Raw genomic sequence first — 57,671 nt, forward strand, 5'->3', positions numbered from 1 at the left:
TACTCTTTCAATGCGACTCTATCACCTTCCACTCCATTTGACGACACGACCTAGGAGTCCGTCAAACCGAGCCGTTGCGAGTTTAGTATGCGCTGATCGATTTCCGGTCAGTTTCAGGAACGGGATTATGGAAGTTTCATTATCCGGAGCGCCTCCCCGCGAGAGGGAGGCGCGAAGCGGAAGTTGAGGAATGGAATGTTCAGAAAAAGCAATGAACGGCAGAGCGAGCCTGGGGCAGGCGAGAGAGCGGTGCTGTTCCGGGTGATACCGCCGAAGTCAGGCGAGTTCAGCGCGCAGGGCTTCATCAATGCGCTTGAGGCGCTGAACCTGGTCGACGAGGTGCTGAGCCTGGAGCTCTGCGCCACCGACGGCCGGGTGAGGATGTACGTGCGCTCGACGCGGCCGGACCACGTGCTGTCCGCGCTGCGGTCGCACTATGCGCACGCGCGATTTGCGACCGTGCCCCCGGAGGACGACCCGCTCCTGATGTCAGAGCGGAACGGGATCGTCTGTCGTCAGGTTCTCTGGCCCGCCGGAGAGCAGTGGCTGCCCTTCCAGGTGCAGGACGACACGGAGGACGGCGACCCGTTTGTTGACATGCTGGCCGGCCTGTCAGCGAAGATGGCCCCGGGAGGAAGGGCCGTCACTCGCGTGCTGCTGAGCGAGAGGGACCGGGACTGGAGCGAGCGCTGGCGCAACCAGGCGATAGCCGGAAGCGGTAGCGCCAACCAGCTCGCGGTGGACGCGATGCGCCGTGAGGAGAGCGGGCCCGGGGCGAACGGGCAGAATGGAGACAGCTCTAACACCGGCGGTCAGATGCTTCAGCTCCTGCTGATCGTCATAGGCATGGCGGCGCTGGTCGCCTTCGTCTACCTCCGCCACACATTCATCTCCATCTGGGACGAGCATCGGGTCGAGCTGTTCGCCTACGCCGCCCTAGGACTGCTGGCGCTTGCGGGCCTGGGTTACCTGCTGCACCGCACCGGTATCGTGAGCGCTCTCCTCAGGAGTCGTTTCTTCAGGGCGTCGCCCAAACCGAAGTTCTACGACCCGGACCAGGTCAGGCTGCGGGTCTCGGGCGCCGCGTTCCGTCTGGAGGTGCAGCTGTACGCGCTGCTGGGTGATGGCCGTGCCGGCGCGGAGGTGTTGGAGCGGGTGCTGCGCCCGGTGGTCGCCTCCTACCGTCGCTTCGACAGTCCTATGGGAGCGCGCTTTGCGGCAGGCCCCCTGGAGAGGCTGTCAGGGTTCGACCCTGGCGCGGACGACCTCGGCCTCCTGGGCGGACGAAAGAGGTTCCTCCGCAGCACGAAGGTCGGTCAGGGAGTCGTGGGCACGCGGGAGGCGGCAGCGTTCTGGCACGTGCCGGGAGACGCCGTGGACGTGCCGGGCCTGGCGCGCACGGGAAGCAGGCGGCTGCCTGTCCCGCAGGAGATGTTCGCGCCGGAGGACGGGCGACTCGACGGGGCCGCACTGATAGGCGTGGAGGCGTACGGCGACGGCGGGCTGCGCAAGCTGCACATTCCCGCCGAGGCGATGCACAGGAGCGGCCTGATAGTGGCGCGCACAGGGATGGGCAAGACGACGCTCACGCAGCACATAGCGCGCAGCCTGCTGCGCGACAGGGCCACGGGCACCGGCGACGCCGCGCTCGTCGTGGTCGATCCGCACTCTGATCTCGTAATGGACATCCTGAACGGCTTGCCGGTGGGCGCAGCCGCGGACGTGCGGCTCGTGGACCTGGGAGACGAGACGCGCGCCTGCGGCCTCAACCTGCTCGACACCCGCACCTTCCCGGAGCGGGACCTGACAGTGGAGACGGTGCTCACGGTCGCAAGGTCCTCGTCGCGCAACTGGGGCGACAGGATGGAGGAAATACTGCGCTGGACCCTGTACGCGCTCTACGAGGCGAACCGCAACAGGAAGGCAGAGGAGCAGTACACGATCTACGACGGCATCATGTTCCTCACCAACGAGAGCAGGCGCCGGGAGGTCATCAGGGAAGGGCGCGACCGGGAGGAGGGGGACGTGTCCGTTGCGCAGTGGTGGAACGAGATATACCCGCTGCTCGTGCCGGTCAACGACCGCCTGGCGCTCGCCCCCGTGCTGCGCAAGCTGGGGCAGTACGCGGGAAGCAGAAGCGCGCGCAGGGTGCTGGGACAGCGCCGCACGACGCTCGACATCGCGGACACCATCCGCTCCGGCAGGGTGCTGCTGGTGAACTCGGCAAGAGCGCAGACAGGACCCGAGGTGTCGTCCATAGTGGGAGGGGCGATACTCAACCTGCTGAACCACATCGCCAAGCAGCAGGGCAGGCTTGAGCCCCACAAGCGCAGGCGCGTCGTGATCATCGTGGACGAGATGCAGGTGTTCCCCGGCGTGCCCTTCGACGAGATGCTCTCAGAGCTTCGGAAGTTCGGCGGCAGCCTGCTGATGGCCACGCAGAGCCTGGGCAGGCTCAACGAGATGACCGAGAGCGGGAATATGGGGGAGACGATCCTTGCGAACCCGGGAAGCCTCTTTTCGTTCCAGGTGAACGCCTCGGACGCCGAGCTGCTGCACCGGGAGCTGGAGAGCGATGTGATCGAGGAGAACGACATCGTGGAGCTGCCGCCGCATCACTGCTACGGCAGGCTCACGCTGGAGAGCGGGAACATCCACTTCTCGATGGAGGTGCTGCCGCCCATGCCGGGAAACAGGGGCATCGCGGACCTGGTCCGCAGGGCGTCGGACGCCTACACCAGACCCACGGCTGACATCGACGCGGAGAACGCCGAATTCATGCGGGGCAAGTACCGTGAGTATTTTGGCGACCTAGGCGACGATGATGACGCAAGAAACAATGGCCGGTAGGAGGGACTGACTGATGGGCCGAGACAATGCACTCTCTCAAAACTCTCTCCACCTGCTGGGCGCGCTGGCGCATACCCCGTTCGCAGAGTGTGACGAGCTCGCGGCATTTGCGGGTATGCCGCCCAGCAGCACGCTTGAGTCGCTTCTGGGACTGGAGGCCCGGGGGCTTGTGGCCTTCGTGCGGCACACCCGCACGAACACCTCTAGGGTCAGGCGCTGGTACCTGCCGCCGCGCGGGATAATGCTGCTTGCTGAAATCCGAGACACCTCGACCGGAAAGCTCCTTCGGGAGCTGCCGCTATCCGGAGAGTGGAGACGTCACCTGCTCAGGCGACTGGACGCGGTGGTTCCGCTCTACCGCGTGGGCCGGGACGTCGCGGGATGCACGGGCGGCCCTGTTAGCTGGAGCTGGATGCGCGCGGGCGCGCTCGACGCGCTGCTGGAACTGCCGGACGGAGGGACGCTCGCGCTGATGTGCTTTGGGCCTACACTCTCCTGGCAGGCGATGAGAAGCCGCATCGGCACGCTCTACTGGTCGCAGCGGACGCGCAGGTGCCCCCCGGCGCTGCTCCTGCTGCCCGGGAATCTTGACGCGCAACGCCTCGCGGCGGACCTGCGCGGCAGGGTAATCGACGCCTACGCGGCATCGGAGGAAGACGTAATGCAAACCGCGCCCGGCTCAGCCGTATGGCGCAGCCTGCGTGACTCCCGGGGTCTGACGCTCGATCAGGTCGTCGGGAAGTCCCGTGATATGCACGGAGCGGACGTCCCCGTGGCGGGAGGTTCAGCACGCGCATCGATGCCCGCACTCCCAATCTCCGATGGCGCGGACGGTCTCGACCTCGTTGCGACAGAGCTGACGATGCCCGGCAGGCGCCTGCTGGACGCCATCTACGACTGGCCTCTGGCGACTGCAGCACACCTGAAAATGCTCCTCGATATGACGGAGGCAATGATGAAGAAGACGCGGGCGCAGCTGGTAAGGCGCGGCCTCGTGTGCCAGGTGCGGATCGGTGGTACTCCGGAGCAGAGGCGGCGCAACAGCAGCAGGCTGTGCCTGAGTTCCGGCGGGCTGCGCTACATCGCGCGCCGGGACCGCAGGCGCGTCTCAGAACTGCTCGGGCGCTGGGGCACAACTCAGGACGATGCCGGCGACGGACGCCTCGAGGTGCAGCATTACCGTCTGGAGGGATCGAAGCTCCGGGTTCTGGCTCGGGAGCTGCGGCACACGGACGGCGTGAGCGGTTTCGTGGGGACGCTTGCGGCCGCCTGCCGGCGCGACGGGGACTGGCGGTTGCGCCAGGCGCTTCCGCCGCACCGCTGGGAGCGCTGGTTCAGGTACGACACCGGCTGGCGCAGCGTCAGGCCCGACGCCACCATCGAGCTCGCTCATCGCGGCAGGAGGCTCTCGTACCTGCTGGAGTACGAGATGCGGGCGATCAAGCCTGGGACAATGATGGCGAAGCTCCTGCGCTACCTGCGCTACTTCGGCGCGGTTGATACGAGAGCGGATTTCGACGGCAGGAGGCCGATCGCTCTGTTCGTCTTCGCTGACCAAGCTACTGCGAGCCGTTTCTGCGCTCTCGCGGCGCGAACGCTTCGGAACCCCCTGCCACTGCTCGTATCCGACATGCGGACCATCACCGAGACGGGTCCGCTGGGTCGTGTGTGGAGGTCGCCGTGGCAGCTTCAGCGCGGGCGCGTGTCGCTTGCCGCAGCGTTCTGAGCAGGGAAGTCTCAGGGGCATGTGTCGCCACATGTGCCACCACGGCGACACATATAACCTGTACGGGAAATTTGTACATGACACATGATGAAACACATTCTCCTGCACCGCGTAGCGGCGGGGTAAACGCATGTGTCGCCCCGGGGTGACACATGCAGAATCCTGGTTACCACCGGGAACAGGCCGACACATGCGATGTGCCGGCTGCGTGAACGGGCTTTGAGGACTTGGTGACTCCATAAGAGAAATACGGAGGACGTGATGGACAGCAATGCACGGGACCTGGAGCTTGAGTGGCTGAGTGCCAGGGCTGGACTGTCGAACCGCGCGATAGCCCGCATCCTGGGCGTGCATTACGAGGTGGTCAGGAGGGCAAGGCTGACCGGACACCTCGGTGACGCGCTCAGGGGCAACATCCGCGCATACATAGAAGAGCATCCCGGCGGAGGCAAGGAGGAGTCACCACCAGAGGATGAGCCCCGGTTGGGTGACGACGACTCCAATGGCGATGGAGATGAGCGGACAACAGAGGCGGGTCAGCCGAAGCGGGAACGACGGCCTCTCAGTCGCGGACGCAGGGGCGGGCGGCGTGCCACGTCAGATGAGGGGCGAGCCGATGATGACGGGTCGCCTGAAGATGAGAAGGCGGCGGATGAGGAGCGAAAGAGGGCCCTTCTTCTGATGTATGAGGTACTCGCTTGCAGCGACGCCAGCAAGCTCGCAGGGATAACGGCTCGGATACGGGATCGACACGGCGCGGATGGAGGCAGCCTGTCTGCCGCGCCTGAGCCGTGCCATACCCGCCCCACTGAGGCGACGCTGGATGAGCTCAAAGCCCACGCCCTCTCCCTCATATCGGGAGTGCCGGTGGTCGGGGAGCTGAGCCTCGGCGCCGCGGTGAGCGCCGCGAGAACCGTGCTGAACGATGAGGTGTCGCTGCTGGAGCCGCCCCTTCTGCTGCACGGCGATGCGGTCCTGCTGCTCGTTATGAGGGCACAGGCCAGCTACGCGGACATGGGCGCGCGCGAGGTGGCGTTTGCGCCCGCCGGAAGGCGCTACGCGTGCGGGCTGTTCGCCGAGGAGCTGCGCGACGGAGTCACCATCGAGGAGCGCATGCGCCGCTACTACCGCGACGACCACAGGGACAGGCCCCGTCTAATCGGCATGAGGTTCAGCGACGTGATACCGGAGAGGCCTTACCCCGACGAGGACTGGTTCTTCGGCTCTACCGGCCGGACAGACGGGGACGGAGCCTGGAGACCGGGAAGGGCGGAGCTGACCGCGCGCTGGCGGCACGTCGGTAGCCTGTGCGAGGACTGGGGAGCAGGAAGGCCCAATACTCCGTGGCAATACGCGCTCGCATCGGAGAGGACGGCGCTGGAGCTGACGCTGCTGAGCCCGGAGTACGCGATGACCTTTGACAGGGACATCCTTGGCGACGCCCGCTGGCCCACTTCCACGCGGCTGGGACACCAGACACAGTCCCGCCTGCTGCTGCTCAGGGGGTACGACCAGGCCATCGGGAGGCTGAGAAGGCGCAGGATGCTGTCTGCGCTTCTGCTGTGGCTGCCGCGCCTTGCACTCCGGACGATAGACCGGCTGCTGCGCCGCCCCAGTTCGGCGCTCGACGGCAGCGTCTGCGGCAAACGCGTCTGGAAGGCTGCCGACCCGCCGATGACGCCCGACTACACGACACCTAATCCCTCATCAGGTTACGTGCCTTCGGATGCGTTTCGGCTTCGCTTCCGGGACCACGAGCTATCAGCCAACGGCAATAGAAACACTGCAAGTGAAAGGTGAATAAGAGATGACGACACGTATTGACACAGGAACCGACAGACAAACGCTTACGCAGTTCATTTCCGCGTTCGGGATCGAGTACAGGTGGCTCTACGCCGACGAGGGAGGCAGGCCTCCCGTCGACCCGGACACAGACTGGGCGGAATTTACCGCGAGTGACCGCTTCATGGCTTGGGAGATGTATCGATGCGTTGCGCACCATATCGTAGCGATCAGGGGTAGCGTCTGGCTGAATGATGACGAGGATATCATCATGCCACTGGGCATCGTCGAGATAACCGCGGCGAGCGCGGCTTTAGGTGACTTCTGGAGGGACTTCGAGCACAGGACTAACGATCTCAGACTGCATGAGAACAGGTATGCCCCCGCGGGCCGCATCGTAAGGGCGATCTACCGGGAGACCATCCAGGCGTTTCTCTGGCATTGGGAGGGGACCGACGCCGAACTCAGGGAGCCGTCCTGGCCCACGCAGTGGACTCACGAGTTCCCGCTGGCGCTTGCAGAGCTGCTTGGGACGCTGGACAAGGAGGCGGCACTGCTGGCGAGCATCGCCGGCACATCTCGCATCGACTGTTCCGACCGCCACGAGTTCGCAGAGCTCCCGATCCACGAGCACATCGCCAGACACGGCCTCAGGCTGCACTCGACCGTCCACCAGCGCCGCTTCATGAAGCAACTGCGGCCCCAGGACATCTACATCGCATCCCATCTCGCCTGGTCTCTCGACAAGGTGGAGGCGCGGGATGAGCAGGGCTCGTCGCGCACCAGGACCGCCGATCGGCTGGCACACATCCTGGGGGCGTCGGAGGCGATCCATACGACACTCAAAGCCGCCATCGCCACCTGGCCTATGCGCTCACGTATGGCCGTCATAATGGCGGCATTTATCCGTGACGTCGTTGTCCCCACGCTCAGGATATACGGGGCCTGCGTGGCGGTGCATATCGTGCTCGATGCCGCGAGGGTGCGTCCACGGACGGACGATGTTCGGGCGGCGTTCATCAGCGAGGTCCTGGCACCCACGCTCAGGTATCCGACTGAAGACATACCACACTACGAGCGCTTCGTCTCCCAGCTGCGCGGGCTGCACGCGCTGGCGCGAGAGTTCGCGGGCGACATCCGCCTGTTCAGCGGTGAAGTCGCGGAAGGGCCAGCGGAATCGTCCGTTTCGTAAGTCCGTAAGTCGAAGAGGGCCCGTCCATCACGATTCCTTACTCAATCTATCGGGAAGTCGCCGATTGCGTGAGCAATCTGCCGATTCTCAGGGCAATTTCCGTCGTTTTCAGGCCATTTTGCTTGACTCGGCCATATCCCGTGAGAAAATAAGGGTGTATATATCTATCCCAAATCCCTCAGTTACGTCCGCAGCTTTTGAGCGGCCGTAGCCGCCACATTCGGAATCATCTCCGATTACGGGTATTCGATCTTCCAGTTGCAGCGCTTTGCGCTCCTGAATCGGAAACTCCCGCAGTGTCGGCAAAAGGCGCCGGGTAAAGTCGCAGCGCGTTGCGCTCCTGCCGGTGCAATTCATCAGCCTCTGTTCACCGCATTTCGCAAAGAGCCGAAAAGCAGCGGTGGTGTTAACTGCGTCCGCGACAACTCCCGCGCTCAGCGCCCGTATGCCTCGCGTATACGCCACCGACTCCCCGCAAACCGCTTCTTCCCACCCGGACTTCACGCCTCTACCTACCCCTCCCTGCCTGACGGCATCCCCACCCTATCTCTTACACCCCTGGGCGAACTGCGCCCTTTTCCACCGCTTGCGTTTCAGACGGCTCAACCCCCGTCTTATCCCTTAACGTCTGACGCCGGCTGCGCCTGAGAGCCTGCCGAACGGCGCGACTCGTCACCTCAATCCGCGTTTCCTCGCGGACTTCAATGGTTCTCGGCGACACCCCCCGCCTAACTCCCTCCCCCTTTTTCCCTCACGCCCTGGGCGAGCTGCGCCTTGGGCGATTTGCGCCCTCTCCCGTCATCCCCATTTCTGACGGTCTCTCACCCGTCACCTATTGGCGCGTCTCCCGCTGGCGAGTGATACGGCAACCGCCGTCAGCACAGGCAACAACCGTCAGCACAGGCAACAACCACATCGCACTCCCCTTTGGCACATTGCCTCGGGGAATTCTCATTGTTGGCGCGCATGCGCCGGAAAGGACGGTACACATGACCAGAGGAAGTTTCGGCAAGCACAGGCGCAGAGGACCGCCAAGGACAGGAAAGGAGGAAACGGAACGGATAGGGGGAGTGAACACCAATCCAGCACCCCCGATCCTCAGAGACGCCGTACAGGACGTCTCGTAACAGTCCAATTATATCAAAGAGCACAACTGACCTGAAGCCCCTGGCGATTTCGCCAGGGGCTTTTTCATTGCCGGCGCTAAGCCGGAAGGAAGGAAAACACGATGGTTGCAGAGTATTACATCGAAGACTTGGCGACAGTCGGCGCGCCCCTCTGCCAGGGCTGCGGACACGAGTTGAGCCGGGACGAGATCGGCACGGTATGCGACCTGTGCATCGCCGAGGAGATCGCGGGAAGGTACGCCAGCCGCAAGGACAAGTCGGTCGTCGACATGGAAGGGCTGGATGTTATGAACACCAGCGACCCGGCTGTGTACTGGTACTGGCTGAACGTGGAGGACACTATGTTGGCGAGACCTGGAGAGCCCACGAACCTGGAGAGGCACGTCTCGACCGGCGTTGCGATCAGGTGGGCGGAGATCTATGAGGAAGACCGCAGAAAGCTGAACGAACTCTATGAGTGGTCCGGCATCGGGAAGGACACGCCGTTTGCCCAGGTGATGGGCGGGACAAGTTGCATGGCGCCGACTAGTCTCTGATCGGCATCCACTGAAGTCGTAGCCCCTGGCGTACTCGCCGGGGGCTGCTGCGTCACACGAAGCTCGAAACTACGGCGAGACTCAATCGAGACGCAGGAAACTCCAGCTTCCTGATGCCTCTGACTCCACCTTGAGACCGCTGGATTCATAGACGAAATCGGCTCGTGCCGCCGTCGGAGGACAGGTGCCGAGCTGTTCTTTGAGGTCTTCAGCCAGGGCTACGAAAGGGGCTCGATAATCCCGACAAACGACGCGCGGGTCGAGATGATCGGATCGGGGAGGCTAACAGGCGCTCTGCTGGACCTGCTTACTCACCACGCCCACGTCATAGAAATGAACGGCGACGGCTACCGCCTCAAGAGGAACAGTCGAGCCGACTCAGGATAGCTTTCCGGCGTTTAGCCGGACACTGCTGAAGAGGACAACTCCTCTTGACAGTTTGCGCGGACCCGATCACTGAGCACTAACACGTTGGCACTGTCAGCTAGCCATGGATTTTAGCCAATACAGTGCAACTTGTACTGTCGGATTCTGGAGATAGTAGTCAAGCCCTCCTCTATTAGGTGGTTAGGCTTGGTTAACCCAAGGGACGTCCTCAACAGGATAGGAGCCGCTCCTGATCAACAGGCGATTTCGGTACTTACCTGTATAGCCAAAAAGACTCAGTAGTATCAGTTCGATGTACCACTGTCCTAATGCTGAGGCTTCGAAGCAGCCATCCAGAGAAAACCCACCAGAAGAATTATCTGCGTGAACTGTACTATTTCTCATTTCCGTTATTGCGTGCGCACCGCCTTTCCAACCTTTCTTGGCGCTCAGTGACCTTAAGACCGGCAAGCTCTCGGGGATCGCGGAATCATCTATTCCACTCTCCTTCAGTGCCTTGCTTATTCTGTATCCAGCTGCTTTCTTCGAATCTCCTCCTGACAGGATGCGATGCGACAGGCATTCCAGAGCCACTTGATTAAAGACGATGCTACTATCAACGAATCGCGATTCATTCCCTTGCAAGTACCAGTCGATCACTCGTCTTATGGTTTCATTCCAGCCTTCCTGAGTGAATAATTGCCAAAACCCCGGAAACAACTCTTGCAGGACATCACCTCCGGCCATTCTCGGACACCACGACTGTCTGCTTATCCATGGGGCTGTGTATCGAGGACCCCATTGAATCAACGATGGTTCACCGTTAAAATCCAGACCCTCGACATGTGAAATACCAACATGCGATCCATGAGCGAATGAGAGGAAGACACGCAATCCATCGGTGATCGTCTGAACGTCCTCCTTGGAAAATGCTTTAGAATCCTTCCCCCCAATGACTCCAGTATGCGTGATTGCGTGGCCTCTGGATTTTCTCAGTAACTTTTCTATTTCAGCATAACCTTCGTCTGCCGCGATTTGGATTGACCAGCGAGAAGTCTCCATTTGCGTATGCGGCACCAATACCTTACTATCCCCCGCTTGGACCCATTTGTCTTGTCCACCATAGAAAAAGGACAGGTTGATGACACTGAACCGTACTGACTGGATCGGCCTCCCTTCATCTAATGCCATGACTGGTTGACGAGACGGAATCAAAGAGCCACTTCCACTTGAATTCATCGAATTTAAGAGCACATCGATCTCAGTTCCATTTTCAAGCTCCACTTTGTTTCCTTGTTCCACGTTCCTTAACAGTAAGGTGGGAAGGTGGTCTGACTCAAAGACTACCTCGGGACTCGGCAACATGCGCAACATCACGTTCACAGGCACCTTTACGCTATGCCCGTCTATATTAGTGATGTTGGTCTTGGACAAGGTCAATGGTTGGTTTGGTTCAGGCATTATCGGCCCTCTGCACCTTAACTGGCGACGATTCTATGCAAGATCGCCATTAAATGTAATTCGGGAAACTTCGAAGTTTCCGTGACCGACTTTGGTTCATTATATCAGTGGGGTGGAAGAGGGTCTCTCTGATTCTGGATCTGCCCGGAGTTCATCTTTATGAGCACAGTTACTCTAATCGCATTGCTACACTAGCAGAACCAGACGTTGATCGGTCGACGAAGTCCCGATCAAGCTCGACGGACTGCACACAATTTAGAGATTCAGTACATTCGATGTGCCCGGCAACAAGTGGGCGAGCCGGTGAGTATCTTCCCAAACTGATAGGCAAGACTGCGGCTGGTTGGCGCGGTACTAATTCGAGCAGCACGATGAAGCAAAAAGCCGCTAAAGTTAGATGACGCGGGCCACTAGATGTGGTCCTTCACCAACGACGACTGGAGCCAAATCTGCGAACCTAGTTGGCTACTATCCCGGAATTTTGAGGAATTCAAAGGAGAATGTCGCACAATGTCCGTAATAGGCTACCTTCTGGGAACTCTTCTTGGTACGGTTGTCATTGCCTGGTTAGCATCATTGCTACTCGGCAGCGCTATTGGAACTTTCAGGGTCGAACCGATCGATAGAGCGGAGTACAAGTGGTTGGCGTTCAGAGTGACTATGCAGGTATCCGCCGCCTTAGCCGCTAGCTTTTACGGTTTCACGAATGCGGCAGATATTATTGAGGCCGTCGCTAGAATCATTCGACCGTAGTTGATCTGGAAGTCATACAGTCCCCCGAGCTAGACTTAGAAAGGATGACTAGACGAAGCAGCTGGTCGACATATTCTGCTAGAAATATCCACGTCCAACTTTTCGCTAGAGCGACAGATTCAGAGGGTGGCTGGCCGGATTGTTGGCACAGGCTTACTAGCGAATCCAAGGAGTATAGAGATCAAGCGCCAAGAAATGAGCATCCTAGCGAAGTCAATCGTAACGCGATGTGCGACGAGGGATACACTGTGCTGACTGGAATTAGCGAACAGATTTACGTTGCGGAATTGACGATCCCGTCATGTTTCTATCCGAGTGGAGAAACGAGACGACCGATTTCCGATCCAAAAGGTTTTGGGATCAGCAAGGGCTACTATATCGTCCGTACCGAGGATAATTCGTCCGCCGTGGGTGGGTACACCGACATTGTCCTTGTGGTCGAATTTGTGTGTCCTGGGCTGCGGGAGGCTGAAGATCATGCCTTGAAGGTAGGCCAAGTGTTCAGTTCCCTGGTTTCTGCTTACGGAGCTTATCCCCTTCAGTCTCCACGATTGCAAAGGCTCGCCACTACGGACATCGCCGAGAATCTTATCTCTGAGCATCATTACTGGCATCGCCAGGAACCCTATATGCTTTCCGCATTCGACCAAACAGTTGACCATCAATTCCAACAGTACATTCAGTCTATTTCTTCAATTGACGAAAAAGTGCAGCGCCAACTCCAATCAGCGATCCATTGGTATGGAATTTCCATAAGCACTGATGAACCGACGGTGAGTTATGTGGCTGCGTGGACTGGACTGGAGTGCATCGGTACGGTTCTTGATAGTATAGCACACCCCAACGGGCCCAGAGCTCGATGTGAGACGTGCAACGACAAACCTGGCGAAAAGAGAAACCGCAAGATGGCGGGTATTCAGCATATTTTCAACGGTATCTCCAAGGGGCCATTGTCCGCGTCGCTCTCCGAAGAACTTAAGGAAAGACTTTCGAGGGAATTGCGCCGTTGCTTCTCGCCGGACGAGGCACACAGATTGCGGAGTCAAATCGTCCATGGACTAGAGGGACTTGAACCACTAAGAGAGCACAGCGCAAACCTACGACTACATGTCATACATGCCCTTAACGCATCTATTCAGACCATCATGGGCGTGCAGGCCAAGTCCTGGCTACCTGGGTCGGACTATGGAGTTCATCCGGATGCTCGTTACTCTCTCAGATTCAAGGGTGAGCTTAAGAGTTCTCCATATCAGGGAGAGTGGCAGTCCGCTTTACACGGTAAGGTCACAGCCGGCTCGGAGAGTGAAAAAGAGAGTCCCCAGCGCGTTCAGGAGTTCGAGTTCGAAATCAGAGCAACCGCCGCTGGCTACGTTGAGTTCAGCGGCGAGGACGTCTACAAACGCGACGACGACATCTTCAGGATTCCTCCTGACCCTGACTGGAATGAGCATCTGTCGTGGTTCGAGAGGCTTAGTGAACCCGAATGGAAGGAGTTCATTCCCTCCGATCCTCTAGACTCGCGAAGTCGTCCGAAAAATAACTGAGGGACAGGGATGCCACGGGGGTAGCAACGTTGAGAGAAATATAGAGCGCCAGTTGTGCCCCAACCATTTCGGGTATTGGTGAATTGTAAAGCATAGACGGTTTATCGCCTTTTCGTGTCTGTTGATTTCTATGGATTTCACTACAACCTTCTGTTTCGCAACCACAGCCTCAACGAAAGAAATCCGCCCTTCGGTCAGAAATCATGATATAATTCTGACAAAGGAAATGAAAGAACGATGGCCAGTCTCAAGACGAGAATCCTGCAACTCATCTCAACAATGCCGGAGGGCACAGTCTTAAATCCGAAGGCCCTTCTCCACCTCGGCAACAGAGCGGCTGTGGATCAGTCCCTGTCCCGTCTGGCCCGAAGTGGGAACTTGATGCGCGTTTGCCAAGGCGTCTATGTGCCACCAGTCAAGACACGCTTCGGCACTAGGCCGCCCGAAATCGGGAAGACTATCGAAACTCTGTCAAAAATGTGGAGTGAGACGATTGTTCCTTCCGGTGGTTCTATGGCGAATGCGCTTGGACTTACCACGCAGATACCTATCAGGCAGGTTTATCTAACCTCCGGCCCGAGTCGAAATTTGAAGTTTGGAGAGATGTCCGTAGAACTTGTACACGCCCCGAAATGGCAGCTGGTTTCTCCGAACAGGTTATCAGGAGATGTTGTCAGAGCACTTGCCTGGATGGGACCCCAGGAGGTGGAACATTGCCTTAGTAAAGCTAGGTCGCGCCTAACTCAGGAGGACATTGACGAACTAGCGGAAGCACGAGCTATTGTTCCGGAATGGATAGCCAAGCCGGTAAGTGAAATGATTTCAGTTGGATAAGACGCCATTCTATTCACTGTCGTTAGACGACCAGAGGAACTCCTTGCTGGTAGCGGCCGGCTTTAGCGGGCGACCTGCACATCTTTTGGAAAAGGATGTCTGGGTAGTTCGGCTGTTGCACGCTCTCTTTGCAACCCGATTCACTGACAATCTGACATTCAAGGGTGGGACATCTCTGTCGAAGGCATACAGAGCAATCCGGCGATTTTCAGAAGACATCGACATAACCTACGATATCCGAGCCATAATTCCTGAATTGGTCGCAGATGCCGGCGAGGCAGCGTTACCGCCAACCCGAAGCCGGGAAAGAAGTTGGTCGCGTCAGATCAGAAGGCGACTCGACTCTTGGGTGAGCGACGAAGTGAAGCCCGCCATCGAAAGTGAATTGCTACAAGCTGGGCTGTCCACCCGGCTGGTGTCTGACGGTGACAAGATAACTGTCGCTTATGAGCCCCTATTTCCTGACTATGGATTCGTGCGCGCCGAAGTTCTGTTGGAATTCGGCGCGCGTTCAACCGGAGAACCACGTGATCAGCGGATCGTCGAGTGCGATGCGTCTCCTTTCATTCCTGACGTAGAATTTCCATCGGCACGCCCGTGGGTAATGTCGGTCCACAGGACTTTTTGGGAAAAAGCAACCGCCATTCACGTTTTCTGCCATCAGCGTAGAGACTGGGCACAGAGGCTATCAAGGCACTGGAACGACGTGGTTAGGCTCGATGAAGCCGGCTATGCGGACAAGGCACTTGAAGATCGCGCCGAGGCCCTGAGTGTTGCTAGGCACAAGCAGATGTTCTTTCGAGAAAGAGACACCCACGGTAATTGGATTGACTACGAAGATGCCGTCAACGGGAACCTTCAGTTGGTACCCGAAGGAAATGCATATTCAGCTCTCAGATCGGACTACGAAAGGATGGTGAATGACGGGATTTTGCTTGATGATGGTGAAGGGTTTGACGACCTGATGAATAAGTGCGCTGAATTGGAAGAAAGGGCCAACTCCTTTTTCCCACGAGCTTGAACACGTGACAAGAATGATCGAATCTCCTTGCAGCACAGCTAAGGGAAACTGCTATAGGAGAACCGATCTATCAGTGGATAGGATTCTCCTGCCATTCCGCGTCACATAGGGTTGCCTTAGCAAACCTGAGAGAGGCCGCCGAAACAACTTTAGAGCAACCCTAGCACTTTGGCCACACTGACCTCCTGAAGGTGACACCTCTTGAACTTCAACCCACTACCACATGGGCAGGGCTTATTCCTGCCAGTCTTGACCATTGAACGAAGTTCGCCAAGATACTCGCTCTGCGTCTGTGTGAATTGATGGGGGTACGTCTTCCATAGTTTATGTCTGGATGCTTCCAGCCCATAATGGTCGGCGTAGGCGACGCGATAGAGGAAAGGAACAACCAGACTCCTTATGAACTCCGGCAATCGAAAGGGTTTACCCGTTTCGACCTGAAATCCCAAGCAGCAGCGATTCTCAGAAAAGCCCGGGTAACAGTGCATATCTGCGATTTCTGAGATGGCTTGCTCCTGCATTATCTTCTCTATCCGACCGCCCACCTCAACGACTGTGGGCCACGGGTTGAATGTAGTGGGTTCAAAGGTGAGGCGGATCTCGATGTCGAACGCGTCGTGTATCGCAAACTGACTACAGTCTTCTCCAAGTGGAGCGAGCGGTTTCAGCAAGCCGTCATCTGGGTCGTACCTCTCCGCGAACGCCAACCTGCCGGAAATTAGATTGCCATCAGAAACGTACGATAGTCCAGGCTGTACTTCGCGGAGCCACTGAAGGTCGCTGTCCGAAAGCCTCAGCGATACGGTCTTTGCCTCCCTATCTTGAGTCGCCACAGGGCCGGCGTACTGCGGCCTAGGCCTTACAGGCGTCGCGAATAACGCGGCTGAGCTTCTCCCACTGGGCCCACCGGACGGCTTCGGCTTGGAACCTCCTCCACCTCCATTACCGCCTCCCGACGACCCTTTCCCGAAATCGTCTCCGAACAGTTTCTGCCAAATCTTGATAGCTTCTTCACTGGACTCGGCGCCCAGTGCTTCGCGCGCTGTCTGTGCGTGAGCGTGAATTCTGGTTCTGAAATTCGCATATTTGGTCTGGTCCCAATGACGGTTAAACGTCTCGCTCGGAAGGACGGGATTCTTGATCTCCGGCATCCGGGGATTTAGCTGGAGGTAGTTATCTATCCTCGTCAAAATTGTGCATAGGGTGTCCGCATCGGTCCTTACGTTTTCGGTGTCTTTGTCCGAGGACTCAATAGCGTTCCCAGCGAGAGTAGTGAGTAGGATGGACTTGGCAGTGAAGTTGCCTTTGTGGTCTCGGAGGTACTTCAGTAGCCTGACTGCACGCTTGAGATTGCCTCCGGTTATCCGGTTCTTGTCGTTGAACCAGTCACGGTATCCATTTCCGTCCGTCGGCTCAAACTTGTTCGTGCTCCTATTGCACACATAGTGCTGGCCCCCAATCGTGACGCGCGGCACCACGTCGAGATGGAAATCTCCAGCGTAGTTGATCGTGACGCAACGAGTCTTGCGCTGAAGTTTATCCGAGTAATTCCCGTTTTCCTTTAGAGTATCGTAAATCGCGCTGATGTAGTCTTTCGGCTCCCAGTCATCGTTGGGATTCATTACGATCTGTATGTCAGCGTCGAATTCGGCATTCTCTTTCACCGGCTTGATGATAGTGCCGAGAGCAAACGATCCCTGTGGCTCCATATTCTGATAGCCCTTCAGATTGTCTTTCAAGTATCTGCCTACCGCACGGACACTTTTTCTCAGTCGTTCCATCCTCGAGTCATTCACGTTTACGTGGTCTGCCAGGAATTTGCGGAAGTCTTCGCTGTTCTTCGTCATGTCATTATCTCCTTAGATGGTAAGCCTAAGGCGGTCGCCGCGTCTTAGGCCTGAAAATGTTCTTTAGTCGGCTCATGGGTTTGATACCCATAGATTCTTCACTAGGTCAGACCTCACCTCCTCATCGTCTTAAGGATTTCCTCGCTTCGATGGGCGAAGTCTCTGGTTGCGAGGGCCTTCAGATTGCTGAGATGCTTTGTATCGTCTAGCGCCCACTCTTCTATTTCAGGATCCAGGCGCACGTACCTCTCTCCCAGAATCAGACCCGCCATATTGGATGAAGACTGGGACTGCAGATTGAGAAAATAAGAGACGAGCTTCTTGTGTCCCCATCCCGTGGCAAGTCCCCAATGCCGATGGTGGCTGTACATTTTCGTTGGATGCCCAGTTCCGATAGACAGAATGTGAATCTGGTCGACCGTTTGCTTGAACTTTGAAATGGCCTCTGTGACAGCCAGAATAGATGGGTTGTTCGCCCAAAGACCACCATCCGCCAAGTGGTTCTCGCCAACCTGTACGGGATCGAAGTAAGACGGAGCTGCGCAGGAGGCAAGGATGGCTTCTACGAGCGGAATTTCGCTGTCCCTCACATAAGGCTCGCCTAGCTCCGCGAGATAACTGGACTTGAAGACGTGCACTCCGCCAGTGGCAATGTTGGAGCTCGTAATGATCAGCGGAGTGGCAATCTCGCCAAGGGTCGTGTTAGGCAGGCAAGAATCTATGACATCTTCTAGACGCTTCCGTGGGTACCTACTTCTGAAAATACCCCATCTAAGGCGCTTACTGGGAAATATGTGGAGAGCCTGCTGCTCAAAGAGTTCGACAACTTCCTTGAGAGGGATTCCAGTCGCGGCCGCTCCCGCAACTATTGAACCTGTGCTGGTTCCCGCGATTAGGTCGAAACTGTCCCTGATCGGAGCGCCAATTTGAACTTCAACATTCGCCAGAACTTGCGCTGAATAAATTCCCCTCGTGCCACCACCGTCAAGAGCTAGGATGTGGAAGTGTTTTTCGTTCGCCATTATGTTTCTTGCCTTCTGGGAGTTAATTCGAATTTATAAGCATTCTTTGAGTGGAATTACAACTCAACAAAAAATTGGCGATTCACCAAAGTTAACTCAGACGAATTTGCCCTTCGTATTCTTGACGCGATGGATAGAGTAATCCGTCCTTTGAAATGTACAGCAGGCCAAGCCGCTCCAATCTGACCTTCAGCGCCGTGATTGTCACCTGAAATTCTTCTCGGAGACTATACAACTCACGCCAACTGAGTAGGTCAACATCCCTTATCGCCTCAAACAAGAGGCGCGACGGCATAAGAAGGAAACCCATAAATCTATGAGCTTGAATCTCCTGAGGTGCCTGGCCGGGTCCAGAGGAGCGGTAGAGGCATTTGACTGAAGGCTCCATACCAGATAGGGCCAATTGGTGAACCTGTCCTTTATCGACATGCACCTCCCAGTGTCCTGCCTCGTGGCCCAATATGGTCTGGTAGAGGCCTGGGGTTTCAGTGATCAGATCTTGCCTCGCCTCGTTGAACACGACCCTTCTGGAATCAGGATTGAGTTCAGCGAGTATGGACTGGTCCGGCTCCTCTTGAATGGTGTCCCATAGAATACTGAGGTCCAGTACATCTTCCAGAATATCCTCGACAGGCACAGGAGGACAGTCAACTTCGCCGTAAAGTGCCTCGTGCCGGCCCAACAAGCGGGCCGCGCTGTTTTCCAATTGTACATCCGACAGAAAAGTAGTAACCATTATTGCTCCGACGACCAGTGACGGATTAGTCGCTGCCATTCCGCTGGCGACCGCACGTCATCTCCGATAGATCTTAGGAAACGAACAGCTTGTGGATTCCGTGATAGCGTCTCTGCGATATCCGAAGGCACCTTTCCAGCAAGTGTTATTAGCTCATCTGCAAGCTCGATCTGATTCACCCCAAGCCTTCCTGCAAACTCTTCAGATATCCGTCGCAAGACCGCCTCGCTGGGTGGCTCAACTCGGCTGTTTTCGATCTTGCTTAGATAAGTGAAGTCGACTCCGATCTTCTCCGCCAACTCGCGCTGGCTCAGCCGGGCTTCCCTACGTAATGCACGCAGTCGCTCTGGGAATTCCATCTATCTGCCTCTTCTCGAGTATAGCATGATGTTGAGTTGATTATCAACACTATATTGGCTTAGCATAATTAAAAAGTCGCAGACTAGGCACACATACTGTTAAGAGAGCCCGGGTTGAATGAAGACAAGCTCGTCACGGTCTCTGCCATTTTCAACAACCCGTATTACTCTGCCGTCCGCACGCTCAATATAGAAGGTGATAATTGTCGAAATAGTAGGTATCTACCTCGACGACCTTCCCAACAGTCCTGATTCCCCAGCCGAACTGTCTCACTTTTTCCATAAAGGTTTCACCATCAATCATCACAATTGAAGCTTCGCCCTCCTTGATCGCTTCGCGGCACGCAGTCTCTGCAAAGCTCCCAGTGGTCATGACAATGCCTATCAGGCTGTCCGAAGCCAGAGTTTCACGGAACTCACTAACCACCACTGAGTTCACTTTCCCACGATAACGCTTTACGAGAAATGGCACGCGATGCTTGCCTAGATCCTCCCATTCCACTGTAACAGAGCCGTAAAAGCCTCCATCGTTCCGCGTCGTTCCGGTAACGTCCGCATCCGTGAAACCGTGTTCACTGAGGAATCTCAGACACAAGTGTTGAAATGCCTTCGGCGACATGGCTAGCAGCGACACCAGCAGAATTTCTCGCCAAACGTCATCGCCAATCAGACTACCGACCACCTGCAGGTCTGTATCGGTTAGAGACTTCATTAAAGCTGCATCGCCAGGCCGTCGTGTGCTCACCTCATGCAATTGCCTGTCATATTCATACGAAAGCCGCTTGTCCCGGCTGACGTCGTATGCCCTGACGTCGGAAGCGTCGACTTCACGTACAGAACGCCCCCAACTCGTTAGTGCCCACACACCTCGCCTAGGATTCTCAATAACCCCATAGCGCTTGAGTGTAGTTCTAGTCCAAGCCAGCCTGGAAGCCAACTCTTTCTTCACATTGAGCCGTCCGACAATGTCGGGGCCGATTTCAAACTGGCTCCTGACAAGGGCTTCTATCTGTGCATTTGTTGCGCTGCCGCCATGCGTATGCAGAGCTTCCAGCGTAGGATTAAACAGATCGTCCATAAAGGGAAGCGCGTCATAGGCGCGCATTTCTTCTGTGATGCGCTTGGCCATTTAGCTGTCATCCGAGTGTTGTGGAGTGGGTGGGCTTGCCATCAGACGCAGATGAGTCGCCAAGGAAGCTCTTGCGAGTATTGAAGACGGATCTTTAGGATTGAGTTTAAGTGCTCCATCGTAGTCTTGGCTTGCCTGCACGAAATTACCTAACTTCTCATAAGCGACCCCTCGATTATATAAGGCGCGCGCCATTAGGGGGATCCCGTTGGAATTTGCAACTGCATGGTTGAAATCTAGGACGGCCTTCCTATATTCACTCTTCCTAGCGTAGGCTAATCCCCGAAAGTAAAAGGCGTAAGGATATTTGGGCTGAATTTCAAGGACTCTTTCAAAATCCTCTATCGACCGGTCGTAGTTGCCCTTCTTGTAGTAGGTTACGCCTCGATTGTAATAGCCGAGGCGAGCACGCAGGGTTTTGGGACCGGTAAGGGCGAATACCCTGTCCAAGTATTCCAATGCTTTGTCGTATTCACCGATCGCGGTGAGAGCTTCGCCTGTCTTGTTGCAGGCAAGGGCAAGTACTTGGTTGTTGTTAGAGAGCTCAATCACCTTTAGGTAATTTTCAATGGCTCTTTTGAACTGCCCATTCTCGAAGTAAATGTCAGCCTTACGGTTATAAGAGTGGGAATGGCTCGGGTCAAGCTCGATTATTCTATTGAAATCCCTGATTGCGCTCTCCAGAGCGCCTTTGTACTTGTGCGTGCAACCCCGGTTATAGAAAGCCTCGACATTGCCCGGATTGTCTTTGATGATCTTTCCGTATTCCCGCGTGACTATATCATGCGGATTGACGGCCCTCTCGCGCACATTTCCTCTTGCCATAGTTGACTCCATCTGTCCAAGTCAAGATTGAAGAGAACCGCAAACCAATCGCCGAATCTGAAGGCAGATAAGTCACATCTGCATGTCTTCAAGAAAATCTGACGCAGGAATAACCCCAGTAACCAATAGCTGATCTCGAGCCCGGGTACACGCGACGTAAAGCAGGTATCGTTCGGTGTTGTAGGCGTCCTTAAAATCCGAATCTTCCGCCATAAGCGCCATCCTTTCCCTAGAGGGAATGACTTCGGCATCGCACGCTATCGCTGCCACGGCGCGAAATTCCAATCCTTTGGCTAGATGCATCGTGCCGACGGCGACTCCTGCTTCCCCTGCTACGGCGTCGCCCTGAAGCAGTACAGGCTTCAGCCCAGCCGCTTCTGCCACTCTAGTGGCACGTCTGAGTTCAGATTCGGAGCGCACGAAGACTCCAATCTCACTTGGCGCCATTCCGTCCTCGGATAGTTCAATTATCCATTTAGCAACTGCGTCGATCTCCTGCGATTCCGAATCATACACATGCACCGCGGGTGTCGGTCCATTGAATACGGAAATTGTTCCGCTGCGTCTTTCCGTTATACCGTCGACGTCTGCAAGTTCTGGACCGAGTAGTAGGTCCGCTTGCGTCCTGATCTGGTGGGACGTTCGATAGTTCACACGCAATGTCTGAGAGCGTCCTCGTATATCAACGCCGACCGAAAGCCAAGAAAATGGCTGCTGAAAGATGCGCTGACCCAAGTCACCGGCGAAGAATAATCCGTCAGGGCGGTCGCCGCCAAGAGCTGCCAGAAAATCCAATTGCCCGATGTCGAGGTCTTGCGATTCATCCACCACGGCATATTCAAAGACAGGATTTCTCCTCTGAGCGACGGCCTTCGCGAGACTCCGGTACAAGTCCGAGCGGGTTATGAGTTGGTTTTCGCTGAATCCCGCTCTGACTTGCTTAAACACCGACCAGAGAGTCTTACGCTGGGTCTCCGGCAGTCGCCTTCGTCTTCCCAATCGCTGAACATCTCGATAATCTTCCCAAGTTGCCAGTCCCCAAGCGTCAACCACCTGCTGCCATTCGGAGACAAGGAACGAGGGAGAAAATTGCAGACCTTCTTCTTTACCGGCTACCTGATGAATTAGGTCAACAACTGCCTCATCTGTAGCAATTTGAGGTTCGCCGATCATTGTTCGGTACAACCGAATTGCAACCGAGTCCAACGAGCCAACTTCTATCCGCTCTGCGAGTTCAGGTTCACCAGTAATGAGAACGCGAAGTTTGGATCGCAGCGCACTCGCCAGCGTGTCGGAGAATGTAGTCAGCAACACTCGCGCATCCGGATTGGAACGGGCTAAGAAAACCGACCGATGCAGAGCCACAACAGTCTTGCCAGTCCCTGCGGAACCAGAAACGCGCGCGGGGCCGTTGTAGTTCCGTTCAACGATAGCTCGCTGATCGGGGTGTAAGAATACGCTCCACTTCTCCCACGGATACTCCAATGCCTTCTGAAGTTCCTCGATGTCGCGCATAACGCGGAACCGGCGCAGCGCATCTGGATGTTCAAACGGGTCGGTTCCCGCCGTTATCGGCAGAGGCGCTTGTGGAGTTCCCCCCGTCGCCAACTGTAGAAGGGCCTCGGCTGCCTCCTCCGGCAGATGATCGGACACTTCAAGGTAGTTGTCTTCGGTTGCGCCACGAACGTATTCCAACCATTCTTCCGGCACGCCGTAACTCAAGAGCTCTTCGTCTGAGACTCTGCCGAATAGTGGGGGGTTCGGTGGCAGAGGCTCTATGACTTGCACATAGTGAGGGACTCGGACTTCCTCGATAGTTTCTCTTATTTCCACCAGCTGCGCCGCTCCGGTTCGAGGATGCGCTTCAAGCTTGCGCTTCTGCGCCCAATCGTATGCGTCGTCGTGGTGCGCCACATAGCAGAGAGTTGCATTTTCTCCCCGCTGGTGGAAGATAATACGGATATCGCGATTCACGCGCGCCGAGCGGAAGTTCCTGTCAGCTGCTCCTTGGATGGGGTGTACTTGGTGTCCGCCGCGCCCAGGGTCTGTCTGGAGGTCAAACGCAGTCTGCTTAGCGATTGACTGGTCCTGAGTGCTGAGTCTCGCTAGGCTATCCGTGAATGTGTTGGCGATTCGGAACTGCATCAGACTTTGAAAACCTTCATAACCTCGTCGCCCAGGTGGTTGATGACCTTTACGGCTATCAGTCCCGATTCCGGCTTGTCAAATGGACGAGAGACGGCGCTGTGAAGCGATTCCCATGCGTCGGCGTCAATCTCCGCCTTCAACGTCGTCCGCATTGACTTGTATGGGTCGCTCGCGCCCAAGAAGTACGCATGGCGAACAAAGAACGCCTCTTTGTTGTAGTCGGTGTCGATAAACCAGCAGGCAATGCCTTCAGGTCCGTCGCTGCGAACCTCACCGGTGTTGGGATGGAACACATCCACACCGTTCACTCTCACCTCAATCTGCTCATCGTCCGCAGGCAGAACGTCAATGTCGGGCTCGCCGAATATGACGAACAGGTTCCCCTTGCCTGTGTTCTTCAAGTCGTCCGCCATGTGCAGGTCGGCGTTCATCCTAGCCTTGAGAACTGGTACGCCGCTGTAACTCTCCAACTCGGTCGTGTGTGCATCGTAGTTGAAAGCGCAGGCGACAAGCACATCAAAATCAGCGTCCTTGGCTTCTCGTGCGGCATCAACCAGATCTTGACGGGAAACTGTGCCAAACTCCGGCCCGATGAAGATGCCTGCGCGCATTTGCTTGGCTTTGCGGCGTCCTTTGCCCTTTTGGATGTAGATCCCCTCAGCGCAGACGAAATGGCCCGGCCACACTGTCAGTGACTCAAAGTCAATTCGATCTTCCTTGTGAGCTTGCTGAACACCGGCAGTTCGCAGATTATCAAGAATTATCGAGGCGAAGTCGTAGCCTTGCCCATATCCGTTGGACGACTCAGCGATACGGTCCATTAACTCATCGTTCTCGTCAACCTCAAGCATACGGTGCGGGGAGATGCTTTCGACGGTGAATGGTCCAGCGACACGCACCTTACTCTTGTCTTCATAAGGCTTGTCATAGAGATCTTCGTAATCCGCTTTGGCGTCGATGGAGGCGTCAATTTCACGCTGGCGCGCCATTCGTAGGTCCCACCATTCCTTGTGGATTCGCTTCGTGTTCGCTTTCCAAGTATTGTCGGCATCACGTGGGATCTCCCATTCTTCCCAGCTTTGCTTGACTGCCCGATTCAATTTCTTGCGGTGCGGCTCAAGTTTCTTTTGGAAATCTTCCCAAATGACATTAATTTCCGCATTATTGGCAATGTCGCGAAGGGTGATATGCGGGACCCGCTCGTACACAAAGCCCTGACGGATGTCACAGAAATTGGGAGATTCAGAAGGGGCTCTCCTTTCAATCTCAGCCATCTTGGCTTGACCGTCGGAACTGTCAGCGAGCAGGTAGTACGGAAAACGCGCTCCCATGATGCGCGCGCGGGCGAGCGCCAATGCAACGCGACTCGTGTCTATCGTTATCCAGCGCCTGCCCCACTGCTCGGCGACATATGCAGTCGTGCCACTTCCGCAGGTTGGGTCAAGCACTAAGTCGCCGGGGTCGGTCGTCATCAAGATGCAGCGTCTAATTACTGTCGCATTCGTCTGTACCACGTATGTGATATTCCGCTCTCCCATAGTATCTGACCAAACATCCTGCAACTCTCGAACAGGGAAGTCTTGAAAGAACCTTGCATATCTCAACGTTCTACCCATAGCGCTTAATCTGTTTGCCAGCGCCAGACGACTTAAACCTGTTTCGCTAGTCTTCCATCTCTGGGTGTATGTGCGTTGATTATGCGTGAAGGGAAAGAGTGGATTGGCAGATTCAAGAGAAGTAGTGGAGTACAAGCGGCCTTTGAGAGGTGTTCCATTGCTGACCTGCCTTTCTCCGCTTGTCAGAGAGCGACGCGTTGAATCGTCCAATTCGATGTATTGGTAGTCTTTAGGATTTGCTGATCGCTGTAAGTGAAGTTTCCGAAATTTAGCTAAACTTCGATCCTTTGCATACCACAATAGATAATCGCTGGTTCGCGGGAGAAAGTCCTGAACTAACCCACCAGTTTTTTGAAAAATTATCTGTCGCAGAAAATTATCATCGCCAAACACTTCGTCCATCAGGGTGCGGACACGATGTACATTCTCGTCGCCGATTTGCACAAAGATACTGCCGCTTTCGGTGAGTAGGTCGCGTGCTACGGTGAGGCGGTCGCGCAGATATGCCAGATAAGAGTGGATGCCGTCGCGCCACGTGTCGCGGAATGCCTTGACTTGCTCAGGTTCGCGCGTGATGTGTGTTGCGTTTCCATCACGTACATCGCGGCTAGTGGTCGACCACTGGAAGTTGGAGTTGAAGCGAATGCCATAAGGCGGGTCGATGAATACGCACTGAACTTTGCCACGCAGTTCTTCACGCTCCGCGAGAGAAGCCATCACTTGGAGGCTGTCACCAAGTATCATCCTATTCGACCAGTTGGCATCGTGCTGATAAAACTCTGTCTTCGCACTCTCCGAAGGAAGTCCGTTGAAATCAGCTAACAGGTCAGCGAAGATTCCCTGCACACCTTCGGAGTCGCCATCCCTTCGAGACGCGCTTTGTCCCATCAAATCGTCAATGAGCACCTTCGGATGAACACGCTCCTGGATGTATATCGGGGGAACATTGACAACGAGTTCTGAGCGATCCAAACTCTCCTTTCCACGCCAGACGAGCTGCGGGTCTAGATCAGGATTGCGTCGCTCGTATGCTACTCGAATAGGATGCCTCTCATCATCGCGCATCAGCCTCTGATGTTCGGCATTCGGCAGGTTTCGCCGCTTGGCGTCACCATGAGTAATGGTCTCAACGGACTTGGGAGTCCGTGTCCGCGTTCTTCTACGCATAAATCTATTCCTCCGAAATGGTCGCCCCCGTTAGACTCTGTATGAGTTCCTCAAAGTGCTCGGACATCAAGTAAAAGTCCGTTAATTCAGCGAAAGTCCATCTGCCGAATTGACCGAGCCTATTCACGCCCGGAACCCAGTAAGTTTCCATCGTTTCCTTCTTCACCTTGGCGTCTTCGCCTCGGTAACCCTTGATCTCGACCATTAGGTTAAGTGGATCCTCGTGTCCATCATCAAGCTGAACGATGAAGTCCGGAATGTACTTCTTAGAAATGGAACCAAGCTTGTAAGGCACTTCAAGGCCTATATTATGGTTCTTCACATAGGCCCGGACTTTCGGATGTCCTTCGACGATTCGACAGAACTCCCCTTCCCAGTCGCTATCCAGAATTACCCAGTTGATGTGGCACTTTTGCTTAGGCTCCCATCTATTCTCACTCGACGTTCTGAAATTCACGAATCTCGTGGAGCCACTCGGTGTATAAGGGTCAAGCAATGCCCGCACGGGATGTTCCGCTATGTGGGAGCGAGTGATCGCTGCCGTGATCCTCTCGCAAGCCATGTCAGAGAGCACTTGGTATAGCAGCTGAGCCGGGTAAGTTCCTCCCTGACATTCCAGACACTCGTCCAACCACCTACGGACTATGCCACGCAAGGCGAAGAACTGGTTCGCCATTGGCACATCGTCAGAATCATGCCACTTAGTCGCGACTAGCCTCTCTGTCAACCTGTAGATCAGTTCTGACCGTCGGAGGTCATTAGTATGCACCAGATCCAAATCTATGCCTTCGCCAATGATGCCTTCATTACGAGTCTCAGTGGCGCCGATTAGTTCGGGCGTAAGAACGAGCACCGAGTCCTCCGTGAAGTCCGCGCTGACATTCTGGCTAGGCATTTCCACACGGTAGCCGTTAACCCTAGGGAAGACTATTTCTAAGTGGTCGCGATCTGGACGGACAGCCTTGACTTCCACAGTAGGTTTGACTCTCTGGGGCTTGACAATGACCGGGGCGGCAGTGAAATCAAACGGAACTCCAAGCACATCGGCATACTCTGTGTCAAACCTGTCGTCATTGTTTAAGTCGTATGATTGACGGCGAAGTGCGCGCCCCACAACCTGCTCGCACAATAGCTGTGTGCCGAAAGCGCGAACTCCGAGAACATGGGTTACCGTGTTCGCGTCCCAACCCTCTGTGAGCATAGATACGGAAACTACACAACGAACCTGCTCCCCAAGTCGTCCCTCCTTGCCGACGGTATTCATCACCTCCCGCAGAAGCTGCTCATCGGTGATTTTCTCAGCTTCTTTAGGATTGTTAGTTCGCGCGATTATCTCCCGCCGGAACTGCTCTATCTCGGAAGCTGCGGCCTCCCTAAAGTTTCCGTGCAGCGCGTCCCCGGATTCGAGCTGCTCGCTGTCAATCAGTAGCGTCCGAGGAATAGGCAACCTGTTTCCGTGCTCGTCGAAATTCTCGAACAGATCAAATTTACCCGGAACTGTATCTATCAAGCCATTTTCGAGCTCAATCTCGAAACCGGAAATGTAGTCGTATACTAACTTCGAAGTTGATGTGTTGTTGCAGACGACTATGAAACACGGAGGGATAGATATCCCGGCTCTTTCCCACTCGTCAGAAACGTTCTTGTAGTGACCATACAACGCTTCGAGAGCGGTCTGTAATTGGACAGGAAGTTGACGAGGATCAAGGTTCCCGGCACTCCTGCGCCCAGCCCTCGGCATTGATCCGCCAATATGCTCCCATAAATTCCGGTACATCGGCATCTCTTCGCCAGGAATATTATCGGCCACCGGGACCCGCGGCAACTTCACTATGCCGCATTCGATGGCGTCCATAAGAGAGAAATCGGATACTGTCCACGGGAACAGTGTTCCTTCAGCGTAGCCGGAACCCCTCAGAAAGAACGGCGTCGCCGATAGGTCGATCACCCGCGGTATTCCTAGTTTTTTCTTGACTGATTCAAGGCCGTTTATCCAGAGCCTTGCTGCTTCGCTGTTCTTCTTCCCTTCCTGTAATTCATCGCCCTTCAGATCACCCTCGTCATCTCTGCTTTGCTTCTCGCGGTAGCAGTGGTGGCCCTCGTCGTTCAGCACCAAGATATTCTTAATGCCCATCAAGTCGCACATTACACGCTGAATCATCTGCCCGTCGGTTTCCAGCGTCTCTAGGGGCTGTCCCGTTTTGCCTTGAGCGAGTCGGCGGCCTACTGCGGATACCTGTATTCGCTCACGTAGCTTGAACGCGTGGTAGTTTGTGATGACGATGCTGGCTCTATTGAGGTCGGGGCGCATGTCATTGGGTACAAGCTCTCTGGTGGTGTAGTAGTTGTCCAGGTCATTCGGCTGAAGCACACGGAGCCGATCTTTTATGGTAATGCCGGGGGCGACAATCAAGAAGCCACGTGTAAACCTCGAGCTTTGAGGATGCCTGACGGCGTTGATCGTCTGCCAGGCTATGATCATAGCCATCACTGTCGTTTTTCCGGCACCGGTCGCCATTTTCAGCGCCCAACGCAACAGATCGCCATTGGCTTCCGAACTGGAATTTTCGATCCTATCAAGAATGCGTCTGCCCGTCGGTCCAAGATTTGGAGCGACCTCCGTGAGCCAGATGATCGTCTCTACCGCTTCAACTTGACAGAAGAAGGGCCGGTAATTGGCGAAGTCGTGATTTCGCCAGTAATCGAGCAAGCGGGCCGTCTCCGGTGTGACGCCCCAGTCCCTAGAATTGGGAAGTCGTCTCCAGGCATCAACTTGCTGCCTAATCTCATCGACGTGCGCAGCAAGGTCATACTCTTGCTCTGAAGTCGAAAGTCCTTCGCCCTCATCCATTACGAATCTACCCTGAGCCGCCCCCCGCCCTCTCCGGCGGCGACGCCGAGGCTTCGGGATAGGCGTGTAGAAGCTAGCACTTCGTCGGTTCTCTACTACCCGCTGCGTAGGCTGGTTGTTCTCATCCAACTCCCAATGTCGATCAGGGTATCCGTAAGGTGAGTTAAGAACAGGGCTGTCAAAGAAGTTCCCGGGCACGATGCACTCCTCTTAAACGACTTCATAGGAATCGGATGAATTATACCACTCGCGATCTAGGTACTTGATTTAATGGCTTGTACTGCGTTGGCCATTACCGATCAATGATCGGTTTGTCTTTTTAGGAGGCGAACGCATATTGAGACCTCACGTTAAGGAGTGGGCAATCTGAAATTGTAGCCGGGTAGAGTCGTTCATTTGACACCTTCAGGAGGTGCCGTTTCCGTCGTATGACTTACACGCTCATACCGGTAGGTCGCAAACTAACTCTTACCGTAAAGATATTGTCTCTCGAACCATTCCATTCAGAGCCACTCAGAGTCGGATTGTCAATTGGTCCCGCATGCCGACTATGGATAAATTAACACTTCCCTAGAGAATCTCGGCATCTTTCGCAGCGTCATGGAGTCTGCGAAGAAGAGAGCGTGCCTCGCTTTCAACTTCTCTGCGGTTTCTTCCATATCCCTCAAGAGGGACATTACCGATTCGCTTTATCCGAAACACCCAGTCGCCCCTCGTCACGTTGATTAGTTCAATTCGTCCATAGCGAGTTGTGATGTCGTTCATTCTGCTTGCCGCTCCTTTCTTCTCTTAGGTAGGGGTGCCTAGGGGTGCGAAATCAGATTTACGGATCAGTTTCTCTGACTGCTGAGATCTGATTTTCGACTCCGTCCAGAGCGTCATTCAGATCCTTGCGCTATTTTAAGCAATGACCCAGCAGATAAGAACAAATCTAAAGTCACGCAAACACGGGGCCGAATCTCACCCAGGTTGGCAAGCACACAAAATGATTTTCTATCAGTCCACTGTGGCTTAAAATAGTGGTGCCCTCTCCCCTTTAAGTGATTCTCGGGTGTTATGCTGAAGATATTTGTTGTGGGTTAAGTTGACGGGTGGTGTGTACACTAGGCAGCCTTTTAATTCTCCGTTGAAGTCAGCTTCGCCATCTACACTTCAGGTAGCGCTTCGCCGTACACCGTTAGCGCCGGTTTCAAGTATTGACGCCCGACTGTCCACTCACCTTCGGCGCTACGAACACTGTGTATAGAGTAATGGCATTTACACACTCTAATACTCCAAGACCATCGATCCCTGTACACCCGCTTACCAAGCCTGAATTACAATTTTGGACACGCCATCTATAGTGGCGGTCAAACAGCTATAGGAGGTGCGAAGGTGCGAGCTTTTTGGTACTCGTTTGTTATGTTCTGGTTCGGCGTTTTCATGTGGCTGGTCGTCGACTGCAATCAGGAGTGCAGAAGCGTTTATTCGAGCGAGTGCGACATTCCCACTGGCGCCTGGATTGTCGGTGCCATACTAGCACTGTTTACATTTTTCTATGTTGCCTCCGGACGTTACGACAGGGACAATAGAAAGTGAATATCGGCACCGTTCCGACGCCGCACCGAAGCGAGCCCACTGGAAGTCAGTTTTCTTAGCCACGCATGATAGCATTGACACAGTCATAGTCAAAATACGAGGCGTACCGGTGCCGACGAGGTAATTCAGAGTCGCTAAGCCGTTGCCTACATATCATCTAAGAGCCGTTCATACCCGGCGCAAGCGTCGAGGCGTTTCTATAGTAATTCGGACCCCAATGTCCTTTAAGTTGCAATTGATAAGACAACATTGAGCCAGATCGGCACGAGACTCCTCAAGAGGTCATTTCTCACTCACGAAGAGAAAGGAGCACTGTAGCAGAGGAACAGCAATTCGCACCAGATGGCCTTTGACACGGCTTGATGAAAAGTAATACTCGCCCAAATGAGACCGAAATTCGCCAATAGAGAGGGAAGAAAATTGAGTCTCTTCTGAACATTGTGGGAAATTATGTGGGATAGGGGTGAGTGAGCATTAGCACGAATACCTGTAACACCTTATAAACGGCATATTTTATTACTCCCCCTATCTCCACCACTTCTTCCTTCTCTTCCCATCTTTCTTCACTCACCGAGCATCTCCTCTGTGCGGTTCCGTGTCGTCTTCGCTCGTCTGTTTCATGCCCACAGAAACTATGGGTATGGCTATCTCTGTCTTTCCACACCTCCTGATTTTCCGATCGTGCGACTTGCATATCATGATTCTTGATTGCGACTTGCATGCCCATCCTTCGTCCGACCGTGCGACTTTGCAGAAAGCAATTTACAAAATCGCCGGAAATTCCTGGTAAATGTGTTGACACATCGGTTTTGCGCCTGTATATTGCTTACAGAAATTAGTGCATACTAATTCTTGTGATGTCATAGCAGTAAGATAATATTTCAGATAGAACTATGCGGTTAGACGATCATAGACACAGCGAATATGCTCTATCGCCGATTGACCGGCAAGGACATGGTGGCAGCGGAGCAATACGAGGTGTCGTAGCAGTCAGACGGCGGCAGGAGGCGACTGCCCGCCAAGCGCGCAGCAGTTTGGAGCATCAATTGCCCGCGTATTTCGTGGGACTGGACAAACCGATTCGCACTTGGACCGCGCTTGACGCTGCAAAAGACATCGCTGCGGAGGCAAGTGTTCCTGAGGATATGAAAAATCTGGTGCGCGTCCTTGCCTGTGCTTACCTAGCAGTGGACTGTAAAGATACTCACGCCCACCGAGCCGAACAATAGCAAGGTGCGGCAATACAACCTAGACTCTCTCCCTTTCTCGTGGCCGGCCCCTCTTTACCCTCCCAATAGAGGGGGGTCGGTCTAAAACTTTGAGCGAATTCACATTCGCAATCTACCATTCAATAATTATTGGCGCTTGGCACGGTTATTTTGTGCTTTTTCTAACACTCCACTTGAAGGGCAAGAGATGTTATAAACATAGATATGTTCAGTGCTACTCAAGGGTTATTTATTGACATGTCAACATAATTTGTGCATATTAACAATGAATATTAATGACAGGGTTGACATTGGGTCAATATACAGAATCAGTGCGGCGTAGTGTCGCTGGGACAGGAGGTCTCATAGAAGTGTTCGGATACAAGGTTTGTCTGATGGTTGTCGCGCTTGCGGTCGCGGCATTAGCGCTTGCGGCGTGTGGCTCTACGCCCGCCGCATCAGTCGCGCCACAGGTCATTGAGGTCGAAAGAATCGTCGAAAAGACTGTCCCCGTGGAAACCGTCCGCGAGGTGGTCAAGGAAGTGCCTGTCGAAAAGCAGGTCATCGTCGAAAAAGAGGTCGTGAGAGAAGTACCCGTCGAGCGCATCGTCGAGGTGGAGAAGGAAGTCGTGCGGGTGCAGGAAGTGCCCGTAGAGAAAGTCGTGGAGGTGGAAAGGGTAGTCGAAGTGGTGCGCGACCGCGATCCCGGCACACTTGTGGTATATTCGGGTAGAAGCGAATCGCTCGTTTCGCCCATCATCGCGCAGTTTGAGGAAGTAACCGGCATTAATGTCGCAGTTAAGTACGGCAGTACGGGCGACATCGCCGCCACGATACTTGAAGAAGGCGAAAACTCGCCTGCCGATGTGTTCTTCGCGCAGGACCCGGGCGGTCTCGGCGAAGTGGCGAATGCGGGTCTGTTCGAGACGCTTCCCACGAGCATCACGGAAAAGGTCCCGACATGGGCGCGATCTCCTGAAAGCCAGTGGGTGGGCATATCCGGCAGGGCGCGCGTGGTAGTGTATAATGCGGAAAATCTGACGGCCGACCAGCTCCCCACGCGGATGGAAGACTTCACGAAGCCCGAGTGGAAAGGGCGCATAGGCTGGGCGCCGACAAATGGATCGTTCCAAGCGATGGTAACCGCGATGCGCGTGGTCTGGGGCGAAGACAAGACCCGCGAATGGCTGCTCGGCATACAGGCTAACGAGCCGAATGTGTATCCCAAGAACACGCCGACCGTCGCAGCTGCCGGCGCAGGCGAGATTGATGTCGGGTTTGTAAACCACTACTACTTGCACCGCTTCTTGGCTGAGGAAGGCGAAGACTTCGGTGCGCGTAATTACCATATTACCGGCGGCGGACCGGGCGGTGTGATACTGGTCGCCGGCGGTGGTATATTGAAGAACGCCGAGAACAAGGACAATGCGGAACGGTTCTTCAACTTCATGCTGTCGCAGGTTGCGCAGCAGTACTTTGCCGGGCAGACCTACGAGTATCCACTGGTCGAAGGCGTGAAGACGAACCGCCTACTGATACCGCTGGACGAGATTAATAATCCGGACGTTGACATGGCGTCTCTCGAAGACCTCGCCGGCACGCAGATGCTACTGCGAGACCTTGGCATACTGAACTAATATATTGAGGTGTAACCGTCATTCCTAATGTCCCTTCCCCTTATATGGGACATTGGTGTAAGGTTAGTGATGGGCGTCATCAGACTTGCGCCCACATCTAAACCTAGAGAATCGGATGGTAACGATAGCGCGAATTTCGCATAGCGTTGGCGCCGCCGGCTGGGCACTTATCTCCGGCCGGCGGCGCTCGCTGCTGGGCGCGCCGCCATTGTCCGCGCTTATTCCTGCGTTGCTTGTCGCCGCGGCGATGGCACTGCCCGTCGTTTATCTAATAGTGCGCGGCGCAAGCGCGAGCGATCAGGCATGGGACTTGCTGTTCCGCGTGCGCACTCTGGAGACGCTCTGGCGCACGCTGCTGTTAATCGGCTGTGTAACCGCGCTGTCCGCCGCTATCGCCGTGCCGTTCGCGTGGCTGACGACGCGCACCGACCTGCCGTTCCGCAGAGCGTGGACGGTGCTTGCGGCGCTGCCTCTGGTCATTCCTAGCTTCGTAGGCGCGTTCTTGTACATCTCCGCGCTGGGTCCGAAGGGGCTATTGCAATCGGGATTAGAAGTGCTGTTCGGCGTGGAACGGTTGCCGGACCTGTACGGTTTGGTGGGTGCGACAGCCGTGCTGACGCTGCTAAGCTACCCATACCTGTTCCTTACAGTACGCGGCTCTGTCGCCAATCTTGACCCTGCAACTGAAGAGGCGTCGCGCGGTCTGGGACACGGCGCGTGGAGCACGTTCTACCGCGTTACGCTGCCGCAGTTGCGCCCGTCCATTGCCGCGGGTTCGCTGCTGGTCGCGCTGTACACGCTCAGTGAGTTCGGCGCGGTGGCGCTGCTGCGCTACGACACCTTCACATTCATCATCTACCAGCAGTACGAAGGCTCGATAGACCGCTCCATCGCGGCGCTGCTGTCGTTCGTGCTCGTGCTGATGGCGGTCGTGATACTGCTTGCGGAGAACTATACGAGGGGTCGTGGGCGATACTACCGCTCCGGCGGCGGGTCTGCGCGCATGCCCGCCGTGATAAAGCTCGGGCGATGGAAGTGGGTGGCGATGCTTGCGATGGGCGCGGTTTTGCTGCTTGCGCTCGTGCTGCCCGTCGGCGTTTTGACATACTGGTTGCTGCGCGGCTTGAACGCCGGCGAGCCGCTGCTGCTCTTGTGGGACGCGACAAAGAACTCGCTGCTGGTGTCCGCCGCCGCCTCAATCGTAACCGCAGCGATGGCGATAGCGATGGCGGTGCTGCTGGTGCGCTTCCCGACACGGCTCAACCGCGTGCTAGAGCCTATCAGCTTCACCGGTTACGCGCTGCCGGGCGTGGTGGTCGCGCTCGCGCTGGTATTCTTCGGCGCGCGCTATGTCCGCCCGTTGTATCAGACGCACTATCTTCTGATCTTCGCCTACGCCGTGCTGTTCTTCCCGGTCGCGCTCGGCTCAGTGCGTTCAGCGCTGCTACAAATCAGCCCACGCTTAGAAGATGCGGCGCGCTGTCTTGGATACAACCCGCTGCGAGTGATGATGCGCGTTACGCTGCCGCTAATGCGCTCTGGTGTGCTGATGGGCGCGGCGCTGGTATTCCTGCTTACGATGAAGGAACTGCCTGCCACTCTGATACTGGGGCCGTTGGACTTCAGGACACTCGCCACATCAGTCTGGGGCGCGACTCAGGAAGCGTTCTTCGCGCAGGCAGCCGCGCCCGCGCTGATGATAATCTTGACATCTTCCATACCGCTGACACTGCTCGCGCTGCGAGAGAAGAGGACGTTAGCGTGAGCCAACCGCTAATCGAGTGCTGGAACGCGACGAAGTACTTCGCCGATGTTCTCGCCGTTGACGATTTGAGCTTCCGACTGATGCCGGGCGAAGTGCTGTCGATTCTGGGCGCGAGCGGCTGCGGCAAGACGACGCTTCTGCGTCTAATCGCGGGCTTTGAGACGCTGGACGGCGGACGCTTGGCGTTGCAGCCGGGCCTAACTTCTGACGCGCGCAATCATCTGCCGCCGGAACGCCGCAACATCGGCATGGTGTTTCAGGAATACGCGCTGTTCCCGCATCTAACAGTCGCGCAAAATGTGGCGTTCGGATTGCACGGCTTATCCAAGGCAGAGCAGTGTCAGCGCACATCGGATGCGCTGGAACTGGTACGGCTCGGCGCGCTGGAAGGGCGCTACCCGCACGAATTGTCCGGCGGACAGCAGCAGCGAGTCGCGCTGGCACGAACGCTCGCTCCGGACCCTATTGCCGTGCTGCTTGACGAGCCGTTCAGCAACCTAGACGCAGGCATGCGCCAAGATGTGCGGCAGGAAGTCGAGGCGATACTGCGAGACAGAGGCATCGCTGCCATCTTCGTTACGCACGACCGCGAAGAGGCATTCGCCTTCGCCGACCGTGTGGGTGTGATGAGCGACGGCCGCCTAGAGCAGATAGACACGCCGGCAGCGCTGTACCGCCGCCCCACCAACATCGCAGTCGCGAAAATAGTCGGCGACTGCGATTTTCTGGCAGGCAGAGTACGCGGCGGACTCGCCGACACGGAGCTAGGCATCTTACCGTACATCTGCGCAGCCGGAAACCTGCCGGAAGGCGCAGAAATCCGGCTAATGGTGCGCCCGCAAGATTTAGAGATCGCCACAAGCGACGCCGGCGCATGCGCCATCGCAGCCGCTGAATACCGCGGTGGTGAAACAATGCTGACGGCGCAAATGCCCAGTGGTGAAACGCTGGTCTGCCACCGGCTCGGCTACTCCGCAATGGCCCGTGGCACGCGTGTAACGCTGACTCCGAAGGGTGACGCCCCATTCTTGGCGTTTGCGTAGTCCGTAGTACCACTGCGACTATCCCATCCTGTCCTGTCTATCCATGTTAATTTCAATACCATTGTGCGCCTGTGCCGTTCTTGGCGATTCAAGGTATAATGCGGACGACCGTATGATATGATGACGGGCTTGAAATTGACGCTTGAACTATGACAGCGAATGGAGCGGAGGTTTGACGGTATGGCGCTTCAGAATCGAATGAACGATATTGACCCGAAGATGCTGAATGCGGTGAAATGGCGCTGCATCGGCCCGCCGCGCGGCGGGCGCGTGGTTGCGGTAGCGGGGGACCCTTCGGACATCGGCACGTTCTATTTTGGGGCGTGCGCGGGCGGCGTGTGGAAGACTTACGATGGCGGCACATACTGGGAAAACGTATCCGACGGATACTTTAAGACTGCCTCCGTTGGCGCTATTGCCGTGTCCGACTCCGACCCCAGTGTGGTATATGCCGGCATGGGCGAAGCCACGATTCGCCTTGATGTTACGCACGGCGACGGCGTGTATAGGTCGAACGACGGCGGTCATTCTTGGGTTCACCTCGGACTCGGAGACACACGGCATATATCGACCGTGCGCATACACCCGACGAACCCGGACATTGTTTATGTAGCCGCTTTGGGGCATGCATTCGGTCCTAATGAGCAGCGCGGCATATTCCGCTCCACGGACGGCGGCAAAAATTGGGAGCAAGTTCTGTACAAGAGCGAGAACGCCGGCGCGAGCGACCTCAGCATCGATCCGAACAACCCGCGCGTGATGTTCGCCGGGATTTGGCAAGTGCGCCGCAATTTCTGGAACTTGACCAGCGGCGGTCCGGACAGCGGGTTGTGGCGCAGCAGAGACGGCGGCGACACTTGGGACGATATTTCGGATAACCCGGGACTGCCGGAAAAGCCGTTCGGCAAGATAGGCGTGGCAGTCTCTCCAGCGAAGGCAGGGCGCATTTACGCCACCATAGAAGCGCGCGAACCGGGCGTGTTCATCTCCGACGACTACGGCGACACATGGCAGCTCGCCTCCGACAACCGCGACCTGCAGGGACGCCCATGGTACTACGAGCACATCTTTGCCGACCCGCAAGACGCCGATACCGCTTGGGTGCTTAACTACGACGCGTGGAAGTCCACAGACGCCGGCAAGACTTGGACGCAGGTGAACACGCCGCATGGCGATAACCACGACCTTTGGATAGACCCGCGCAACCCGCGTCGGATGATCGAGGGCAACGACGGCGGCGCGTGCGTAAGCTACAACGGCGGCGAGACATTCTCCACCATCTACAACCAGATGACGGCGCAGTTCTACCATGTAACCACCGACACGCAGTTTCCCTACCGCGTCTATGGCACGCAGCAGGATAACAGCGCCATCAGCGTGCCGTCGCGATCCAACAAGGGCGCGATACCGTGGGGCGACTGCTACCCAACTGCAAGTTCGGAGAGCGGTTACATCGTGGTCGATCCGACGAATCCGAATGTCGTCATTTCAGGCGCGATAGGCTCCTCTCCAGGCGGCGGCGGTAATATGCTGCGCTACGACCATTCCACCGGGCAGGTGCGAATCATCACCGTTTGGCCCGAACTGAATACCGGCTACGGACCCGTTGACGCGCGCTACAGATTCCAGTGGACATACCCGATACAGTTCTCTCCGCACGACCCCGGCGTGCTGTACGCGGCGGGTAATGTCGTGTTCCGCTCGACAGACCAAGGCGAAAGCTGGGGGCCAATCAGCCCGGATTTGACGCGCAACGACCCGGACAAGCTGCAGCCATCCGGCGGCGACATCACCGGCGACGCCTCAGGCGCGGAGACATACTGCACTGTGTTCGCGTTCCTCGAATCGCCGCACGAAAAGGGCGTTTTCTGGGCAGGATCGGACGATGGGCTGGTGCATCTATCGCGCGACGGCGGCGCGAACTGGCAGAACATCACGCCGCCCGATCTCGAAGAGTGGACGCGCGTGGATATGATCGAAATATCCCCTCACAACGCGGCAACGGCATACCTTGCCGGTACGCGCTACAAGTTCGACGACAATCGCCCGTTCCTATTCAAGACGACCGACTATGGCGAGACTTGGCAGAGCATCGTGGGTAATCTGCCCACCGATGACATCACACGCAGCATTCGCGAAGACCCGGAGCGCGCCGGACTACTGTATGCCGGCACGGAGCTGGGCATTTATGTGTCGTTCGACGACGGCGCGAACTGGCATTTGATGCGCGGTAATCTTCCGGTAGCGCCGGTGTATGACATCGCCATTAAGGACGACGATATTGTCGTCGCCACGCACGGGCGCGCGTTCTGGATTATGGACGGTGTGAGCCACCTGCGACAAGCATCAGGCGATTTCGCAGGCGAGGACATGTACCTCCTGAAGCCGCCCAGAAAGATTCGTCTTGCCGCGCCGTTCCGCGGTCGCGACGGCAGCCCGGCGAAGGACTACCAGCTCGCGCTTGGCGCAGCAGTCGCGTTCATCGACACGAAGGGCGAATACGGCGAGGCAATCCGCAAGACGCTGGACGCGGGCGAAAACGAACCGCATGGCGTGCGCGTCTGGTATTGGCTGAAGGACAAGCCCGACGGCGAAGTTACTCTCACATTCCTCGACTCCGAAGGCGCGGAAATCAAAGCATTCTCAAGCAAGAAGGCGGACGATGACGCCGACGCTGAAGACGCCGACCCGCGCGTGCCGGCAGAAGCGGGCATGAATCGCTTTGACTGGGACATGCGTTATCCCGGCGCGCACAAAGTGCCTGGCGACAAAACGACCGGCGATGTCGGGCGCGGACCGCTCGCTCCGCCGGGTTCGTATCAGGTGCGGGTAACCGTCGGCGAGCAGTCGCAGACGCAAGCCTTTGATATGGTAAAAGACCCGCGCGTCAACGCCACGCAGGAGGACTTCGACGCGCAGTTCGCGCTGATGATGCAGCTCCGCGACAAAATCTCGGAGACGCACGACAATATTCTCAAACTGCGCAGCACTCGATCGCAGGTGAGCGATTGGGCAAAGCGCGCTGAAGGCACGGCGGCGCAGGATGCAGTATCGGACGCCGCCACAGCGCTCAACTCGAAGCTGGACGACATCGAATCCGCGCTAATCCAGACAGAGTACAAGGGTGCACGCGACAGGCTGCACATGCCCATCAAGCTGAACGCGAAACTGGCGGGGCTTGTGCCGGTCGTATCCGTCGGCGACTATCGCCCGCCGCAGCAGGCTTACGATGTGTTCGCGTACTTCGAGGGCTTGCTGGGTGAGCAGTTCGACGCGCTGCAATCCGTCTTGGACGAGGACCTAGACGAGTTCCAAAACCTGCTCGCGGAGTTGGAGATTCCCGCCATCGTGCCGCGCGCGGAAGCCTAGCGCCTCGAACATCCCGCGTTTCTCTTCGTCTTCGACAGCAACATTCGCATATACTCGGGCGGCGGTCTGACTGGAAGCCCAATCTGCCGCTGCCCGGATCAGCGTCTGCCAATAAGCGATGTGGTCGCGGCTCGTAAATCCGTCCACGCGGCAGTCGCCGGCATCATCCAGCCGCGCGGTGGATAGCCCGACGGCTTGCCCGCCATCAGCGCTTGCGACAAACCACGCGCCGCGACCGTCTGCGGCAATGGCGGCGTATCGTCGGTACAATCCTAGGCATGAGTCCTGTATAGCGTATCGCGTGGATTTCATATCCGTATTGGCATCAAGCGTGTGCCAGTCGTGCGGCGCGACGAGCAGTGGTATCATCGGCGCGCGGTCTGCGGGCGTGAGCGCGCGCACTTCGACCGACGCAGTACGCAAGGCGCGGAAGTAATCCACGAACCACTCTTCGGGCGATGCGCCGCTTGCCACTTTGAGCATCAATCGTGCGCCGGCGAGTTTGCGCCATCCGAGCCGGTGGTATATTCGCGCCGCCGCCGGATTGACCGTGCCGAGAAACAGCGCCTGCCCGCCGCGTGCCTCGAAGTCGTCGAGTGCCTGCTGCGTGAGCGCGGTTGCGATGCCGGTACGCCGTGCCGCAGGTGTCGTCGCCACTTCGCCCAAGCCGCCGATGCTGGGCGTCGCATGCGAAGACGCCACCAGACAAGCGCCCGCAAGCCTGCCATTTAACCTGCGCGTATAGACCGTGATGAGCGAGTGTGGCACTTCCGCGCCCAGCAACGCCTCTCGCGTCAAATCAATCGCGCCGTCAAATATCGGCAGCCAAAGGTCAAGCAGCTCGTCCGTGAGATTGGAGTTCAACGGCGCTTCGTGTCTCAATCGTTTGCTCCTGTCTAATGCCTGTAAAGTGCACAGGACTGAGAGAATTGCAGCTCAAATTATCTCACCCTGCTCTGTATATGCAATGAATTTGCTCGGTATGACATATCCGTCCCAAAAGTTTTGGAGCATTTGGAATGTTCAGAAATGTCAATTGTGCAGGAACTTCACACTGATATATTCTAGCCGATTCACCTTGCGCATTTACAAAGAATGACTGAATGTGTTCAAATTGCAATGGTGAATTCATAATTCCCTTCCATCGGTCAGCCCATCAAGGGCGAAAGTTAGGATGGGAGCAATGTCTCCATCAACAACGCATCAGCGAGTTCATATCGTAGAATTGTCAGCGACTTGTGTCTGGGAAGACGCAGCATGGAATGGGCGATAGTGGTCGCGGTATTTGTGGTTATGTTCGTGGGAGCAGCGTATTGGCGAATGCGCGCGATGAAGCGCCAAGAAGACAATGTGCGTGTTCAGAAGCGGCGAATTAACGCGAATTAACCAAATTCGGCTGAATAAATAAAGCGGTCGCGCTATTTGGCTCAGGGATCAAGTCCGGGAGAAGTGCAAAGGTGTTCAAAGATACGCTATCCACGCTGACGGCGGTTGCGGGCTGGGACGATGCGCGTGAGAACGAGGTCGAATTTAGCGACAGTGTTGACCCGATACTGCCCACTCCGTTTCGCATCGGCGAGACGGCTGCGGCGAGTCTTGCCGCCGTAGGGCTTGCCGTGTCGGACATCTGGCGGCTACGCACGGAACGCGGGCAGGACATCGGCGTGGATGTTCGACGAGCTACGGCATCGCTTCGCAGCAGCAAATACATGATGCAGGATGGGCAATCCATCGCGGCTGAGCGGCATCCGTTGATGGGCGTTTACCCGGCGAAGAATGGTCGCTGGAGTTACTTGCACTGCAACTTCCCCAATCACCGCGATGCCGCGCTCACCGTGCTGGGTGTCGATGAGGACAACGACGCCGTGCGCAACGCCGTATCACAGTGGGACGCGCTGCAACTGGAGGAGGCTATTATCGCGGCTGGCGGCGCAGGCGGCATGGTGCGTACCTTGGACGAATGGGCGCAGCACCCGCAATCGGCAGCGGTAGCGTCGCTGCCGTTGTTGGAAATCACGAAGATTGGCGATGCGCCACGCGAACCGCTACCCGACGGTGCCAGACCTCTTTCCGGCGTCCGCGTGCTTGATTTGACGCGCGTGCTCGCCGGTCCGACTTGCGCACGCACGCTGGCAGAACACGGCGCCGATGTGCTGAAAATCACCGGCGCGCATCTGCCAAGCATCGGCTCGCAAGAATTCGACACCGGACATGGCAAGCTATCCGCGCATCTCGATTTGCGCGATGCGGCAGACCTTGATAGGCTGCGCGGACTGGTGCGCGATGCGGATGTGTTTTCGCAGGGATACCGCCCCGGCACTCTTGCGCGGCGCGGGCTGTCTCCACATGACCTGGCGGCGTTGCGCCCGGGCATCGTCTATATCTCGCTATCAGCGTTCGGCCGCGTTGGTCCGTGGTCAGCGCGGCGCGGCTTTGATACGGTGGTGCAGACGGTCAGCGGTATCACGGCGCGGCAGGGCGAGTTGTTCCCCGCCGCAGAACCGGGTCCCCAGTTCTACCCAGTGTCGGCGATAGACTACCTGACCGGCTACCTGATGGCGTTTGGCGCGCTGCTGGCACTCGCGCGGCGCGTAACCGAAGGTGGCAGTTGGTTGGTGTCTATTTCACTGGCGCAGACGGGACGCTGGCTATTGCAGCGCGGTCAGGTGGCAGAGTCAAAATTGCGCGATGTGCCGCAAGATTTCACCGCCGAAGAAATCGCAAGTTGGTCAACGAAGAGCGATCTTGCCATCGGTAAAGTCAGCCACCTTGCGCCCGCACTGCAACTCTCCGAGACGCAGCCGCACTGGGCGCGACCGGCTGTGCCACTTGGTCATCACGATGCGGTCTGGCCTGAGCGCACCTGGCATGAATAGACAGGATAGATAATATACAGGGTAGGCAGGATATAGATGGAATATGTGAGGCTTGGTCGCAGTGGGATGAAGGTGTCGCGGGTTTGCGTGGGGACGAATATGTTCGGCGCGGGCTATGTGGACGATGACCGCGCGGAATCGGTTATCGACGCGGCGTTCGATGCGGGCATCAACTTCATTGACACGGCGGACGCGTATAATTCCGGGCATTCGGAAGTCGTCGTGGGCAGGGCAGTGCGCAGCCATCGCCACGATTTCGTCGTCGCTACGAAAGGGTTCATTGCTACCGGACAGGGCCCCAACGATGTCGGCCTGTCGCGCAAGCACCTCATGGACGCGGTTGACGCGAGCCTGACACGCCTGAAGTCGGACTACATCGACTTGTATCAGGTGCATTACTTCGACCCGGACACGCCGTTGGAGGAGACGCTGAAGACGCTGGACGATATGGTGCGGCAGGGCAAAATTCGCTACATCGGCTGCTCCAACTTTGCGGCTTGGCAGCTGATGCGCGCGCTCTGGGTCAGCGACAGGGACGGCTTCGAGCGCTTCGAGTCGGTGCAGCCGGAGTACAACCTAGCCAAGCGCGACATCGAAGGCGAGCTTTTCGACGCGTGCGCCAATCAAGATGTCGGCATCATTCCATACCAGATATTTATGGGCGGGGTGCTGACAGGGCGCTACAGCGCGGGTTCACCGCCACCGGACGACAGTCACATGGCATCACGGCATGCCCAACGTGCGAAGGACACCTATTGGAACGAGCGTACCTTCAGAATGGTGGACGCGCTGAAGGACGCGGCGGCAGAGTTGTCGGTCAGCGTGCCGCAGCTGCTCATCGCTTGGACGCTGTCCCGTCCGCAGATAACATCGGTGATAGTCGGCGCATCGAGGCCTGAGCAAGCGCAGAGCAACGCGGCTGCGGTATCCATCGACTTGCCTGAGGAGATAGTTGCGCGGCTGGATTCGCTTTAGAATCGAAAAGCCTCGCGCGGCGACGATATGCGCTATCTCCGACGGTCTTATGCCACACTTAGCGGCCTGTTTTATGGATGGTACCTGGTAGGCATCGCCAGCTTCATGCTGATGCTGATGTCCGCTACCGTGTTCCAAGGCGTCGGCACGTTCTTTGTCGCGCTGGAACGCAACTTCGGCTGGAATCGCACCACGCTATCCGGCGCATTCTCGCTTTCTCGCGCGGAAGGTGCGCTGCTCGGTCCGGTAGAGGGCTTTCTCGTCGATAGGCTCGGCACTCGCAAGATGGTCGTAGTCGGCTATCTGATTATGGGTCTGGGCTTCGTATTCTTCTCGCAGATAGAGTCTGTCTGGCAGTTCTATGTTGCGTATCTCACCATCTCGCTCGGGTCGGGCATAGGCGGTTGGATAGCGTTCGTAACGCTGATAAACAACTGGTTCGCACGCCGCCGCGCGCTCGCAATGTCGGTCGCAGTATCGGGCATTCAGTTCGGCGGCTTTCTCGTCCCGATGATGGCGTGGGGAATCGAGAACGAGGGCTTTCGGCTGACCGCGCTGGTCATCGGCGTGATACTGATTGTGGTGGCATTGCCGGCGTCGCAATTCGTGCGCAATCGCCCGGAAGACATAGGCACCGGTCCGGACGGAGACCGAATACCGCGCCCAAGAGCGACTCCGCCCGCATCCGCCGAGACTGAAGCAAGGCAATCTACCGTAAGTCAGGACGAATCCGCGCAAGCAGAATCGGCAGACGCCAATGAGATGACGCCGCGACAGGCGCTGAAGACGCTCGCGTTCTGGGTGATAGCCGTCGCGCGGCTGACATCCGTGGTGTCGATAGTGTCGCTGTCGGTGCATCTCGTGCCAAAGCTCACGGACTCGGGCATATCGCTGATAACAGCGAACTTCGTGGTTACGCTGTACACGACCGTCGCGCTGTTCAGCGGCTTCGTGGCGGGATACTTGGCGGACCGCACATCGAAGGTCGCGGTGCTGTTTGTGTGCATGCTGATGCAGGCGTTCGCGATGGCAATCCTGACTTTCACGGACACGCTGCCGATGGCGTGGGCGTTCGCAGTGCTATGGGGCGCGGGATTCGGCGGCCGCGTGCCGTTGCTGACGGCAATCATCGGCGACTTCTTCGGCAGGAAAAACTTCGGCTCGATACTCGGACTGAACATGGTGCCGTCGAACATAGCGATGATAATCGCGCCGTTCATGGCAGGGCTAATCTTCGACCTGCGGCAGAGTTACTTCATCCCGTTCCTCACATTCACGGTGATGGCGTTCATCGGCGCGTTCGTCATACTGCTGGCGCGGATGCCGGGTCAGGCAAGTGCGGCGAGTGATGTGCGGTAGGCATGTTGCGTTGCCCGTGTCTTTGATATGAATCGCGCACATACCGCCCTTATGGACGGGCGCATTCTCGCATTCCGCTTGTTGTGTATAATCACCACAGATAGCGTATTGGCACGGCATAGACGACGGTAGGCGACTGTCATGGAGTTGCGAACGCGCCGTCGAACCGTCCAAGCAAGAGCTTCAAGGTTCGGCTGCGGCGATGAAATGGCTAACAGGATAGCCAGAATAGGAAGGATGAAACTATGAAATATGGCTTCAATGTGCCCAACACGATGGACGGTGACGAACTGTGCAGGTTCGCGCAAAAGGCTGAAGAACTTGGCTTCGAGTCGGTGTGGATTGGCGACCATATTGTGCTTCCGACCGCTCCTACAAACCAATACCCGTACACCGACGACGGCTCGTTCCGCCGCCCGCACGATGCGCCGTTCCTTGAAACCCTCACCGTCCTCACCTATCTCGCCGCCTGCACAAGCACAATCCGCATCGGCAGCACCGTAGTCATCGTGCCATACCGCAACCCCATATTGCAGGCGAAGATATTCGCCTCGCTTGATGTCCTGTCCAAGGGCAGAGCCGTCTGCGGCGTAGGCGTGGGTTGGCTGGAAAAAGAATTCGAGACGCTGGATGTGCCTTACTCCGAGCGCGGCCCAATGACCAACGAGTGGCTCGAAATCTTCTTCAACCTGTGGGGCGAACAAGAGCCGTCGTACAGCGGCGACTACTATAGCTACGACGGCATATTCTTCGAGCCGAAGCCCTTGCAGCAGCCGCGCATACCAATCTGGGTTGGCGGACACACCCGCCGCGCGCTGCGACGAACCGCGAAGTACGGCGATGCGTGGCATCCGTCGCGGCAGACACCGGAATATGTCTCGCGCAACCTGCCGTACCTGTATCAGCAGGTGGAATCAGAGGGCCGCAGCGCCGATGAAATCACCATCTCGCTGAAGCGCAGCTTACACTTCTCCGACATCGGCGTCTCGGGATCAGGCAGCGGAAACGAGAATGCGGGCGCAGGCATCTCCGCCAGTACCCAAACCGTCATCGAGGACATCAAGAAGTGCGCCGACATCGGCATCCACCAACTCACCTATGACTTCCCGACAAACGACATCGAGGAGTGCATACGCATCCTAGAACACTTCGCCGAAAGAGTAGCGCCGCGTGCGGAAATTTAGGGCGTTGTGTCCGCGAGAGTCCCTTTCCTAGTGAGGGAATGGACTATTGCGGCATTCCAATAACCGAAGGGGCAGTCGTAAGACTGCCCCGCTCTATTTATGATTGACCGGATTTGACGGTAAAGGTTCGCGCTATACCACGAGCGCCCCCACCTTCTCGTATGTGCCTTGCACTATAGGCTTAGCTTCTACTTCTAGCCAGTCTTCTAGGATTTCGGTGTACAAGCCGCGGAAGTCGTAGTTGAAGGCTAGGTCGCCTTCGACCAGCGTGTGTGGCTCTAGGGACGGGTATTCGTTGTAGTGGCCGCCCTTTACGCCATCGCCTATGAGCAGTGATACGCCCCCGGAACCGTGGTCGGTGCCGTTGCCGTTGTCCTTGACGCGCCTGCCGAACTCGGAGAAGACCAGCATCAGCACATCGTCGCCGGCGTTGTGTTGTTTCAGGTCGGTGTACAGGTCGTAGATGCCGGCGGACACATCGCGCCACAGATGCTCTTGCAGTGCGTACTCGTTGGTGTGCGTGTCGAAGCTGCCGTGCTGCGTGTAGCAGACGCGCGTGCCCACATCGGCGAGCAGCACCTGCGCCACGCCCTTCATGCTCTTGCCGTACGAGTCCGATCCGTACTCCACATCGCTTTGGTACTTCTGCGGGGCTGTTTGCAGAATGTCCGCGCCGCGCAGAGCGTCCAAGCCGGTCTTGCTGAGGAAGTCCATCACGGGACCGCTGCCAATAGCCTGCGTGTACATGTTCGCGAACACTTCGAGCGCCTCGGCGCGCTGATCGTCGCCGTCGATGTCGTTCAGCAAGCCGTAGCTTTCGAGATCGGTTACGGACGCGACCGGCACTCCGGGAGATACGAGCGCGCGCGGCAGCCCGGCGCCGAAGTTCACACCGCCTACGACATTCTCGCCGCTGGGGTCCATCTCGCGCAGCGCCTGCCCAAGCCAGCCCTGATCGCCGACCTTCGTGGGCTCGGCGGTGTGCCAGATGTCCATCGAGCGGAAGTGCGAGCGGTTGGGGGTCGGATAGCCGACGCCGTGAACGATGGCGACCTTCCCCTCGTCCCACAAGTCCTTGACCGGCGCCATGCCGGGGTTGAACCCGTAGTTCTCGTCGAGCGGCAGCGCGCGCTCCGGTTCGATGCGGATATTCGGGCGGTTGTCGATGTAAAGCGGCTCGTTGTACGGCACGATACAGTTAAGGTAGTCGTTGCCGCCGGAAAGCTGCACGACCACGAGTTTGCGGTTTTTGCCGTTACTGCTCATGGGATTTGCTCCTCCTAAGTTATCAAGAGCGCATCGGCTCTATTATTGAAGCCTGCCTGAATAAAGTCCTTGTCAAAAGCGTAAGCAGTGTAAATATCATATCTTTCCATCACGATAAACGAAACGCAGTAAGCCAGTGAATACCTCTTGTCGTCGTGTCGCTTGAAATACTCCAGCTTTCCATAAGTAGAGGTTCGTCGGCGTGAATCAGGCGGATTGAAGGGCTGTTCAGCAACATATTTCCGACTGTCACCGCTTCGGAATGAAAGCCTCTAGCATTAATGTATGTAACTGTTTCAACCGACACCAGAGTGGTGGTTACAAAGTTAAGTCGGTCATGTGACAGATTTCGCTAGTGCCTGATTGCGTCAGTATGATGTTGATCATTCCTTATCGTTTGCGCTATAAGATAGCCCGTATCAAGAAACACGGATGTCACATATGACTGGCTATAATCCGTAGATATACTTGTCATGGTTTACTGAACCGTCAGTGATTTCCGGGTCATATACAGGGATTGCATCCCAATCCCCAAAGAGGATCGTCCTTTGGGATGCCTCCCTTCCGGTTAGGGTTGGTTTTGCGCCCCAGTTGACGCAAAGGGATTTGCCCGTTCTCGTCAACCGGCGCAATCTCAATAAAGCCGTTGCTCTCCCGGAGCTCGACCTCATCGACATCGGGCAGAAGGGATTTGGGAATTGTAACGCCGTGTTCGGTTACTTTAATTCGCAGAAACTGTTTGTCCAAAGAGCCGTCCCTGCTTTGCATACCTAGAATAATCCGATCCGGCGAAGCGAAACGCACCGGAACATCATCCATTACATCACAGTTTTGCCGAAACCATTTTCTTAATGCACTCCCGCCCATAATACGCGCAGTGCCATTCTGATTTGCGCTTCGATTAACGAATGCTTGAACTTCTCGTCCAGTTTGGCCAAGTACGAGCGTTATTGGCCCCTCATCCTTGCGAACATAGCGATCAAGGTCAACAGGGATATTCCAAAATCCTTGATTGTAGTAAGTCTTGTGCAGTGTCAGATGAGCTTGCATTGTTTATTTTTCTACACCCTCTCATACACCTGGAAGCGGTGGCGGCAGGTCTCTAGCACGTACACGCGCTCTTGTTCGTCTAGGACGACGGTTACCGGGTCCCAGAAGTATGATTCGATGCGCGCGGACGCTTCGTGCTGGTCGTCCACATCGACCTCGAATTCGGGGACGAAGCGGGAACGGGCGTCCAGCTCGTCGGCGTTGGCGTTTAGGTATTCGACCGCCCATTCGCCAAGTGTCGCCTGACCGCGCAGGGATGTGATGTATCCGCCGTCCGGGTCTAGCACTTGCACGCGCTGGTTGCCCCAGTCGGCGACATACATGTTGCCGTCCGAGTCCACGGCGAGACCGGACGGTCGGTTGAACTCGCCGCCGCCGTCGCCGCTGCTACCGTATGCCGCAATGAACTCGCCGTCGGGCGTGAACTTCTGCACGCGGTCGTTGCGCCAGTCCGCGATGTATATCAGCCCGGCGCTGTCGAGCGCGATGCCCCACGGCAGGTTGAACTCGCCGTCGCCGCTGCCGTAAGAGCCGAACTTGCTGATGTACTCGCCGTCCTTGTCAAGCTTCTGCACACGGTGGTTGCGGTGGTCAACGAGCAGCAGGTTATCATCCGCGTCGAATATCAGTCCCGATGGTCCATCGAACTCGCCGTTGCCAGCGCCGACCGTGCCCCACTTGGTGACGAACTTGCCGCTCTGGTCGTACACGGTGATGCGCTGCAAAAAGTCGTCTGCCATGTAGAGCATGTTGTCGCTGTCAAGCGCGAGCGCGGATGGCCATACCATCTGCCCGTCGCCCGTGCCGTACCCGTAGAGCTGCCCGAAAAACTGGTGGTCAACGGTCGCCATCTGGATGCCCACGATGTCGCGTGCCGTGGTGTTGCTGCGGCTGCCGACGAATATCCTGCCATCGTCGCGTATCACCATGTCGGTGGGAAGGTGGAATCCCCGTCCCCCTTGGTCGGCGACGAAGCCTATGGTGTCCACATACTGTAGGGTAAACGGTTTTGTGGTTGTCTGTGTTGCCATGTTGTTAGTCCCTTACAAGTGCGCTTCCGCTCTATGGCTTTATACGGCAGAGAGGCGCGCTATCATGTTTGCCAGCATAATGAACCCACCTATCGTAATTGACAGCAGCGCGACGAAGTGACGGTTGGTTTTCCTGTCAAGTTCACGAACCGTCTCTATCAAGTCTTCCAGCCGCTTTAGTCCTTGCTCCTGTCTGCTCTCAATTAGTCCTAGGTCTCTTAGCCCCAGGTCTCTGTCCATATATTGTCTCTGTTCAGTTTCCGGTGGTGTCGCCATTCCGCTCTTTCATTCTTACGCCAGCTGGTATTCCTGCGTGGTCACCGCCATCTGCAGCATGGTGATTATCTTCTGCTCGGCGTAGGTGGCGGCGTCTTCGTCATCGAATGTCAGGTCGCCCCACTTGGCGGCGTAGTCGATCAGCCCTTGCCGCGTGGTGTCGAGAACAGGCATGGGGCCTATAACCTCGAAGCAGGCGTCAACGAGCGTCTCGGCGTTGATTGCGCCATTGTCCGCGTACTCGCGTATGTCGTTGATGAGCATGCGCAGGCCGGGCTTGTTCGGGTTGCCCAATACCTTGCTCGCGAAGTTGATGCGGTGTACATAGGAGCCGGTGTTAATCCACTCGGCGCCGCCCTGCCAGCCTTCTACGCTCGGCGGAGCGTATAGCGCCTGCCCCATCTGCGAGCAGACGCCGGCGGCTGCGTAAGTCTCCATCGACGGCAGCTCAAGACCGCCTGCCAGCCGCAGCGTGCCAACGACCATTTCTGCCGGGCTCTTGATGCGCGCGAAGCGGGACGCCTCTGCCTTGAAGAAGTCGGAGTTGAACATCACGCGCAGCATCGCGGAAATATCGTAGTCGGAATCGAAGTATGCCTGCGTCATCAGGTCGATGGCTTCCGGGTCTTTCGGGTCTTCATACGGCCACTGTGGTACGGGAGACTCGTCCGCCACGAAGAAGTGGTAAAGATGGCGCGCTATGAAGCGCGGGGTGGCTTCCTGCTTGCAGATGATTTCCACGACATCCTCGCCGTTGAAATCGCCCGTCTCGCCAAGGAAGAACTTGTCGTCGTGGTCGTGGTCGTCTTCGTCGTAGTTGAACTGCCAAGCAATGTAACCGTAGGGACGGGCGGTGTTGTTGCGCATTTTGATGGACATATAATCCGGGTTAACCACGCTCCAGCCGGTGAACGCGCGGGCGCATTCTTTGATGTCCTCTTCGGTGTAGTTGCCCACGCCCATAGAGAACAGCTCGAGTATTTCCCTGCCGTAGTTTTCGTTAATGGCGCCCTTGTGATTGTCCTGATTGTCCAGCCACATCAGCATTCCGGGATCGCGGGACAGGTTGACCAGCAGGTCGCGGAAGTTGCCCATTCCGTAGTTGCGGAACATCTCGACTTGGTTGACGACCATGCGCGCCTGAATGAGCTTGGTGGCGGCAGTGGCGAAAATGCGATGCCAGAACAGCGCCATCTTCTCTTCGAGCGGGTTCGGTGTCGTTGCCATGCGATAGACCCAGTGCGCTTGCGCGGCGGGACCGTTGCGCAGGTCAGACTGGTCAACATGGTAGCGTCGGATGATGTCTTCGGGCATCTCGAAGGGCTTGTCGCGCGAAAGCAGGTCTTCGACCGTCGCTTCGTAGCCCATTTCGAGGCGCTGCTCGACTTCGCGCCGAGTCGCGCCGAAGGATGCTCTTCGCAGCAGGTGCGCCATTAGCGCGACATCCTGTTTCGACTGCACAGTGGTCATTTGGGTCCTCCCAGTTCAGTGTCAGTTCGTTCCTGTTAAATCAAGATACTGGACATGCCGGAATGGGCGCAGTCAACGCCCGCAGACATACTTCAAGAGAGTTTATCAGTGTGCCTGATTTCGGTCAACGACTTGAGGCGCAAGCGCTAACAGCGATGGACAGGATAGCTAGGATCAAATATGGCTATTACGGCTGCACAATGTCCGATTCTTCGCGCTGCTCGCGCACCCATAGCAAAAGCAGGAAGCCGATTACTAGGAACGCCGTCACTGTCATCATGGCGAGGCGGAAGCGGAAATCGCCCAGGTGCATGAGCGATGTCGTGGTCAAGCCCCACAGCAGCGGCCCCAGCACCGACGACAGCCTGCCGGACATCTGGAACAGCCCGAAGAACTCGCCTATCTGACCATCAGGCGCAATGCGCGTCAGCAGCACTCTGTCGGCTACCTGCGGCGCTGCCCAGAAACAGCCGCCGATGACCGCGATGACCCAGAACGCCGACTGCGTACTTGCTATCGACGCCGCGCCGACGAATATCGCCCATCCTGCGATCCCTGTCAGCAGCACGCGCTTAGAGCCGAACCGCCGCGCCAAGAAGCCGACAACGACAGCGGCGACGAACGCCAGCAGCAACACGCGCACTACCAAGTCCAGCGCTTCATCGTCTGTGAAGACACCGATGTTCACCAGATACAGCACATAGAACGCGGCGACTGTGTTGATCGCCTCTGTGTATATGAAGCGCGCGATGATGAAGCGGAACAGGTTGGTGTGATGCCGCGCACGCCTGAAAGTGCTGTACAACTGCGCGTATGATTCCCTGATGAGCGCGATGTCGAGCGCATGGCGGACGCCGCCTTCCTTCACGATGAGCAACAGCGGCGCGGCGAAGAGCACATACATCAGTGCGGTCGGTAGGAACGCCCACTGGTTGCCGTACTTCTCGACCTGCGGACCTAGTATCAGGAACGCCACGAACAGCCCCACATACCCAAGCCCGACACCGATGCCTGATACCACGCCTCGCGTGCTTTCGGAACTGACATTGACGAGGAGCGAGTTGTAGAAGACCAGCCCCGTCTGGTATAGGAAATTGGCGATGAAGAACAGCGCAAGCCCGGTCGTCAGCCCGCCGAACATTCCTATCGCAGCCGTGGACGCGGCGCACGCGACCACACAGACTCCGAGCAGCGGCACGCGCCGGTTGAGCCTGTCCGAGACCGTTCCCATCACGGGCGCGGTGATTGCGACCGCCAGCGCGGACAGCGACAGCACAAACGCGAACACCGCATCGCTGCCGCCCGCGTCCTCCATGTCCACCGCGACCCAAAGCGGGAAGAAGAATGTCAGCAGGCTCGCCGAGAATATGGTGTCCGAGAAGTCGTACAGCGACCACGCAGGCATCGAAAGCTTGTCGCGCAGTGAGCGGCGTTGCGTTGAAGACGGGATTTGCTCGCCGTCCGGTTCGAGTTGCACTGTGGTGTATCCTATACTTGTTGTGGTGATTGGTGTGGTATTGGTGATGGGATAGGCTTCACCCGTACCCTAACCTACCAAGGGTAAAGGGATTACCGGGGAAAAGATTATTGCGCTCAACTCAATAGGTGCGGAGCCACATCAAGATTGTATAGGAAGTGTCGCTTCCAGATGGGTGTCTAGTTCGATGCCGAGCGAGCCTAGCACGGCGTTTAGCATTGTGTAGTAGCCGATGACTACTACTAGCTCGACTGCGCCTTCAGGACCGAGCAGATGCTCGACTGCCTGAAATGTGCGCTCGCCTAGCGCGCCATTGCGCACGAATTCTTTGCCCGCCTGCGCGAACACGCCTTCTTTCGGTGGCAAGCCCATCGGTGCTCTGCCACTGCGGATGGATTCGATGACTTCATCACGCACGCCGACCGACCGCGCTATCGGTTCGTGGTGCGCCCAGACATACTGGCTGTCGAGCGTGCGCGCCACGCCGAGTATCGCCGTCTCGCGGAACGCCGGATGCAGCGACGAACGCAGTCGGATGTGCTCGCCGAGCGCGCCTACGGCTTCCGCACTGTCCGGGCTGTTCAGCAGCAAGCGGAACGAATTCGGCATGCCATTGCCATCAATGCCGCCGCGCGTCTGCTCGATGTGGTCGTATAGCGGTCGCTTGTCCGCGGGCAGGTCGTCTCTGGAGATGTATGGAACACGCGCCATGCGTTTACCTCTTTCATTTTCACTTCTTGTATTGCACTTCGCATAGTGCCAGTGATTTGGCGATTTGCAACTCTCAATATGGTTGGTCTGTCGTAGATTGTTGGCGTTCGGAGATTTCGGATTCTTTACTTCGCGGCGCCGTGTTCGGAATAATAATGGTCCACCGGCGCTTCGTCCGATGATACATCATACCAATGTCCCTGCGTTGAGCGCGCTCTTTACCTGTCATGGTGTGACGGTTACTTCCCCTGAACCAATATGCGCCTTTTCGCCCGCCGTTGACGCTCTTCCAACCGCTCACTAACAGTTACCGGGTATTCAGCGGGCGATTCCACCCTCTTGTGCGGCGCGGGCAGGCGTCCCAATTCCTTCGCCGCACGTGTTCGCAGTTCGTCCAATGACGGCGCTTTAGCGGTTCGTTTGCCGTCGCGCATCACTTCAGTTAGCAGCGGCTTGGCGTCGTCCGGGGCGGGTTCGTCTGCACAGCCTATTGTGTCTCCGAGATACAAGCTGCCCGCATCGACGCGGCGGAAGACTTGCTTTGCGCCGACTAGCGTTTCCTTCTCTTCGCTGAGCTTCAGCGTGGGCTTGCCGTCGTACTGCACGAGCTTGTACACACAGTCTAGCCATGGGTAGTCCGCAGATGTGCCGACGTTCGTGCCTACACCAAATCCGTCGATTGCGGCGCCTTCGCGCAGCAGACGGTCAATTTGGAATTCGTCCAGCCCGCCGCTTGCCAGAATTTGCACATTAGGCAGCCCCGCCGCGTCCAGCATTTGCCGCGCCTGGATGGACAATGCACGCAAGTCGCCGCTGTCCAATCGGATGGCGTTGAGCGTGTGTCCCTGCCATTGCATGCGCTTGGCGACTGCGACCGCATTGCGGACCCCCTGCATCGTGTCGTAGGTGTCCACCAGCAATGTCGAGTTGTGCGGGAACGAGTCGGCGTATGCGTTGAAGGCGTCTAACTCGCTCTCGAACGAGGTTATGAACGAGTGCGCCATAGTGCCGATTGCGGGAATGTCGTAACGCCGGCTCGCCAACACATTACTAGTCCCCGCAAAGCCCGCGATATACGCCGACCGCGCGAACTTGACTGCCGAGTCGATGCCTTGCGTGCGCCGCGCCGCGAAGTCCATGACCGTTATGCCACTCGCGGCATGCACCACTCGTGCCGCCTTAGTGGCGAGCATCGTCTGCGCGTTGAATAGGTTCAGCAGGAGTGTCTCGACAATCTGTGCCTCGATGATGGGCGCCGTAACCTCGATGACCGGCTCGTTAGCGAAAAACACGCTCGCCTCCGGAATGGCGCGCGCGCTGCCGGTGAATTGAAGGCGGGCGAGATACTGCAAGAAGTCGTCGTCAAGCAGACGCAGCGAACGCAGCGCAGCGATGTCCCCTTCCGTGAAGCAAGAATCTGCCAGTGCGTTCAGCATGTCATCCAGACCCGCGAATAGCAGGTATCCGCGATTGTCCGGCAGCCGGCGCACGAAAAGGCTAAAGCAAGCCTCCGCCGTAATGCCCGCCTGCCAGTATGCTTGTGCCATCGTCAGCTCGTACAGGTCAGTGAACAGGTTCAAAGATACGTCGTTAGCGGCGCTTTGCTGCGAGTTATGCGCGGTATATTGCATTTGCGATATGCTGCTATCGTTGTTCATCAGCGTCCGCCAAAGCGGATATATGCGTTCAATGTTATGGTCAGAGTTATGGACAGAATCAATGCGGCAACCTTTTCCTGCGATTGAGCATCATATTATCTGATACTCTGCGAATTAGAAACCGTTGTAGTTCCTTACTCTTGAAGGAAGGGGCTATTGATGAATGTACAATCTGGTATTATTTCTAGTACGTGAGATTAAATTGAAGATGAACATAAAGCTATATGCTAAGAACATTCTGCTGGGCGCGGTGGTTACACTGATGTGTGTGGCTGCGACTGCGTGCGCTGACAGTACGCCGGCAGCGCCAATACAATCGGCGACGCAACCCGCATCAGCGACATCTTCGACTGAGACAGCCCAGCGCGTGGATGCAATGCCGACTGCCGTGCCCGCGTCGCCTAGCGCCCAATCACCTGCCACGCCTGCGACCGCAGTACAGCCAAGCGCGATTGCGGCAATGCCGGTAACGCAAGCCATGCCGACAAGCACAGCTTCAGCTACGGTCGCCATTGCGCCCACAAGCGCGCCACAGCAACCCACACCAGCCACTGCTGCGACTTCCACGCCTGCGCCAAGCGCAACTTCCGAGCAACCGGCGGCGACCGCGACGACTGCCGCAACACCGCCAAGTGTGCCGCCCACCGCCGCTCCCGCTGACACGGCGACGCCCGAACCCTCGCCGGTGGTGGCTTTGACAACCCCTACTCCTGCATTGGGTGCAAACGACAGCACGGACAGCGGCGATGCAAGCTTGGACGCAAATATCGGCACAGAGGTCGGCGACATCGCGCCCGGATTCGTGCTGCCTAGCGCACTTAGTGGCGACTTTGATTTGTCGGCGTTCAGGGGCGAGAAGAATGTGGCTCTGGTGTTTTATCGCGCGTTCTGGTGACCGTTCTGCCGTGCTCAGCTCGTTGAGCTGACTGACCATTACGGGGAAATCGAAGGGCTGGATGCCATCGTGTTAGCGGTGAGTGCGGACGACCTTTCCGGCGCGACATCGGCAGCACAGAATTGGGGACCGCCTTTTCCTATCCTGTACAACTCGGATACGACCGTCATTGAGAATTACGGCGTCTTGGCGGGCAAAATATCCAAGCCGGCGACTTTCATCATCGACAAGAGCGGCGCCATACGCTGGAAGTACATCGGCGGCGACAAGGCAGACCGCCCTAGTCCGCAGGCAGTATTGGAGCAGCTGCGCGCACTTGAAGGGTAGTTTGCCGGGAAAGTTGGCGCACAATCTCAGGTGCCTGCTCCGCGCCGCTAGATTCGTCTCCCCAGTGCTTGTGCAAGTGCCGCGATGCACTGCCAGTTAGCAGTCTAACAGCGTATAAACGTCTAGTGTTCGCCGTGCCCTTGCAAGCCCAAGCCCGCGCATTTTTGAATAACGCGCGCCTTGACACATGTTGCCAATATATATAGGATTGGTTCATCGGGAGACCTAGATAATCTAGGGTTAACAACCTTATGGGAGGTGAGTATGGTTAGCATTGGCTTTACTATTTTCATTATACTCGCCGTCCTCATAGGCCTTACCATTGGGGCACTAGGTGGATACTTCGGGAGGGGGTTCCTGCAGAGGAAGTCCTACGACGCTGCTAAATCGGAAGCAGCGCAAATACTGGAAGACGCCGAAGACGAACGGCGCGCAATCGTAGTTGAGGGCAAAGAGGAAGCCCTACAGTTCCGCACGGAAGCAGAATCCGAAATCCGCGAACGCCGTTCCGATGTTCAGCGCACGGAGCGGCGCGTTGCTAATAGGCAGGAAAATGTCGAACGGCGCGCCAGCAATTTGGACCGCCGCGAAAGGAATCTGACCGATAAGGAAAAGTCGGTCAGCGACCTTAAGCAATCCCTGACCGAGCTTCAGGCGAATCGAAAGCAGAAAATCCGCGAGATGAATGAAGAGCACAAGCAGCAGCAAGAAGCGATGCGCTCCGAGCAGCTGGTTCGTCTCGAGGAAATCAGCGAGTTGTCCATGGCTGACGCGCGCAACGAGCTGATGTACAACGCGGAACAGGAAATCCAGCGCGACCTAGCAATCCGTTACCGCGCCCTCGAAGAGCAGGCAAGGATCGACGCCAATGAAAAGGCGCGCAATATCCTGTCGCTTGCCATTCATAGGTTCGCGGCAGATGTGGTCTCCGAAGCCACAGTAACCACAGTGCAACTCCCCAGTGACGACATGAAAGGTCGTCTCATAGGCCGTGAAGGGCGCAATATACGAGCAATCGAAAAGGCAACAGGCGTTGACCTGATAATAGACGACACACCGGAGGCGGTAACCCTTTCCTGCTTCGATCCCGTGCGCAGGGAAATCGCCCGCCTAGCCGTTACCAGTTTGGTATCGGACGGCAGGATACACCCTGCCCGCGTCGAAGAGATGGTGGGCAGGTCGGAAAAGGAAGTATCGGACATAATCTGGAAGTGCGGCGAAGAAGCCGCCCTCGAAGTCGGAGTGCGAGGTCTGCATCCGGATATCGTGCGGCTGCTCGGACGGCTGAAGTATCGCTATAGCTACGGCGAGAACGTGCTACAACACAGCATTGAAGTGGCACACTTGGCAAGCATGATCGCGTCTGAAGTGGGCGCGAATGTCAAGATTGCCAAGGCAGGCGGACTGTTGCACGATCTCGGCAAGGCGCTGTCACACGAAATTGAAGGACCACACGCCGAAATCGGCGCGGACATTGCCTCCAAGCACAGCGTTGCGAAGGCGGTATGCGTCTGCATCGCCGAGCACCACGACGATGTGATGAGCAGCACGGAAGCGTTTATCGTTGCGGCGGCGGACGCCCTCAGCGCAGCGCGGCCCGGCTCGCGGCGAGACACGGCGGAAA

Annotated in this window: 40 protein-coding genes and 1 pseudogene (1 of these 41 running past the window's edge); 21 read left to right on the top strand and 20 right to left on the bottom strand. The window is 56.8% G+C overall.

Translation table 11 applies throughout. From position 1 onward, the window contains the following. The first annotated feature begins 195 nt into the window (after positions 1–195). The 6 genes from F4X57_12685 (at position 196) to F4X57_12710 (ending at position 9,600) form a co-directional block, all read left to right on the top strand. Positions 196–2,850, top strand: coding sequence for an ATP-binding protein (locus F4X57_12685; GenBank protein ID MYC08006.1), 2,655 nt, complete (start codon positions 196–198; stop codon positions 2,848–2,850). Positions 2,851–2,863: 13 nt separating this feature from the next. After that, on the top strand, positions 2,864–4,576 hold the full coding sequence (locus F4X57_12690) for a hypothetical protein (protein MYC08007.1): 1,713 nt from the start codon (positions 2,864–2,866) through the stop codon (positions 4,574–4,576). 261 nt (positions 4,577–4,837) lie between these two features. Continuing rightward, positions 4,838–6,376 carry a hypothetical protein gene (locus tag F4X57_12695; protein MYC08008.1) on the top strand — a complete coding sequence of 513 codons (1,539 nt, stop codon included), beginning with the start codon at positions 4,838–4,840 and terminating at the stop codon, positions 6,374–6,376. Between the two features lie 7 nt (positions 6,377–6,383). Further along, the gene (locus tag F4X57_12700) at positions 6,384–7,550 is read left to right on the top strand and encodes a hypothetical protein (protein ID MYC08009.1); all 1,167 of its coding nucleotides are present in this window, start codon (positions 6,384–6,386) and stop codon (positions 7,548–7,550) included. Positions 7,551–8,778: 1,228 nt separating this feature from the next. After that, on the top strand, positions 8,779–9,213 hold the full coding sequence (locus F4X57_12705) for a hypothetical protein (protein MYC08010.1): 435 nt from the start codon (positions 8,779–8,781) through the stop codon (positions 9,211–9,213). A gap of 147 nt (positions 9,214–9,360) precedes the next feature. Next, on the top strand, positions 9,361–9,600 hold the full coding sequence (locus F4X57_12710; protein MYC08011.1) for a hypothetical protein: 240 nt from the start codon (positions 9,361–9,363) through the stop codon (positions 9,598–9,600). A 180-nt stretch (positions 9,601–9,780) separates the two neighbouring features. Here F4X57_12710 and F4X57_12715 read toward each other — a convergent pair whose 3' ends face one another. After that, positions 9,781–11,040 carry a hypothetical protein gene (locus tag F4X57_12715; protein ID MYC08012.1) on the bottom strand — a complete coding sequence of 420 codons (1,260 nt, stop codon included), beginning with the start codon at positions 11,038–11,040 and terminating at the stop codon, positions 9,781–9,783. A 1,001-nt stretch (positions 11,041–12,041) separates the two neighbouring features. Here F4X57_12715 and F4X57_12720 point away from each other — a divergent pair. The 3 genes from F4X57_12720 (at position 12,042) to F4X57_12730 (ending at position 15,192) form a co-directional block, all read left to right on the top strand. After that, complete coding sequence (locus F4X57_12720; GenBank protein MYC08013.1) at positions 12,042–13,337, top strand: hypothetical protein; 1,296 nt, start codon at positions 12,042–12,044, stop codon at positions 13,335–13,337. A gap of 237 nt (positions 13,338–13,574) precedes the next feature. Next, a complete protein-coding gene (locus tag F4X57_12725) occupies positions 13,575–14,171 on the top strand; it encodes a hypothetical protein (protein MYC08014.1) in 597 nt (198 codons plus the stop codon). Next, positions 14,164–15,192, top strand: coding sequence for a nucleotidyl transferase AbiEii/AbiGii toxin family protein (locus F4X57_12730; protein MYC08015.1), 1,029 nt, complete (start codon positions 14,164–14,166; stop codon positions 15,190–15,192). The genes F4X57_12725 and F4X57_12730 overlap by 8 nt, the downstream gene beginning before the upstream one ends. Before the next feature lie 149 nt (positions 15,193–15,341). On the opposite strand, the gene F4X57_12735 is transcribed toward F4X57_12730, so the two are convergent. The 9 genes from F4X57_12735 to F4X57_12775 all read right to left on the bottom strand — a co-directional run bounded on the left by F4X57_12735 (position 15,342) and on the right by F4X57_12775 (position 29,090). Next, the gene (locus F4X57_12735; GenBank protein MYC08016.1) at positions 15,342–17,039 is read right to left on the bottom strand and encodes a hypothetical protein; all 1,698 of its coding nucleotides are present in this window, start codon (positions 17,037–17,039) and stop codon (positions 15,342–15,344) included. A 113-nt stretch (positions 17,040–17,152) separates the two neighbouring features. Beyond that, the gene (locus F4X57_12740) at positions 17,153–18,061 is read right to left on the bottom strand and encodes a patatin-like phospholipase family protein (protein MYC08017.1); all 909 of its coding nucleotides are present in this window, start codon (positions 18,059–18,061) and stop codon (positions 17,153–17,155) included. A gap of 91 nt (positions 18,062–18,152) precedes the next feature. Further along, on the bottom strand, positions 18,153–18,797 hold the full coding sequence (locus tag F4X57_12745; GenBank protein ID MYC08018.1) for an ImmA/IrrE family metallo-endopeptidase: 645 nt from the start codon (positions 18,795–18,797) through the stop codon (positions 18,153–18,155). After that, positions 18,797–19,156, bottom strand: a complete 360-nt coding sequence (locus F4X57_12750; protein ID MYC08019.1) for a helix-turn-helix transcriptional regulator — start codon at positions 19,154–19,156, stop codon at positions 18,797–18,799. The genes F4X57_12745 and F4X57_12750 overlap by 1 nt, the downstream gene beginning before the upstream one ends. Positions 19,157–19,340: 184 nt before the next feature. Beyond that, positions 19,341–20,285, bottom strand: coding sequence for a hypothetical protein (locus F4X57_12755; GenBank protein ID MYC08020.1), 945 nt, complete (start codon positions 20,283–20,285; stop codon positions 19,341–19,343). Further along, entirely contained in the window at positions 20,286–21,122 is an 837-nt protein-coding gene (locus F4X57_12760) for a tetratricopeptide repeat protein (GenBank protein MYC08021.1), read from the bottom strand. It abuts the gene before it with no gap. Positions 21,123–21,182: 60 nt separating this feature from the next. Continuing rightward, a complete protein-coding gene (locus F4X57_12765) occupies positions 21,183–23,255 on the bottom strand; it encodes an AAA family ATPase (GenBank protein MYC08022.1) in 2,073 nt (690 codons plus the stop codon). Beyond that, positions 23,255–26,041 carry a site-specific DNA-methyltransferase gene (locus F4X57_12770; GenBank protein MYC08023.1) on the bottom strand — a complete coding sequence of 929 codons (2,787 nt, stop codon included), beginning with the start codon at positions 26,039–26,041 and terminating at the stop codon, positions 23,255–23,257. The genes F4X57_12765 and F4X57_12770 overlap by 1 nt, the downstream gene beginning before the upstream one ends. Positions 26,042–26,045: 4 nt before the next feature. Beyond that, positions 26,046–29,090, bottom strand: a complete 3,045-nt coding sequence (locus F4X57_12775) for a restriction endonuclease (GenBank protein ID MYC08024.1) — start codon at positions 29,088–29,090, stop codon at positions 26,046–26,048. 2,983 nt (positions 29,091–32,073) lie between these two features. Between F4X57_12775 and F4X57_12780 the strand changes: the two genes are divergently transcribed. From F4X57_12780 to F4X57_12795, 4 genes and pseudogenes are all read left to right on the top strand, one after another. Beyond that, complete coding sequence (locus tag F4X57_12780) at positions 32,074–33,315, top strand: extracellular solute-binding protein (protein MYC08025.1); 1,242 nt, start codon at positions 32,074–32,076, stop codon at positions 33,313–33,315. A gap of 115 nt (positions 33,316–33,430) precedes the next feature. Further along, positions 33,431–35,080, top strand: coding sequence for an iron ABC transporter permease (locus F4X57_12785; GenBank protein ID MYC08026.1), 1,650 nt, complete (start codon positions 33,431–33,433; stop codon positions 35,078–35,080). Between the two features lie 80 nt (positions 35,081–35,160). Next, a pseudogene (locus F4X57_12790) lies at positions 35,161–35,793 on the top strand (ABC transporter ATP-binding protein). A 528-nt stretch (positions 35,794–36,321) separates the two neighbouring features. Continuing rightward, positions 36,322–39,492 (top strand): glycosyl hydrolase, encoded by a 3,171-nt coding sequence (locus F4X57_12795; GenBank protein MYC08027.1) that lies wholly within the window; start codon positions 36,322–36,324, stop codon positions 39,490–39,492. On the opposite strand, the gene F4X57_12800 is transcribed toward F4X57_12795, so the two are convergent. Then, positions 39,424–40,422 carry a GNAT family N-acetyltransferase gene (locus tag F4X57_12800; GenBank protein ID MYC08028.1) on the bottom strand — a complete coding sequence of 333 codons (999 nt, stop codon included), beginning with the start codon at positions 40,420–40,422 and terminating at the stop codon, positions 39,424–39,426. The genes F4X57_12795 and F4X57_12800 overlap by 69 nt on opposite strands. A gap of 551 nt (positions 40,423–40,973) precedes the next feature. Between F4X57_12800 and F4X57_12805 the strand changes: the two genes are divergently transcribed. The 4 genes from F4X57_12805 (at position 40,974) to F4X57_12820 (ending at position 45,886) form a co-directional block, all read left to right on the top strand. Next, the gene (locus tag F4X57_12805; GenBank protein ID MYC08029.1) at positions 40,974–42,368 is read left to right on the top strand and encodes a CoA transferase; all 1,395 of its coding nucleotides are present in this window, start codon (positions 40,974–40,976) and stop codon (positions 42,366–42,368) included. A 36-nt stretch (positions 42,369–42,404) separates the two neighbouring features. Next, entirely contained in the window at positions 42,405–43,343 is a 939-nt protein-coding gene (locus tag F4X57_12810; protein ID MYC08030.1) for an aldo/keto reductase, read from the top strand. Positions 43,344–43,370: 27 nt separating this feature from the next. Further along, positions 43,371–44,702 (top strand): MFS transporter, encoded by a 1,332-nt coding sequence (locus tag F4X57_12815; GenBank protein ID MYC08031.1) that lies wholly within the window; start codon positions 43,371–43,373, stop codon positions 44,700–44,702. A 245-nt stretch (positions 44,703–44,947) separates the two neighbouring features. Further along, positions 44,948–45,886 carry a TIGR03619 family F420-dependent LLM class oxidoreductase gene (locus F4X57_12820; protein MYC08032.1) on the top strand — a complete coding sequence of 313 codons (939 nt, stop codon included), beginning with the start codon at positions 44,948–44,950 and terminating at the stop codon, positions 45,884–45,886. A gap of 132 nt (positions 45,887–46,018) precedes the next feature. On the opposite strand, the gene F4X57_12825 is transcribed toward F4X57_12820, so the two are convergent. The 9 genes from F4X57_12825 to F4X57_12865 all read right to left on the bottom strand — a co-directional run bounded on the left by F4X57_12825 (position 46,019) and on the right by F4X57_12865 (position 55,338). Then, the gene (locus tag F4X57_12825) at positions 46,019–47,152 is read right to left on the bottom strand and encodes a DUF1501 domain-containing protein (GenBank protein ID MYC08033.1); all 1,134 of its coding nucleotides are present in this window, start codon (positions 47,150–47,152) and stop codon (positions 46,019–46,021) included. A 504-nt stretch (positions 47,153–47,656) separates the two neighbouring features. Beyond that, the gene (locus F4X57_12830) at positions 47,657–48,202 is read right to left on the bottom strand and encodes a hypothetical protein (GenBank protein ID MYC08034.1); all 546 of its coding nucleotides are present in this window, start codon (positions 48,200–48,202) and stop codon (positions 47,657–47,659) included. An 11-nt stretch (positions 48,203–48,213) separates the two neighbouring features. Then, positions 48,214–49,233 (bottom strand): hypothetical protein, encoded by a 1,020-nt coding sequence (locus tag F4X57_12835; protein ID MYC08035.1) that lies wholly within the window; start codon positions 49,231–49,233, stop codon positions 48,214–48,216. 39 nt (positions 49,234–49,272) lie between these two features. After that, complete coding sequence (locus F4X57_12840) at positions 49,273–49,473, bottom strand: hypothetical protein (protein ID MYC08036.1); 201 nt, start codon at positions 49,471–49,473, stop codon at positions 49,273–49,275. A 51-nt stretch (positions 49,474–49,524) separates the two neighbouring features. Further along, positions 49,525–50,979 carry a DUF1800 domain-containing protein gene (locus tag F4X57_12845; protein ID MYC08037.1) on the bottom strand — a complete coding sequence of 485 codons (1,455 nt, stop codon included), beginning with the start codon at positions 50,977–50,979 and terminating at the stop codon, positions 49,525–49,527. Positions 50,980–51,166: 187 nt separating this feature from the next. After that, on the bottom strand, positions 51,167–52,456 hold the full coding sequence (locus F4X57_12850; protein ID MYC08038.1) for an MFS transporter: 1,290 nt from the start codon (positions 52,454–52,456) through the stop codon (positions 51,167–51,169). A 141-nt stretch (positions 52,457–52,597) separates the two neighbouring features. Continuing rightward, positions 52,598–53,167, bottom strand: coding sequence for a carboxymuconolactone decarboxylase family protein (locus F4X57_12855; protein MYC08039.1), 570 nt, complete (start codon positions 53,165–53,167; stop codon positions 52,598–52,600). Positions 53,168–53,406: 239 nt separating this feature from the next. Continuing rightward, positions 53,407–54,798, bottom strand: coding sequence for a nicotinate phosphoribosyltransferase (locus F4X57_12860; protein MYC08040.1), 1,392 nt, complete (start codon positions 54,796–54,798; stop codon positions 53,407–53,409). Between the two features lie 180 nt (positions 54,799–54,978). Beyond that, positions 54,979–55,338 (bottom strand): hypothetical protein, encoded by a 360-nt coding sequence (locus tag F4X57_12865; protein MYC08041.1) that lies wholly within the window; start codon positions 55,336–55,338, stop codon positions 54,979–54,981. On the opposite strand from F4X57_12865, the gene F4X57_12870 reads away from it, so the two are divergent. The 4 genes from F4X57_12870 to rny all read left to right on the top strand — a co-directional run. Then, positions 55,338–55,523: a hypothetical protein gene (locus F4X57_12870; GenBank protein ID MYC08042.1), complete on the top strand. Its 186-nt coding sequence runs from the start codon at positions 55,338–55,340 to the stop codon at positions 55,521–55,523. The two genes, F4X57_12865 and F4X57_12870, sit on opposite strands and share 1 nt — an antisense overlap. Then, positions 55,520–55,720 carry a hypothetical protein gene (locus F4X57_12875; GenBank protein MYC08043.1) on the top strand — a complete coding sequence of 67 codons (201 nt, stop codon included), beginning with the start codon at positions 55,520–55,522 and terminating at the stop codon, positions 55,718–55,720. Before F4X57_12870 ends, F4X57_12875 begins: the two co-directional genes overlap by 4 nt. A 27-nt stretch (positions 55,721–55,747) precedes the next feature. After that, entirely contained in the window at positions 55,748–56,047 is a 300-nt protein-coding gene (locus tag F4X57_12880) for a redoxin domain-containing protein (protein ID MYC08044.1), read from the top strand. Positions 56,048–56,311: 264 nt separating this feature from the next. Beyond that, a protein-coding gene (gene rny / locus F4X57_12885; GenBank protein ID MYC08045.1) for a ribonuclease Y crosses the window boundary here: on the top strand, positions 56,312–57,671 show its 5' portion. 245 nt of this gene lie beyond the right edge of the window; the window shows 1,360 of its 1,605 coding nt (coding positions 1–1,360); it begins with the start codon at positions 56,312–56,314; the stop codon falls past the right edge of the window.

It is taken from the genome of Chloroflexota bacterium (genome assembly GCA_009840355.1).
In the GTDB taxonomy this organism is placed as follows: domain Bacteria; phylum Chloroflexota; class Dehalococcoidia; order Lucifugimonadales; family JADFKI01; genus Bin90.

What these genes read in the sequence shown, in the direction of transcription:
- F4X57_12765 (MYC08022.1), bottom strand. Translation starts at nt 23,255, where the DNA reads ATGCAGTTCCGAATCGCCAACACATTCACGGATAGCCTAGCGAGACTC.
- F4X57_12825 (MYC08033.1), bottom strand. Translation starts at nt 47,152, where the DNA reads ATGAGCAGTAACGGCAAAAACCGCAAACTCGTGGTCGTGCAGCTTTCC.
- F4X57_12755 (MYC08020.1), bottom strand. Translation starts at nt 20,285, where the DNA reads ATGGCCAAGCGCATCACAGAAGAAATGCGCGCCTATGACGCGCTTCCC.
- F4X57_12700 (MYC08009.1), top strand. Translation starts at nt 6,384, where the DNA reads ATGACGACACGTATTGACACAGGAACCGACAGACAAACGCTTACGCAG.
- F4X57_12705 (MYC08010.1), top strand. Translation starts at nt 8,779, where the DNA reads ATGGTTGCAGAGTATTACATCGAAGACTTGGCGACAGTCGGCGCGCCC.
- F4X57_12845 (MYC08037.1), bottom strand. Translation starts at nt 50,979, where the DNA reads ATGACCACTGTGCAGTCGAAACAGGATGTCGCGCTAATGGCGCACCTG.
- F4X57_12715 (MYC08012.1), bottom strand. Translation starts at nt 11,040, where the DNA reads ATGCCTGAACCAAACCAACCATTGACCTTGTCCAAGACCAACATCACT.
- F4X57_12690 (MYC08007.1), top strand. Translation starts at nt 2,864, where the DNA reads ATGGGCCGAGACAATGCACTCTCTCAAAACTCTCTCCACCTGCTGGGC.
- F4X57_12750 (MYC08019.1), bottom strand. Translation starts at nt 19,156, where the DNA reads ATGGAATTCCCAGAGCGACTGCGTGCATTACGTAGGGAAGCCCGGCTG.
- F4X57_12860 (MYC08040.1), bottom strand. Translation starts at nt 54,798, where the DNA reads ATGCAATATACCGCGCATAACTCGCAGCAAAGCGCCGCTAACGACGTA.
- F4X57_12830 (MYC08034.1), bottom strand. Translation starts at nt 48,202, where the DNA reads ATGCAAGCTCATCTGACACTGCACAAGACTTACTACAATCAAGGATTT.
- F4X57_12780 (MYC08025.1), top strand. Translation starts at nt 32,074, where the DNA reads ATGGTTGTCGCGCTTGCGGTCGCGGCATTAGCGCTTGCGGCGTGTGGC.
- F4X57_12745 (MYC08018.1), bottom strand. Translation starts at nt 18,797, where the DNA reads ATGGTTACTACTTTTCTGTCGGATGTACAATTGGAAAACAGCGCGGCC.
- F4X57_12770 (MYC08023.1), bottom strand. Translation starts at nt 26,041, where the DNA reads ATGCGTAGAAGAACGCGGACACGGACTCCCAAGTCCGTTGAGACCATT.
- F4X57_12685 (MYC08006.1), top strand. Translation starts at nt 196, where the DNA reads ATGTTCAGAAAAAGCAATGAACGGCAGAGCGAGCCTGGGGCAGGCGAG.
- F4X57_12865 (MYC08041.1), bottom strand. Translation starts at nt 55,338, where the DNA reads ATGGCGACCGTAGCTGAAGCTGTGCTTGTCGGCATGGCTTGCGTTACC.
- F4X57_12725 (MYC08014.1), top strand. Translation starts at nt 13,575, where the DNA reads ATGGCCAGTCTCAAGACGAGAATCCTGCAACTCATCTCAACAATGCCG.
- F4X57_12740 (MYC08017.1), bottom strand. Translation starts at nt 18,061, where the DNA reads ATGGCGAACGAAAAACACTTCCACATCCTAGCTCTTGACGGTGGTGGC.
- F4X57_12785 (MYC08026.1), top strand. Translation starts at nt 33,431, where the DNA reads ATGGTAACGATAGCGCGAATTTCGCATAGCGTTGGCGCCGCCGGCTGG.
- F4X57_12835 (MYC08035.1), bottom strand. Translation starts at nt 49,233, where the DNA reads ATGGCAACACAGACAACCACAAAACCGTTTACCCTACAGTATGTGGAC.
- F4X57_12840 (MYC08036.1), bottom strand. Translation starts at nt 49,473, where the DNA reads ATGGACAGAGACCTGGGGCTAAGAGACCTAGGACTAATTGAGAGCAGA.
- F4X57_12760 (MYC08021.1), bottom strand. Translation starts at nt 21,122, where the DNA reads ATGGAGTCAACTATGGCAAGAGGAAATGTGCGCGAGAGGGCCGTCAAT.
- F4X57_12795 (MYC08027.1), top strand. Translation starts at nt 36,322, where the DNA reads ATGAACGATATTGACCCGAAGATGCTGAATGCGGTGAAATGGCGCTGC.
- F4X57_12695 (MYC08008.1), top strand. Translation starts at nt 4,838, where the DNA reads ATGGACAGCAATGCACGGGACCTGGAGCTTGAGTGGCTGAGTGCCAGG.
- F4X57_12855 (MYC08039.1), bottom strand. Translation starts at nt 53,167, where the DNA reads ATGGCGCGTGTTCCATACATCTCCAGAGACGACCTGCCCGCGGACAAG.
- F4X57_12810 (MYC08030.1), top strand. Translation starts at nt 42,405, where the DNA reads ATGGAATATGTGAGGCTTGGTCGCAGTGGGATGAAGGTGTCGCGGGTT.
- F4X57_12735 (MYC08016.1), bottom strand. Translation starts at nt 17,039, where the DNA reads ATGACGAAGAACAGCGAAGACTTCCGCAAATTCCTGGCAGACCACGTA.
- F4X57_12820 (MYC08032.1), top strand. Translation starts at nt 44,948, where the DNA reads ATGAAATATGGCTTCAATGTGCCCAACACGATGGACGGTGACGAACTG.
- F4X57_12815 (MYC08031.1), top strand. Translation starts at nt 43,371, where the DNA reads ATGCGCTATCTCCGACGGTCTTATGCCACACTTAGCGGCCTGTTTTAT.